This is a genomic window from Pseudomonas sp. (assembly GCF_050739775.1).
Classification (GTDB): Bacteria; Pseudomonadota; Gammaproteobacteria; order Pseudomonadales; family Pseudomonadaceae; genus Aquipseudomonas.
Genome location: NZ_JBOICA010000009.1, coordinates 1 through 56,798 on the forward strand (window position 1 = coordinate 1; position 56,798 = coordinate 56,798).

A 56,798-nucleotide genomic window follows, 5' to 3' on the forward strand; every position below is an offset into this window, starting at 1 on the left:
GCCTATCTCAAGGACGTGCTGACGCGGTTGCCGACGCAGAAGGCCAGTGAGATCGACCAACTGCTACCGCATCAATGGATGTCGGGCTGACCTGAGCAAGGTGTGTTCCCCAACCGCTTACGTTTCTGAAACAGCGCGTTAGCTTCATCCGGTACTTGTATCGAGATGCCACTGCGTCCTTTGTCGAACGTATACGCTTAATCGAAGCGGGTGAGCCACCGTTTGAGCCGCCATATAGCGAGGACGGAGAGCCACCATACGAGATCGAGTGGGGCGAGGCATCCGATGCCGTTCAAGTGCTCGGCCATTCCTGCGTATCGATGCTGGCCGGCGCACTTCACGTCTACCTCGAAACTTGGGAGCAGCAGCTCGGGATAAAAATCGCCCCGGAGGAACGGAAGCCGTTGTTCCGCAAGGGGTGGTTGCACGGTTACAGGACTGTGTTCTCGAACTCCATCGGTGTGCAGTTCGATGACAGCGGTGCGAATCTAGGCATGCTTGAGCAACTCGTGTTGGCCAGAAACCGGGCTCAGCACCCAGGAAGTCTGACACGTCTCACTCCAACGCATGCGGCGAAGGATCTGAAGAAGCATCCAAGCCCTTTCCTCCTTGCTAACCATGAACGCAACTTACTCGCTCACCTAGAGGTCAGCGGTTTGGATATAGATTCAATGTGGATGATCGAGCCCACGCTGCACGTCGATGCGGACAAGCTCAATACAGTCCTCACTGAGGTCGAGCGCTTCGCTACGTGGTTCGATCAAGCGTGCTTCGATTGGATTTACGGTCCTGGGCAAGTAGACGTCAACGATTAATGATAAAGGCACCTGGAAAAGTGTCGGCATAACCGCTGCTGCTAGGATTTAGGAATTGCGATACCTTACGATGTATTTATACATCGTAAGGTTATGGTGGACGAATGCCGGCACCGGCTAAATCTGCGGTCCCCGCTCATAAAACTATGTACCGTTAGGGTATTAGTTAATTGTGCGGGGCTTGAGCTGTTGCAGCGAAGCGGGGTCAGGCAACCAAGGCCTGACGGGTGCGCTCGATGACCGCTTGAAGCGGCTCGGACTGGCTGTACTGCTCGGGGTACAGTCGCTCGCTGTGACGGGCAATGCCGTGCTCGTTGACCAGGGTGAAGCTGAAGCCGCCTTTGCGCGACGCCAGAATCAGGCAGTTCAATGGGGCAAATGCCTGGGAAAGGGTGCGAATCGCAGCCTGAGTGTGGATGGAGTGAGTCATAGTTATTAGATATTCCTGCAATAGACACGGTTTCGATCCGTGCACACTTAAAACGTTCCAGTAACGCCGGGATTTAACCTGGGCGAAGAACCTGACTGGAACAGGGCAGCCAGTTTTGGGCGCATTTATAATGTGGCGCTGGGGCTGACTGGTAGGTACGTCAGAGGGCAGGCAACACACCGGGTCGAGGTTCTATGCCACGGGGTGAAGATCCTGATCAATCTGCAGGTTGGTTCGGTCAGAGTAAGAAGTGATTTACCTGGGAACCATCGAGTGGGCCGGTCCTTGTTTCAACAGGCGCTGTTCCGGGTGGACAGGGCACTGTAAGGACTGTTTTGGCCAGAATTGACTTTCAGCTTGGTACTAACGGTCGAAAGACTACAGCAATGGCCGGGTCTTGGCAAGGGCTGGTAACTTTTCATCAGAGGAGCCGCTCAGTATCTCGTGTTTTTGGCTTCCTGTGAAGGGCTGCTTGAAGAAGGGTAAGGCAGGGAACGTGCCAAATTCGTGCAGCGAACTGCCTTTCTTTAGGGCGGTTGTACACACTTGGAGCAATCGATGTTAAGACCCTGCAACAGCACCTGATGGGCTCGCCAATGACTTGACTGAGCGCTTAAGTCAATGAAAAAAAACACTTATTTTAGCTGGTGAAAAAATCGTCAGTTTGAGCCAAAGCCCCATTTCATGGGGCTTTGCGGGGTCCTTAAGGGGGTTGTCCACCGAGTTATCCACAGCTTCTGTGGATTGTCCCGAGCGCTTGCTCTAGGACGGGCGTGCTAGGTTTTTCCGATGTGTCCTACAATCCTTGCGCGAACTTCTGTCATGAGAAAATTCCTCGGCCAGCGTCAATAAATAAACGTAGAAATATTTCGAAAAAAGTATCGAAAGGCCTCGGGCCATAGCCAGAAAAAAGGAGTAGAGTGGCGCGCCTCTCGAGTTGCCTTCGCTGTTGGTTATGAAGTTTCGCGCTAAAATCCCCGCAATTTCTTGCGCTCCAGCGCCTTTGCCCGAGCCCAAGCGCTTCTCCTTGAAGGTCGCCTTGTGGTTGCTCGACAATCCGCGGCTGGGTGACAACCCCAACGTCAAACATTTTGCCGGGCGCTTGCTCAAGCAGCCTGCGCGTCAAGGGGTGGTGGTCGCGCAAAGCCGTCTGGGGCAGATGCTCTGTCGTGATTGCGGTAATGCCCGCGACCGGCGCATCGGACACGATCTGTTGCGTCAGGCCGCGCGTGCCGGAGACCGACGTGCCCAGCTTGAATACGGTCGCCTGTGCGCACAGCCACAGATCAATGAACCCGAACAGGCCCGCTATTGGCTGGAGTTGGCGTCGTCCCAGGGATCCCAGGAAGCCCGGCGCTTGCTCAAGCAGCTGGCAGACGCTTGACTGCAGTACAGCGGCAAGGCTGATAAGCTCAGCCGTTGATTTCAGTTGGGGGGTGTTTGGGTGGTGATGGCGTTGGATCTGACCAGCATCGTGCTGGGTATCATGGTGGCCGCAGTGCCCTGTCTGGGTTGGGTGTTTGCGCAGCAACGGCGGCTGGCCGCCCGTGAGGCGCAAGCGGCCTTGCTCGAGGAGCGCCTGGGCAGTGCCCAGATGGCCCAGGAAGGCTTGCTCGCCCAGCTCGATGCCAGTCGCGACGAGATCAGTGACCTGGGCCAGGCCAATGCGGCCAAGCAGGCGACGCTGGCGGCTCAAGCCCGTGAGCTGGAGTTGCTGCAGATTGACCGCGATAACGCCCGCGACGCCGCCCACGCCTGGCAAATCGAACGTACTGCCCGTGAGGCCGAACTGCGTCGCCTGGATGCCCACGGTGCCGCCCTGGGTGCCGAGCTGCGCGAACAGCAGGAAAGCCATCAGCAACGCCTGGATGATCTTCAGGGTTCTCGTGATGAACTGCGCGCCCAGTTCGCCGAGATGGCTACCAAGATCTTTGACGAACGTGAACAGCGTTTCGCTCAGACCAGCCACCAGCATTTAGGCCAGTTGCTAGACCCGCTCAAGGAGCGCATCCAGGCGTTCGAGAAACGCGTTGAAGACAGTTACCAGCAGGAGGCCCGCGAGCGCTTTTCCCTGGCCAAGGAGCTGGAGCGCCTGCAGCAGCTCAACCTGCGTCTGAGCGATGAGGCCACCAACCTGACCCAGGCACTGAGGGGCCAGAAGACCCAGGGTAACTGGGGGGAACTGATCCTGGAACGGGTGCTGGAGCATGCGGGACTGGAAAAGGGCCGCGAATACCAGACCCAGGTCAGCCTCAAGAGTGCCGATGGCGAGCGCTTCCAGCCGGACGTGCTGATCATGTTGCCTGGTGACAAGCAGGTGGTGGTCGATTCCAAGGTCAGCCTGACGGCCTATCAGCAGTATGTTGCCGCTGACGACAGCGAGATTGCCCAGGCGGCGCTCAAGCAGCATGTGCTGTCGTTACGCAACCATGTCAAAGGTTTGTCGGGCAAGGATTACAACCGCCTGGAAGGCTTGTACAGCCTGGATTTCGTCCTGCTCTTCGTGCCTATCGAAGCGGCGTTTTCCGCAGCGCTACAGGCCGAGCCAAACCTGTTCCAGGAGGCGTTCGACCGGCAAATCGTCATCGTCAGCCCAACCACCTTGCTGGCTACCCTGAGGGTGATCGACAGCCTGTGGAAGCAGGAGCGCCAGAGCCAGAATGCCCGGGAAATTGCCGAGCGTGCTGGCTGGCTGTACGACAAGTTCGTGTTATTCATCCAGGACCTGGACGAGCTGGGCAATCGCCTGCAACAGGTTGATAAAGCCTACAGCGCCGCGCGTAACAAGCTCTGTGAAGGCCGTGGCAATTTGATCAGCCGTAGTGAACAGCTCAAATTGCTCGGTGCCCGCGCCAGCAAGAGCCTTCCGGCCGATCTCCTCGAACGCGCCATGAGCGAAGGCGACCCGCTGGTCGCCAGCGCCCTTACTGGACCAGGCTCAGATGCCGATTGAGCAGGGCACGCAAGGCGGCCGGCTTGACCGGCTTGGTCAGGTAATCGAGGCCAGCGGCATGCACCTGGGCCACGGTCTCGCTGCGTCCGTCGGCACTGATCACCACGCCAGGCACCGGCTCGCCCAGACGGGTGCGTAGCCAGGCCATCAGCTCGGTGCCGGTGTCGCCCTCGTCCAGGTGATAGTCGACCAGAGCCAAGTGCGGACGCAGACCCTCTTCGAACAGCGCAGTGCACTCCTGGCGATTACGCGCCGTCCAGACCTGGCAACCCCAGCGGCTGAGCAGGCTGTTCATGCCGATCAGGATGCTGTCTTCGTTGTCGATGCACAGCACCTGCAACCCGGCCAGTGGTTGGCCGGCTTGCTCGGCCGGAGTGACGACGGCCGGTGCCGGTGTCGTGGCCAGTGGCACGCTGACACGGAACACACTGCCCTTGCCGGGCCAGGAACGCACCTCCAAGGTATGACCGAGTACTCGACACAGGCCGTCAGCAATCGCCAAGCCCAGGCCCAGGCCTTTTTCGGCGCGGGTCTGGTGGCTGTCCAGGCGTTTGAACTCTTCGAAGATCACTTGCAGCTTGTCATCGGCAATGCCTGGGCCGCGGTCCCAGACCTCCAGCCACAGCTTGCCGCTTTCCCGACGTACACCCAGCAGGATCGGGCTCTTGCCGTAGCGAATGGCATTGGTCAGGAAGTTCTGCAGGATCCGGCGCAACAGTTTCATGTCGCTGTGCACCCGCAGGCGGCTTGCGCGCACGCGAAAATCCAGACCCTGTTGTTGGGCCAGTACCTTGAACTCGGCGCCCAGAGTGTCAAATAGTTCGTTGAGGGCGAAGGGTTTCGGATCGGGGGTGATCTTGCCGTTTTCCAGGCGCGAGATGTCGAGCAGGTCGCTGATCAGCTCTTCGGCCGAACGCAGTGAACTGTCCATGTGCTGGACCAGTTGCTGGGCGTCTGCGGACAGTCCGTCGCCCTGGTGCGAGAGGGCGGCAGAGAACAGCCGGGCAGCGTTCAGCGGTTGCATCAGGTCATGGCTGACGGCGGCCAGGAAACGGGTCTTGGACTGGTTGGCGGCTTCGGCGTGGCTCTTGGCTTCAGTCAGCGCCTGGTTCAATTGCGACAGCTCCTGGGTGCGCGCGGTGACCCGTTGCTCGAGGCCCTCGTTGGCATCCTTGAGCGCTTGCTCGGCTTCGCGGAACGGGGTGATGTCGGTAAAGCTCATGACAAAACCGCCGCCGGGCATCGGGTTGCCGATCAGCTCAATGACCCGGCCATTGGGAAACAGCCGCTCGGAAGTATGCGCACGGCCCTGGCGCATCCAGTGCAGGCGGCGGGCCACGTGAACCTGGGCTTCGCCCGGCCCGCACAAGCCGCGTTCGGCGTTGTAGCGGATGATGTCGGCAATCGGTCGGCCGACGCTGATCAGGCCGTCGGGGTAGTTGAACAGCTCCAGGTAGCGGCGGTTCCAGGCCACCAGGAGCAGGTTCTGGTCGACCACGCTGATGCCCTGGCTGATGTTCTCGATCGCGCCTTGCAGCAGGGCGCGGTTGAACTGCAGCACTTCCGAGGCTTCGTCGGCGATGCGCACCACGTCTTCGAGCTGCATGTCGCGGCCTTCGATGGCCGCCTTGACCACCGCGCGGGTCGAGGACGTGCCCAGCACACCGGCCAGCAGGCGTTCGGTGTGTTCGATCCAGTCACCGTCGGCGTTCTGGTTGGGGTTGAAACCCTTGCCCTGGCGGTAGGCAAAGCGGATGAAGCTTTGCCGCGCGCGTTCTTCACCGACAAAGCGTGCCGCCAGTTGGAGCAGGTCGTCGATCTGCACGGCCAGCAACGAGCGGCTGCTGGGCCGGGCGCTGGTCTGTTGGCCGATGAAGCGTCCGGCCTGCCAGTGCTCGGACACTCGGGTGCGCGAGAGAATCGAGACCCAGGCGAACAGGGTGAAGTTGCCGGCCAGCGACAACACCACACCTTGGGTCAGTGGCGTGATCGGCAGGTTCAGCGGGTTGCCGTGCAGCCAGGCCAGGCCCGGGAACAGCTCCAGCGGCCAGCCCAGGCTGTGGGCGGCAATCGGCAGGACCAGGGTGTAGAACCAGAGGAAGATCCCGGCGGCAAGGCCGGCGAACACCCCACGGCGGTTGGCTTGTTTCCAGTACAGCGCGCCGAGCATGGCCGGTGTCAGCTGCGTCACCGCGGCAAAGGCGATCTGGCCGATGGTGGCCAGGCTCGCAGTGGGGCCGAGCAGGCGGTAGCTGACATAGGCCAGCAGCAGGATGACAACAATGGTGACCCGGCGTACCGAGAGCATCCAGTGGCGGAACACTTCGAACGGCCGCTCGGCATTGTTACGACGCAGCAGCCAGGGCAGCAGCATGTCGTTGGAGACCATGGTCGAGAGCGCCACGGCTTCGACGATCACCATGCCGGTGGCGGCCGAGGCCCCGCCGATGAACGCCAGCAAGGCCAGGGCCGGATGGGCTTCGGCCAGCGGCAGGCTGATGACGAAGGAGTCGGGTATCACGCCCGGTAGCAGCATCTGCCCGGCCAAGGCAATCGGCACCACGAACAGCGCGGCGAGGATCAGGTAAGTCGGGAACACCCAGCGGGCCAGGCGCAGATCCTGCGGTTCGATGTTCTCGACCACGGTGACATGGAACTGCCGTGGCAAACAGATGATCGCCATCATCGCTACGCCAGTCTGCACTACCATCGACGGCCAATTGATCGTCTCGTTCCAGAAACCTTCCAGGCGCGGGGCCAGTTGCGCCTTACTGAACAGGTCGTCGAATCCATCGTACAGGCTGAAGGTGACAAAGGCGCCGACAGCCAGAAATGCCAGCAGTTTGACCAGGGACTCGAAGGCAATGGCCAGGACCATGCCACGGTGGTGTTCGGTCACATCCAGACTGCGGGTACCAAAGACGATGGAGAACAATGCCAGCACCAGCGACACCACCAGCGCGGTGTCCTGCACGCGGCTGCCAGTGGCGTCGGCACTGGCGCCGATCAAAAGGTTGACGCCAAGCACAATGCCTTTGAGCTGCAAGGCGATATAGGGCAGCACGCCGACCAGGCAGATCAACGCCACCACCACCGCCAGGGACTGGGATTTGCCGTAGCGGGCGGCAATGAAGTCGGCAATCGAGGTGATGTTTTCCTGTTTGCTGATCAGCACCATCTTCTGCAGCACCCAGGGGGCGAACAGTAGCAACAGCACAGGGCCCAGGTAGATCGGCAGGAACGCCCAGAGTTGTTCGGCTGACTGGCCAACGGCGCCGAAGAAGGTCCAGCTGGTGCAATACACCGCCAGCGACAGGCTGTACACCCAGGCGCGCAGGCGCGGTGGCAGCGGCGTTTTGCGGCGGTCACCATAGAATGCGATAGCGAACATGATGGCCATATAGGCCAGGGCGACCACGGCGATCAGCCCACTGGACAGCGACATGAGTACTCCGAAACAAAATAGGGAACAGCCGTCAGCGTAACGGCGATCCTCGATCAATCAGTCTGGCACGCCGTTGGCGATACGTCAGTGCCGACTATGGTCGCAGTGGCAGAGCGTCGCAGGTCTCAGCCGGGCAGGGCCAGGTCAAGCGGGCATGCCCCGCGATGACGGTCAGCGCCGAGCCCCCAGGTAATAGAACAGCGCCGCCAGCAACACCGAGCCGATCAACAGGTAAAAGGTGGCCACCGGCACCAGATGCGCCAGGGCAAAACCGCAGATCACCGGCCCCAGTGCTGCACCCAGGTTGGACAGGTTCTGTGCGCCGTAATACACCCCGCGCAGATGCTCAGGGGCAATGCTGTCGATGAACATGTACTCGGCCGGGATGACAATAATTTCGCCCAGGGTGAACACCAGCATCGCCAGGCACCAGGCCAGCAGCGACTGGGCCAGCGAGAAGCCGAGCAAGCCGGCCAGAAACAGCGCCATGCCGGCCATCAGCCAGGGCATCAGGTGGCGACTGCTGATGCGCCTGCCAATCACGTACTGCAGGGCAATGACTGTGACGGCGTTGGTGGCTACCAGGTAACTGATATACCGCGCCGCTTCGCTGGCATTGCTGGTGACCACCAGGTACTGCGACAGGTAGGCGGTGAACTGGCCGAAGACCACGGCACTGAGCGCGCCGCCGAGGGTGAAGCAGATCAACCGGCGGTCCTTGAGCAGTTGCCCGCCAACACTGAGAAAGCCGGCCTGGGGGGCGCTGTCCAGGCTCGCCCGCGCCGAGCGCTCGCCCCAGCGCCGGTAGCTCAGGCACATGGTCAGGCCCAGCAGCGCTGAAACCAGAAAGGGCAAGTGATCATCAAGCATGATCAGGGCTACGCCAACAAAGGGCCCGACGGCGTAGGCGACGTTGCTCAAGGTGTACTTGATCGAGAACACCTCAGAACGCTCTTCCACGGGTAGCAACGCACAGAATCCGGACTTGGCGGCAATGTCGACCACGGCCAGGGCCAGGTTGATCAGCACCAGGCTGCTGAAGAACAGGCTCAGCTCGCGGCTGGCCACCGCGGCAACGAAGGCCAGGGTAAAGACCAGGGTCGAAATGATGATCACCGTGTAGCTGCGCAGGGTATCGATCAGGTAGCCGCCATACAGGCTCAATAGCGAGGCGACAATCAGCGCGCCGCCAATCATCAAGCCGATGCCGCTGATATCCAGGGCGAAACTTTGTGCAAGGTAGACCACCAGATAGGGCAGGGTGATCGCCCGGGCCAGGGTCAAAACAAAGGTGGTTGCCAGCAGCAGGCGTACTTGCGGGCTGTAGCGTCTTACGGCAGCGAGCATTGTCACGTCCTTGTTGTTATTGCGTTGGGCCGTCAGTGATCAAGCATACGCTCGGGCAGGAAAGGTCGGACAGGGGATTTCTATATCTACAAAATAGATAACAGATAGAGAAAATACACGTTATATGGATATTCTTTAAGGGCATAAGATGAGCTCACGTCACCGGCCTACAGGAGACTCCGACCATGCCATGCCTGCAACCGACCGCTTCACCCTTGCGTCCGCTGAGCCACCTGGCTCACCCGCGTGAAATCATCCGTCAGTTCACCCCCAACTGGTTCGCCGCGACCATGGGCACCGGGGTGTTGGCCCTGGCCCTTATGCAAATCGGCATGGACAGCCTGAATGGGCCGGCAGAAGCGTTGTGGTGGTTGACCATTGCGCTGTTCGTCCTGTTCAGCGGGCTGTATGCCGCACGCTGGATAATGTTCTTCAATGAAGCACGACAGATTTTTGCCCACTCCACGGTGTCGATGTTCTTCGGCACCATCCCCATGGGGCTGGCGACAATCCTCAACGGGTGCTTGCTGTTTGGCGTCAATCGCTGGGGCGAAGGCATCGTGCCCTGGATCGAGGCACTCTGGTGGTTCGATGTTGGTCTGGCGCTGCTGTGCGGCGTGGCCATTCCCTACCTGATGTTCACCCGCCAGGAGCACAGCATCGATCAGATGACAGCGGTCTGGCTGTTGCCGGTGGTTGCCGCTGAGGTCGCTGCCGCCAGTGGGGGCCAGCTGGCGCCGCACCTGGTCGATGCCCACAGTCAGTTTCTGGTGCTGATTACCAGCTATGTATTGTGGGCGGTGTCGATGCCGGTGGCGTTCAGCATCCTGACCATCCTCATGCTGCGCATGGCCCTGCACAAACTGCCCCACGCCAACATGGCTGCTTCGAGCTGGCTGGCGCTGGGTCCCATTGGTACCGGTGCGTTGGGCATGCTGCTGCTGGGGGCTGAAGCACCGGCGATATTCGCCGCTAACGGTTTCGGTGACCTGGGTGAAATCGCCCGGGGCCTGGGCTTGGTCGCCGGGATCGTGTTGTGGGGAGCAGGCTTGTGGTGGTTGCTCACCGCCGTGCTGATCACCCTGCGCTACATGCGCCATGGCATGCCGTTCAACCTGGGCTGGTGGGGCTTCACCTTTCCGCTGGGGGTCTACACCCTGGCTACCCTCAAACTGGGTGCCTGGCTGGGGTTGGGCTTCTTCCAGCATATGGGCCTGGTACTGGTGGTGGCGCTGGCCGGCCTGTGGATGATGGTCAGCAGCCTGACCCTGCGCGGTGCCTGGCGGGGTGAGTTGTTCGTCTCGCCGTGCATTGCCGGGTTACACAAGTAGATTGCATTTACCTGGGTGATTGTGGCTTTGTGCGGCCTGCGTGCCTCCAATGACAAAGCCCCACTCAGGTACACGGACGATGAGTCAAGCCTCGCAATTCAGCCTTCTTGGCAAACGACGGTTTCTGCCGTTCTTCATTACCCAGTCGCTGGGGGCGTTCAACGACAACCTGTTCAAGCAGTCGTTGATCCTGGCGATTCTCTACAAGCTGGCCATCGAGGGTGACCGCTCGATCTGGATCAACCTCTGCGCCTTGCTGTTCATTCTGCCGTTTTTCCTGTTTTCCGCCCTGGCCGGACAGTTCGGCGAGAAGTACCCCAAGGATGCCTTGATCCGTCTGATCAAGCTGGCTGAAATCGGCATCATGGCCATTGGCGCCATCGGCTTTCTGACCAATCACCTGGCGCTGATGCTGCTGGCGCTGTTTGCCATGGGCACCCATTCGGCGCTGTTCGGGCCGGTCAAGTACTCGATCCTGCCCCAGGCCTTGCATGAGCAGGAGCTGGTCGGTGGTAACGGCCTGGTCGAGATGGGCACCTTCCTGGCCATCCTAGCGGGCACCATTGGTGCCGGGGTGATGATGTCCAGCACGCACTATGCGCCTGTGGTTGCCTGTGCCGTGGTCGCGGTGGCTGCGCTGGGTTACCTGTCCAGCCAGTGGATTCCCCGGGCCAGTGCAGCGTCGCCGCAGATCAAGCTGGACTGGAATATATTCACTCAGTCCTGGACGACCTTGCGCCTGGGCCTTGGCCAGACCCCGGCAGTTTCGCGCTCGATTGTCGGCAACTCCTGGTTCTGGTTTGTCGGGGCCATTTATCTCACGCAGATTCCGGCCTATGCCAAGGATTGGTTGCACGGTGACGAGACCGCGGTCACGCTGGTGCTGACCTTGTTTTCGCTGGGGATCGCCCTGGGTTCCTTGCTGTGTGAGCGCCTCAGCGGGCACAAGGTGGAAATTGGCCTGGTGCCGTTCGGCTCCTTCGGCCTGACCCTGTTCGGTTTGCTCTGGTGGTGGCATTCGGGGGATGTCCCGGCAGCTGCAACGCCTCATGACTGGCTGGCCCTGCTGGGCATGGCCCAGGCCTGGTGGATTTTGCTGGCGATTGTCGGCCTGGGGATCTTTGGTGGTTTCTATATTGTGCCGCTGTACGCGCTGATCCAGTCGCGTACCGCTGTGCACGAACGTTCACGGGTGATTGCCGCCAACAACATCCTCAACGCGCTGTTCATGGTGGTGTCGGCGATTGTCACTATCGTGCTGTTGAGCCTGCTTGAGTTGACCATCCCGCAGTTGTTCCTGGTGGTGTCGCTGCTGAACATCGGCGTCAACGCCTACATTTTCAGGATCGTTCCTGAGTTCACCATGCGCTTTATGATCTGGCTGCTCAGCCACTCCATGTACCGGGTCGAGCACCGCGACCTGCAACAGATCCCGGAGGAGGGGGCGGCATTGCTGGTGTGCAACCACGTGTCGTTCGTTGATGCGCTGTTGATCGGCGGAGCAGTGCGTCGGCCAATTCGCTTTGTCATGTACTACAAGATCTACCAGCTGCCAGTGCTCAACTTCGTCTTTCGCACGGCGGGCGCCATTCCCATTGCCGGGCGCACTGAACACCCCGAGACCTACGAGCGGGCGTTCAAACAGATTGCCGCCTACCTGGCGGATGGCGAACTGGTGTGCATCTTCCCCGAGGGCAAGCTGACCACTGACGGTGAGATCGATGAATTCAAGGGTGGGCTGAGCCGGATCATCGAGCAAACGCCGGTGCCGGTGATTCCCCTGGCGTTGCAGGGTTTGTGGGGGAGTTTCTTCAGTCGCGATCCGGCCAAGGGCTTTTTTCGCCGCCTGTGGTCGCGGGTGACCCTGGTGGCCGGTGCCGCCATCCCGGTAGAGATGGCGGAACCGGCGCTGTTGCGTGAGCAGGTCAGCCAGTTGCGTGGCGACCTGCGCTGACGGCGCAGGGCAAGGTCAGCTGGTGCTGACCTTGAGGCCGATCAGGCCGCTGACGATCAGTGCGACGCTGGCCAGGCGCACCAGTGCCATGGATTCGCCGAACAGGATGATGCCGGCGATCACGGTGCCAACGGCGCCGACGCCGGTCCAGATGGCGTAGGCAGTGCCCAGCGGCAGCTCTTTCATGGCCAGGCCCAGCAGGCCGAGGCTGATGACCATGGCGCCGACGGTCAGGACAGTGGGCATAGGGCGGGTAAAACCATCGGTGTACTTGAGGCCGACAGCCCAGCCTACTTCGAACAGGCCGGCGAAAAACAGGATGATCCAGGACATGCAGAGTCTCCATCAGAGTGATGGGGCCGTCCCCTAAACGTTCACGCGGTGCGTCGTAAGGCCGTCCTCACAGTGGGCAATATAGTGCCCAATCTGGACTCGCGGGGCAAGCCCGCTCCATCCGGTGGAAGTGGGCTTGCTCCGCGATAAGGCCTCAGATCCCCTGCGGAATCTCTTCGCCGCCCAGCGCTTCGAACAGCGCCGGCAGGAATTCACCGAAGGTCAGCATCATCAGGGTAAAGCTGGCATCGAGCTGGCCCAGTGCCTCGTCGCCGCCGTCTTCTTCCGCCTGGTCCTGCAGCAGCTCTTCAAAGCGCAGGCGCTTGATGACCATCTTGTCGTCGAGCACGAACGACAGTTTGTCCTGCCAGGCCAGAGACAGTTGGGTCACGATCTTGCCGGTACCCAAATGCAGCTGGATCTCGTCGCTGGTCAGGTCCTGGCGTTTGCAGCGCACGATGCCGCCGTCTTCGTGGGTGTCACGCAGTTCGCATTCGTCCAGTACATAGAAGTCGGGTGCGGCTTGCTGCGTCTTGACCCAGTCGGTCATGGTCGCGCTCGGGGCGATCTTCACCGTCACCGGACGCACCGGCAACGAGCCCATCACTTCACGCAGGGTCGACAGCAGGTCTTCGGCACGTTTGGCGCTGGCCGAGTTGACCAGGATCAGGCCCTGCTTGGGGGCGATGGCGGCAAAGATCATCGAGCGACGAATAAAGGCGCGCGGCAGGAAGGCCTGGATGATCTCGTCCTTGATCTGGTCGCGTTCCTTCTTATAGACCTTGCGCATCTGTTCGGCTTCGATCTCGTCGATCTTCTCTTTGACCGCATCACGCACCACGCTGCCAGGCAGGATACGTTCTTCTTTACGTGCAGCGATCAGCAGAAAGTCACCGCTGACATGGACCAGCGGCGCATCCTCGCCTTTGCCGAAGGGGGCGACGAAACCGTAAGTGGTCAACTCCTGGCTGGCGCAAGGGCGCGCCGGCTTGCTGGCCAGAGCGGTTTCCAGCGCTTCGGGATCGAACGGGACATCCTGGGTCAGGCGATAGGTCAGCAGGTTTTTGAACCACATGGGGTGAATCTCTCCTCAACACATAAGGAGGGCATTATTCTCCGAGCGGGCGCTTCAGGCCAAGTCCGCTAAGTCTTTGGAACGCCTGAAAATTTTTTTTAAAAAAGTGCTTGCCAGAGTGTTCGGTGCTCCGTAGAATGCGCGCCACACCGAGACGAAGGGTGATTAGCTCAGCCGGGAGAGCATCTGCCTTACAAGCAGAGGGTCGGCGGTTCGATCCCGTCATCACCCACCACTTCTCAGTGTATCGCGCAGCGGTAGTTCAGTCGGTTAGAATACCGGCCTGTCACGCCGGGGGTCGCGGGTTCGAGTCCCGTCCGCTGCGCCATATTTAGCTTCCAGGGCCCACTGAACACCCGGAAGCCAAAAAGAAAGCGACCTTAGGGTCGCTTTTTTTGTTTCTGCATCTCCTGCTGTCGTTGCCCCAGTGCTTCGGCTTGGTGCATCTCTCCCCAAGTCGGTGCGTCGGTCACCACAAATTTCTGTCTATGCCGTGTTTTTGCTGGGCTGCGCAAGCTGGCGCGGGCCTTGCTTATACCTGCTTATCCGGCAATCAACGCAGATTGCCCCGTTCACGACAAAGGCGCCGTGTTGCTCCCGCTGGTTTTCACAAGCCGGGGCAACAGGGCGCCTTTTTGTTTGCGCAAGCAGGAGGTTGGCAGATGAGCAGCACCAATGTGCGCAGCGTTTGCCCGTATTGTGGTGTGGGATGCGGCATCGTCATGACGGTTGAGGGCAACCGGGTGACCAAGGTCAGTGGTGACAAACAACACCCGAGCAATTTCGGCCGCTTATGCACCAAGGGCCTGACCGCGCATCAGCCGTTGCGCGAATCAGGGCGCATGGAGCACGCCTACCTGCGCGATCAGCGTCAACGCGATCCGCTGCAGACTGCTATCGATATGGCGATCGAGCAGGCGGCCGGGCGTTTGCGCGCAATTATTGACGAACATGGGCCTGATGCCCTGGCATTCTATGTCTCCGGACAGATGTCGCTGGAGGCCCAGTACCTGATCAACAAGCTGGCCAAAGGCTTCGTCCGCAGCCGCCACATCGAATCCAATTCACGCCTGTGCATGGCCAGCGCCAGCAGCGGCTATAAGCAGTCGCTGGGCGCCGACGGACCACCGGGCAGCTATCAGGACTTTGATCGCGCCGAGGTGTTTTTCATCATTGGTGCGAACATGGCCGACTGTCACCCGATCCTCTTTCTACGCCTGCTCGACCGGCTCAAGGCCGGTGCCCGGCTGATTGTCGTCGACCCGCGGCGTAGCGCCACCGCCGACAAGGCCGACCTGTTCCTGCAAATCAAGCCAGGCACCGATCTGGCGCTGCTTAATGGCCTGCTTTATCTGCTCAAGCACAATGGCCACTGTGACCATGATTTCATCGAGCGCTACACCGAGGGTTGGGAAACTCTGCCGGACTTTCTCGAGGACTACACCCCTGAGCGGGTCGCCGCCATCACCGGGCTTGCTGAAGCCGATATTCGCCAGGCCGCCGAATGGATCGGCCAGGCGCCGGAGTGGATGAGCTGTTGGACCATGGGCCTGAACCAGAGCATCCATGGCACCTGGCAGACCAACGCACTGTGCAACCTGCACCTGGCCACCGGGGCCATTTGCCGGCCTGGCAGCGGGCCGTTTTCCCTGACGGGTCAACCCAACGCCATGGGCGGGCGCGAGATGGGTTACATGGGCCCGGGCTTGCCTGGCCAGCGTTCGGCGTTGGTCGAGAGCGATCGCGCTTTCGTCGAGCAGCTCTGGCAGGTGCCTGCCGGCAGCCTGCGTAGCGAAACCGGTGACGGCACCGTGGTATTGTTCGAGCAACTGGCGGCCGGACAGATCAAAGCCTGCTGGATCATTTGCAGCAACCCGGTGGCCAGCGTCGCCAACCGCCAGCAGGTGATCGACGGCCTGCAGCGGGCGGAACTGGTGATTACCCAGGATGCCTTTCTCGACACCGAGAGCAATCGCTATGCCGATATTCTTCTGCCCGCCGCGCTCTGGGCCGAGGGGGAAGGGGTCATGGTCAACTCCGAGCGCAACCTGACGTTGATGAGCAAGGCTGTCGAGCCGCCGGGCGACAGCTTGCCCGACTGGCAGATCATTGCCCGTGTCGCCTGTGCCATGGGCTATGCCGAGGCGTTCAGCTACGACAGTGCCGAGGCGGTGTTTGACGAGATCCGCCGGGCCTGGAATCCGGCTACTGGCTACGATGTGCGCGGCGTCAGCTATGCCGGTTTGCGTCAGGCGCCCCAGCAATGGCCGTGTGAACCAGGACGTGAAGACACCCGCAGCCCGCTGCGTTATCGCAACGACGGGGTCAGCCAGACGCTCTATCGCGATGCCGAGGGCCAGGCTCCCGCCATTGCCTTCGCCACCAGCAGCGGCAAGGCGCGCTTCTTTGCCCGGCCCTGCCTGCCCGCCGCCGAACTGCCGGATGACGAGTTTGCGTTGGTGCTCAACACCGGTCGGGTCCAGCATCAATGGCACACCTTGACCAAGACCGGCAAAGTCGCGGCGTTGAACAAACTCGATCCCGGCCCCTTCGTCGAGATACATCCCGAGGATGCCAAGCGCCTGGGCATTGCCGAAAAGGATCAGGTACAGGTGCGCTCGCGGCGCGGCCAGGCCGTGTTGCCCGCGCGGATTACCACGCGAGTATTGCCGGGCAACTGTTTTGCGCCGTTTCACTGGAACGATGTCTACGGCGACAACCTGGCCATCAACGCGGTGACCAGCGACGCCGTCGACCCGCAGTCGCTGCAACCGGCTTTCAAGTACTGCGCAGTGGCCCTGAGCCGGATCGCTGGCGAACGCATCAGCGCGGTTCAAGTCGAGCAACAAAGCGCTTCGATGCAGGACCAGCATTTGCTGCTCTGGGCATCGCAAACCGGTAACGGCCAGGCCCTGGCCGAACAGTGCGCCGAACACCTGCGTGAGGTTGGCCTGCCGGTGCAGTTGAGCTGCATGGAGGATGTGGCGTTGGCGCAACTGGACAGTCCCGCCAGCTTGCTGCTGATCGCCAGTACCTTTGGCGATGGCGATGCACCGGATAGCGGCGCGGCGTTCTGGCAGGACTTGCAGGGCGAGCATGGGCAACGTTGCGCCGGACTGCCTTATGCCGTGCTGGCCCTGGGCGATTCCAGCTATGAGCAATTCTGTGGTTTCGGTCGCAAGCTCGACCAGCGCCTGGCCGAGTTGGGTGGCCAGCGCTTGTTGGAGCGGGTCGATTGCGAGGGGGACTTCGCCGAGCCAGCAGGGCAGTGGTTGCAGGCGCTGCTCGCCAAGCTCGGGCAGGGCCACCTGACGGTTGCCTTGCCTGTGCCGTCACCGCTGGCAAGCGGCTTCAGCAAACAGCAACCGCTGCCGGCTCGCGTGCTGGAAAACCGCCTGCTCAATAGTCCAGGCGCCAGTAAAGAAACTCGACAAATCGTCTTCGACCTGCGCGACAGCGGCTTCAGCTATCAAGCCGGCGATGCTCTGGGGGTGTGGCCGCGCAACTGTCCGGCGCTGGTGGACGAGCTGCTCACGATGACCCGCCTGGATGGCAGTCAGGCGGTACGGCTCAAGGGCCAGGCCGACATGCCGCTGGCCACTGCCTTGAGCGAGCATCTGGAGATCGCCCGAGTTACGCCGGCCATGCTGGAGACCTTGGCCCAGCACGGTGCGAACGCGCACCTGCAGGACTTGCTCAAACCGCAGAACAAGGCGGCGCTCAAGCAATGGTTGTGGGGCAAACAACTGATTGATCTGGTGCAAACCTTCAAACCGGAGCTGGACCTGGATACCTGGCTGAGCCTGCTCAAGCCGTTGCAGCCGCGGTTGTACTCGATCAGCTCTAGCGCCAAGTTTCACCCTGGCCAGGTTCACCTGACCGTTTCCACTGTCCGTTATGGCCAACGCAAAGGGGTCTGCTCAACCTATCTGGCCGATCGTGCCGCACAGGGTGAGGTGGCTATTTTCACTCAGCCGAGCGCGCATTTTCGTCTGCCCAAGGACAGCACTGCGCCGGTGATCATGGTCGGCCCCGGCACTGGTATCGCGCCGTTTCGGGCGTTCTTGCAGGAGCGCCAGGCCAAGGGCGCCAAGGGGCGCAACTGGCTGCTGTTCGGCGAACAAAAGGCGGCCAGCGATTTCTATTACCGCGACGAGCTCCTGACCTGGCAGCGCGAAGGGCATCTGACCCGCCTGGACACGGCGTTTTCACGTGACCAGGCGCAAAAGATCTATGTGCAACAGCGCATGCTTGAGCAAGGCGCCGAACTCTGGCGCTGGCTGGAGGAGGGCGGGCACTTCTATGTCTGTGGTGATGCCGAGCGCATGGCCCGTGATGTCGATGCCGCGCTCAAGCAGGTGGTTAGCAAGCATGGAGCGTTGAGCGCCGAGCAGGCCGATGCCTACGTCAGTGAACTGAGCCGCAGCAAACGCTATGTGCGCGACGTGTATTGAGTGCCCCATAAGGGGGATGGCTGCACCAGCCTGGGTCGATAACTGCCGTTTGCGCTAGCGAGAAAGCCCCGGTTTAAAGGGCTTTGGCAGTTGGCACGGTCCCTGCTTTTGCACTATCACAAGGTTCCCGCGGGTCAATGGCGATCCGCACCCGGAACTACATAAAACGACCAGGCAAAGGCGCCTGGAGCTTCGGCTCCAGGCGCCTTTTTTTGTTTTTCGGGGCTCGCCCCAGCAGCACAGCCACCGTGAATGGCCTTGAGTGAGGATCGGGTATGAATGCAGCAACGACCATCGCCCAGCGGGAAAGACTGATCATCGTCGGCAACGGCATGGTCGGGCATCACTGCGTTGAGCAACTGATCGAACGGGGTGCCCTGAGCCGTTACGAGCTGCGGGTGTTCGGTGAGGAGCGCCAGCGTGCCTACGACCGTGTCCACCTGTCCGAGTATTTCAGTGGCAGCGACGCTGAGACGCTGGCGCTGGGCGACGCCGGTCTGTATGCCGAGAACGGCGTGAATCTGCACCTCGGCGAAGCGGTGCTGGAGATTGATCGCGAACGTCGTGAAGTACTGACTTCGGCGGGGCGCTACTGCTATGACCAACTGATCCTGGCCACCGGCTCCTATCCTTTCGTGCCGCCGGTCGAGGGCTGCGAGGGGGCTTCGCGTCTGGTTTACCGCACGCTCGATGACCTCGATGCCATCCGCGCGGCAGCCGCCAACGCACGGCGCGGCGTGGTGGTCGGTGGTGGCTTGCTGGGGCTTGAGGCTGCCAATGCCCTCAAGTCACTGGGCCTGGAAGCCCATGTCGTGGAATTCGCCCCACGATTGATGCCGGTACAACTGGATGCCGAAGGCGGCGCTGCCTTGCGGGCGCAGATCGAGGCGCTCGGGGTGGGCGTGCATGTGTCGCGGGCGACCCAGGCGGTGGTGGCCGGCGAAGACTACCGCTACCGGATGAACTTCGATGGCGGCGAGTTTCTCGAGACTGACCTGATTGTGTTTTCCGCCGGGATTCGCCCGCAGGATGCCTTGGGTCGCAGCAGCGGTCTGGACGTTGCCGCCCGCGGCGGCGTGGTGATCGACAGCGACTGTCGCAGCAGCGATCCACACATTTATGCCATTGGCGAATGCGCATCGTGGAACGCCAGCGTCTTCGGTCTGGTCGCACCGGGCTACAGCATGGCCCGCAATGTCGCGGCGGCGCTGGCTGGTGAGGATGCTGGCAGTTTTACCGGCGCCGATATGTCGACCAAACTCAAGCTGCTCGGCGTTGATGTCGGTTCCATCGGCGATGCTCACGGCGTAACCCCAGGGGCACGCAGCTACCGCTTTATTGACGAAGCCAACTCGGCGTACCGGCGCCTGGTGGTCGATGCCAGTGGCAAACGCGTGCTGGGTGCGGTGCTGGTGGGCGACAACAGCTACTACGACACCCTGCTGCAATACGTGCAGAACGGCATTGCCCTGCCGGCCGATCCGGCGGCATTGATCCTGCCGCAAACGTCCGGTGCACCTACCCTGGGGGCCGACGCCTTGCCGGACAGTGCCACCATCTGCTCTTGCCATAACGTCAGCAAGGGCGCGATCTGCAGCGCCATCGACAACGGTTGTGGCGAGTTGGGCGCGCTCAAGCAGCAGACCAAGGCGTGCACCGGTTGTGGCGGTTGCGCGGCGCTGCTCAAGCAGGTCTTCGAGCACGAACTGATTGCCCGTGGCGTCAGCGTCGACAAGAGCCTGTGCGAACACTTTGCCTATACCCGCCAGGAGCTCTACGCCCTGGTGCGGGTCGAAGGTATCCTCAGCTTCGACGAGATGCTCGCCAAGCATGGCCGCGGCCACGTCGGTTGCGATATCTGCAAACCCACGGTCGGCTCGATCCTCGCATCGTGCTGGAACCAGCCGATCATGGACCCTTCGCTGGTGCCGTTGCAGGACACCAACGACACCTTCATGGCCAACATGCAGAAGAACGGTACCTACTCGGTGGTGCCGAGGATTCCAGCTGGCGAGATCACCCCGGAAAAGCTGATCGTCATCGGTCAGGTGGCGAAGAAATACGACCTCTACACCAAGATTACCGGTGGCCAGCGCATCGACCTGTTCGGCGCTCAGTTGCACGAGTTGCCAGCGATCTGGAGCGAGCTGATCGAGGCCGGCTTCGAAACCGGACATGCCTATGGCAAGTCCACGCGTACGGTGAAGTCCTGCGTCGGTAGCACCTGGTGTCGTTACGGCGTGCAAGACAGCGTGCAGATGGCCTTGACCCTGGAGGACCGTTACAAGGGGCTGCGTTCGCCGCACAAGCTCAAGTTCGCAGTGTCCGGTTGCACCCGCGAATGCGCCGAGGCGCAGAGCAAGGACATCGGCGTGATCGCCACCGAGAAGGGCTGGAACCTGTACATCTGCGGCAATGGCGGCATGCGTCCACGCCATGCCGAGCTGTTTGCCACCGATCTTGATGATGCCGGGCTGATCCGCCTCATCGACCGGGTGCTGATGTTCTACATCCGCACCGCTGACAAGCTGCAGCGCACCTCGGTCTGGCGCGAGAGCCTGGAGGGCGGGCTGGACTACCTCAAGCAGGTGATTATTGAGGACAGCCTGGGCCTGGGCGCCGAGCTCGAGTCGCAGATGCAACTGGTGGTCGACCGTTATGAATGCGAATGGGCCAATGCCCTCAAGGATCCCGGGAAGCTCAAGCGCTTTCGCACCTTCGTCAACGACCAGCGCCCCGACCCAGGCGTGCATTTTGTTCGCGAGCGTGGCCAGCGTCGGCCGATCGCTGTGGCTGAACTTCATTTGATTCCGACCACTGAAGAGGTGCTGTGATGAGCCTGCCCAATGCCGCTGTAAACCTGCAAACACAAGCCTGGCAAGCGGTCTGCAGCCGCCAGGACCTGGTCGCGCACTCGGGGGTGGTGGTCTGGTTCGAGGGCCGGCAGGTGGCGCTGTTCTATCTGCCGGAGCAGGACACGCCGGTGTTTGCTGTGGACAATCAGGATCCCAAGTCCGGGGCTAATGTGATTGGTCGCGGACTTATCGGCCATCTGAAGGGTGAATTGGTGGTAGCGGCGCCGTTGTACAAACAGCATTTCAGCTTGAGTGATGGGCGTTGTCTGGAGGACTCACAGCAAGCCCTGCAGGTGTGGCCTGTGCGGATCAGGGGTGAGCAGGTAGAGCTAGGTCTGGGATGAGGGCCTTATCGCTCCCACCCCAGCTGTTGCTCCTATAAACTCCGGGGCATGAACCTCGACACCCGAATCAAATTCCGTCACCTGCTGTGCTTTCTCGAAATTGCCCGTCAGGGCAGTTTCGCCAAGGCCGCCGATGCCGTGGCGATCAGTCAGCCTGCCATCTCCAAGACCCTCAAGGAGCTTGAAGATCTGCTGCAGACCCGCCTGTTCGAGCGCAGTAAGCAGGGCGTCGAGTTGACCGCCGCCGGGGTGCGTTTCATGGGTTATGCCGGGCCCTGCGTACAGGCTCTGCGTGAGGGGGTAAGTACCTTGCGCGGTGAAGAGCATGCCCCGCCACAGGTGCGGATCGGCGTGCTGTCCACGGTCGAAAGCCTGCTGATGCCGGAGGTGCTTTGCCGCCTGCATCAACGTCATGACGCCTTGGTGGTCAGTGTTGCCACTGGGCCCAGTGCACACCTTTTGGCGCAATTGCATGTGGGCGAGCTGGATCTGGTGATCGGGCGCATGACTGACAGCCCGCAGATCCAGGGCCTGTTGTTCGAGCACCTGTACAGCGAATCGATGTCGCTGGTAGTGCGTCCTGGGCATCCATTGCTCGCCCGCCAGCCCGTCGAGCGTAGCGAGGTTGGCCGTTATCCCCTGGTGCTGCCGCTGGCCGGCACGACTATCCGTAAGCATGCTGACAGCCTGTTCGTGCAGTGCGCCATCGAGCCACCGGCGCAGCGCCTGGAAACCCTTTCGCCAGCCCTGAGCCGACGCTATGTGCAAAGCAGCGACGCTGTCTGGGTAGCACCGCGTGATGCAGTGCGTATCGACCTGCGGCGCGGCGAGTTGTGTGAGCTGGACCTGGGGGTGCAGGAGCCGGGCGGCTCGGTCGGTATCTGTAGCAATGCCGCCTTGCCGATGAACTTGCCGGCACGTTGGCTATGCGAGGTGCTGCGAGAAGTGGCTGGGCAGTACCGCGATGGCAGTTATCCGTGAAATCGGCGCAATCTTACAAACAGCTACAAAAACTGCGCGGCGAATTTGCCCAAGTGGGTTGTCCCGTCAATACTGGCCACTGGCCACTGGCCACTGGCCACTGGCTGCAGCTTTGGATGAAGAAGGTTTTACTTGGCTGAACTAATCCGGCTTTTCTTGCTCTCATGCCGGTAGCCATTGGTCGTGGCCGCCTGATAAGCTCGCGGCTTTACTCGATTGCCCTATTGGCGCATGAACAAGGAAATAGCATGAAACAGCATCGGTTGGCGGCTGCGGTTGCCCTGGTTGGTCTGGTCCTGGCGGGTTGCGATTCGCAGACCAGCGTCGAGCTCAAGACTCCGGCACAGAAAGCCTCCTACGGTATTGGCCTGAACATGGGCAAGAGCCTGGCTCAGGAAGGCATGGACGACCTTGATTCAAAAGCTGTTGCTCAAGGCATCGAAGATGCTGTCGGCAAGAAAGAACAGAAGATCAAGGATGAAGAACTGGTCGAAGCCTTTGCTGCCCTGCAAAAGCGCGCTGAAGAGCGTCTGGTCAAGATGAGCGAAGAGTCGGCTGCCGCCGGCAAGAAGTTCCTTGAAGAAAACGCCAAGAAAGCCGGTGTCGTCACCACCGCTTCCGGCCTGCAGTACGAAGTGGTCAAGAAGGCCGACGGCGCTCAGCCAAAGCCAACTGACGTGGTCACCGTTCACTACGAAGGCAAGCTGATCGATGGCAAGGTCTTCGACAGCTCGGTTGAGCGTGGCAGCCCGATCGACCTGCCGGTCAGCGGCGTGATCCCAGGTTGGGTAGAAGGCCTGCAACTGATGCACGTTGGCGAGAAGTACAAACTGTACATCCCGTCCGACCTGGCTTACGGTGCCCAGAGCCCGAGCCCGATGATCCCGGCCAACTCGGTCCTGGTTTTCGAACTGGAACTGCTGGGTATCAAGGATCAGGCCAAGCCTGAAGCCGACACCGCAGCCGAGTAATTCGCACGCGGTACAGCCAACGCCCCGTCTCGACGGGGCGTTGGCGTTTCTGCAATCGGCTCGAACCCTACAGGCCAAGGAAGGTCTGAAAAGCTGCGCCTGACGCAGAAAAGGTGCAGGATGGGCAAAACGTTTGCGCCATTGAAACAGGTGTGTAAAAAACGCCCGATTTAAGCCTGGCCCTTGCCAGGCGGGCGCCTTGAGCCCTAAAACTGGCTCTGTTCACAAGGTTATCCACAATAATTGTGGATAACCTTTCCCTGGCTGGTCTCTGGAGGCCGTATGAAAGCACCTTGGACTTTCGCCCGTTTTCTGCCCTTGGCCGAGCGCTTGCTCAGCCGCGGTCGTCTGCCGGCGCTGATCTTTGCCGTGGCGCGCAAAGGGCCACGGCTTGGCAAGCTACGCGAAGACGTGCGTTTGATGCAGGCCCTGTGCCTGGCTTGGTGGCGTGGCGAGTACCGGTCGATCAGCGCCAAGGCGCTGGTGACGGTGGTGGCCGGATTGCTCTACTTCGTCAGCCCACTGGACGCCATTCCCGACTGGTTGCTAGGTGTTGGCTTACTGGATGACATTGCCGTACTTGCCTGGGTACTCAAGGCCGTGTCCGATGAACTGGCTGCCTTCAGTGCCTGGCGCAATCGCCTGGCTCCGGAAAAACTGCGGGTGGTCGAACGCCTGCCCGAAACTCCCGAAGCGCTACGCCTGGAGCAGCCAAAAGGCTAATTACATCAGGTCCCTGCACACCCTTGCTGGCTGGTAATATAATTGGCATAAGGATTATGCCTACAAATTACATCTCGTAATCCTACAAGGGGGTTGTAATGGGTATTCAGGTCATCAGCCGGGACGGTCAACCCGAGTATGCGGTTGTACCCTGGGAACAGTACCAGACACTACTGAAGGCCGCTGGCCAGCTTGCACCGCCCGTCGTCGAGAATGCACAAGCCACCCCTCAAGAACGCGCCAGCTTGCCGAGTTTCAGCGAGTTGGCGCGTTTGCGTGAGGGCAAGGGACTGGCACCGGAACAACTGGCACGCAGCGTCGGGATCAGTCCGGTGTATCTGGCCCTGATCGAGAGCGGCGAGCGTCGGCCGGATGCCGCGATTCGTCGCAGCCTGGCCTGGGAACTGGGTGTGGCCGGATGGAGTGAGCCGTCGTGAGTAGTGTCCGGATCAGCCGCCAGCACTGGGAAGGCCTGCTTGGCGAACTTGACGTGGCCCGTCGCCAACGCCACCTGCTGACCTACCGCGCCTTGCTCGAACGCCTGCAGTTGCCAAGCCCTGCCATGCAGACCCTGACCGCTGCCCTGGAACATCTGGCAGCACTGGATGCCCAGGCCGAACAGCCGCTGCGCAGCTCGTTGGTGATCAGCCAGGGCGCCAGCCGTTTGCCGCGCACCGGCTTTTTCGAGTGCGTGGAGCGCCTGGGACGTTTTGCCGGGCCGTCGGACGGTATGGCCGCCGCCTCCTGGCATGCCTCGGAAGTGGTGAGGGTGTTCGAGTACAGCTACCCGGAAAAAGCAGAAGCCTGAACAGTTGGCGCGGTATCGATCAGGTACAGGCTGGAACCGGACAGGTCTTTTGCCTGATGCTTGGCCTGTGACGCCAGCTCTGCCAGTTGCCCGGCATCGAGGTCGGCGCAGGCTTCTGGGCGCAGTTGCACCACGCCGATCGATAACGACAACAGGGCGAACTCCTGGCGCTGCCCTTGACGGTTGGGGGCAATGAAGCACCCGGCCTGCAAATGCTCGGGGCGGTAGAAGCGCCGGCATTGACGCTGAAAGTCTTCCAGCAATAATTGCAACCTGCGCTCCCAGTCAGCGGAGCCAAGCACCAACATAAAATCATCGCCGCCGATGTGGCCGACGAAGTCGTGGTTGGGGTCTACCCGTTCGTTCAAGCACTGGGCCAGGCACAGCAGCACCTCGTCGCCGCGGGCGTAGCCGTAGATGTCATTGAAGGGTTTGAAACTGTCGATATCCACATAACAGATTGCCGCCTTGCGCTGCTGTTGCAGCAGGCGGGTCAGGCACTGCTGGATCGGTACATTGCCGGGCAGCAGGGTCAGTGGATTGGCGTAACGTGCCTGCTGGATCTTCTGCTCGGTAATCAGCTTGAGCACGTCGATCACCCGGCCCAGACCCAGGTAACGGCCGTTGTGGATAATGATGAAGTCTTCTTCGATACGCTGGCGCGCGCGGCTGGTGAGCAGGCGGCTGACTTGTTGCAAGGACTGGGTCAGTTCCACGGCCAGGAAGTCATCGCTCATTAGCCGGCTGATCGGCTTGCGTGCAAACAGGTCGGTGGCAAAGGGCTTGAGCAAGGCATCGGACAGCGAATGACGGTGGACGATACCGCAGGGTTGACGGCGTTCGTTGAGCACCGCCAGGGAATTGAGGTTGGCCTGGCGGCGGAACAGTTCCAGCACCTGCGCCGTCGGTGTGTCCTGGGTCACCGTGGGCTGTTCGTTGAGCAGAGCGGCCAGGTTGCCGCCATCCTCGCTGAGTACCTGGACATCGCGGTTGGGGCTGCCAAGCATGTGCTGGATATCCCGTGCCGGCTGCTCCTGAGGGCGGCCGAGCAGATAGCCCTGGACCAGGTCGACGCCCATCTCGGTCAGCACCTTGAGCTCTTCGGCCAGCTCGATGCCCTCGGCTATCACCTGGGCACGTGAGGCCCGGGCGATCTGCAGGATAGAACCGACAAACTCACGCTTGACCGCATCCAGGTGAATGCCGTCGATGAAATGGCGGTCGATCTTGACGTAGTCCGGGCGCAGTTCCGACCACAAGCGCAGGCTCGAGTAACCGGCACCCAGATCGTCCAGGGCAATGGAAAAGCCCATGTCGCGGTAGTGGTGCAGGGCATTGAACAGCAGCTGGAAATCGTCGGTGGGGGTCTGTTCGGTCAGCTCGATCACCACCCGGCTCGGCGATAATCCCAGGTCATGGAGCATTTTCAGGGTGCGCCCGGATTGATACTGGGGCTCAAGCAAGGATTCCGGAGACACGTTGAGAAACAGCTTGCCATCCAGTTGCTGTTGGCTGAAGCGCCTGCAGGCGCTTTCCCGGCAGGCCACTTCCAGTTCGGTCAGGCGCCCGGCCTGGCGGGCCACGGCGAACAGGTTGATCGGCGAGTGCAGCGGGCTGTTGGACGGGCCACGGCTCAAGGCCTCGTAACCAAGGATGCGCCGCTCAGACAGGCAGACAATGGGCTGGAACAGGCTGTGCAAGCCGCTTTGAGCAAGAATGGTACTCAACGCGCTGAGCTGTTCGGTCACGGTCATGGCGGCACTACCTTGAAAAAAAGGGACTGAGGCCAGCGGCGCTCAGTCCCTTATTTCACGACAGAATCGTGACTGTTTAATGACGCAATAGAGGCACAGTCACATTATTTTGCCATCACTCTTTTACGGGTTATTTTTCGCTACCGCCGAATTCAGCCCAAGGTAGTCGAGCAGGATGCGCCCGGACTCCGACAGGTAGGCGTCGTCTTCCGGTTTGGTATCGTCTGGCTCGACAGGCAGCGCGTCTTCGTCTTCCTTCTTCAGTTCCTTGAGCGGTTCTTCGCCCTTGGCCTTGCGTCGGGTGTTTTCCAGGGCCAGCTGCTTGCTTTCGATATCGGCATGCTGGGCACGGCGTTCGACTTCGTTGAGGCTGACAGTCTTCTCGTTCATCAGTTTCTGGGTCAGCGCCAGGCGGTCGCGGATGTAGACGAACTCCGGATCCTTGGCGGTGCGGTTGTCGTGACGGGCCTTGAGCTGGGCCAGGAACGGCTTGAACGGATCGACCGCAGGCTTGATCGCCGGGCGGATGGTGTCCCATGGCATGGCCTCGGGCAGGGCGCTTTCGCCAATTTCCTTGGTGTCGATGATCGACGGGTAGTCGATGTCCGGCAGCACGCCCTGATGCTGGGTGCTCTGCCCGGAAACCCGGTAGAACTTGGCCAGGGTCAGCTTCAGTTCGCCATGGTTGAGCGGCTGAATGGTCTGCACGGTGCCCTTGCCGAAGGTCTGGCCGCCGAGGATCAGGGCGCGGTGGTAGTCCTGCATGGCACCGGCGAAAATCTCCGAGGCCGAGGCCGACAGGCGGTTGACCAGCAAGGCCAGCGGACCTTTGTAGAAGGCGCCGCTGTTTTCGTCCTCGAGTACGTCGACACGACCGTCGCTGTTACGTACCAGTACGGTCGGGCCCTTGTCGATGAACAGGCTGGTCAGCTCCGTAGCTTCCTGCAGGGAACCGCCGCCGTTGTTGCGCAGGTCGATGACCACGCCGTCGACTTTTTCTTTCTGCAGTTCGGTGAGCAGTTTTTTCACGTCACGGGTGGTGCTCTTGTACTCCGGATCGCCGGCACGGAAGGCCTTGAAGTCCAGGTAGAAGGCTGGAATCTCGATGATGCCGAGCTTGTAGTCGCGGCCATCCTGCTTGAGCTTGAGCACCGACTTCTTCGCCGCCTGCTCTTCGAGTTTCACCGCCTCGCGAGTGATCGGCACGATCTTGCTGGTCTGGTCGTTCGGCGCGTTGCTCGCCGGAATCACTTCCAGACGTACCACCGAGCCCTTCGGCCCGCGGATCAGCTTGACCACTTCATCCAGGCGCCAGCCGATCACGTCGACCATTTCCTTGTCGCCTTGGGCTACGCCGATGATCTTGTCGGCCGGGGCCACTTGCTTGGTCTTGGCGGCAGGGCCGGCCGGAACCAGGCGCACGATCTTGACTTGATCGTTGTCGCTTTGCAGCACGGCGCCGATACCTTCGAGCGACAGGCTCATGTTGATATCGAAGTTTTCCGCGTTGTCCGGCGACAGGTAGTTGGTATGCGGGTCGTAGGACTGGGCAAAGGTGTTGATGTAGGTCTGGAAGATGTCTTCGGCGCGGGTCTGGTCCAGTCGCGAGAGCTGGTTCTTGTAGCGTTTGGTCAGCAGCTCCTGGATCACCTTGGACTCTTTGCCGGCGATTTTCAGGCGCAGTACTTCATCTTTGACCCGTTTGCGCCAGAGGTCGTCGAGTTCGGCCTGGGTCTTGATCCACGGCGCATCTTTGCGGTCGACCAGCAGGGTTTCTTTGGCGCTGAAATCGAAGTTCTCGACGCCTTTGTTCAACTCGGCCAGGGCAAAGTCCAGACGCGATTTGACCCGGTCCAGATAGCGTTTGTAGATAGTGAAGCCGGGGTCGAGATTGCCGCTTTTGAGGAAATCATCGAACTGGGTCTTCCACTTGTCGAACTCGGCGATGTCGCTGGCCAGGAAATAGCTGCGGGCCGGATCGAGCAGCTTGATGTAGCTGTCGTAGATGATCACTGAGCGCGCATCGTTGAGCGGCGGCTTGCTGTAGTGGTGGCGTTTGAGCAGCTCGACCACGTTAAGGCTGGCAACGACTTCGTCGCGATCAGGCTGGAGTTTATCCCAGCTGTTGGCGGCCCATGCAGTGCCCGCCAATGGCAGGCTGCCCAGTCCGATCAACAGTGCGAGGGTGGTGCTGGGCAAAAAATGCTTCATGCTGATTCGACGTAGGGACAATTGATCACGCATATTAGGCCGTCTTTGAATTCGCCGGTTCCATAAGAACCGGACGCATAATGCAAAAAGCCCGGGGCTACAGCACACCCGGGCTCAGTCATGACTCAACTATGGAGGCACTGTGAAGGCATTGCAAGGCGTTGACGGACATGTGGAGTGGGTTGCGACGACAAGTCCAGCTTGTGATATCGGTCAAGTACGAATTCGCGTGGCTGCCGCCGGCCTCAATCGTGCCGACCTGCTGCAGCGTGCCGGGCTCTATCCGCCACCGCCAGGCGCCAGCGAGTTTCTTGGCCTGGAGTGTTCCGGGGTGATCAGCGAAGTGGGCGCCGGTGCCTCCTGGCAGGTCGGTGACCGGGTCTGCGCATTGCTGGCCGGCGGCGGCATGGCTGAGGAAGTGGTGGTCGATGCTCGCCATGTGCTGCCGGTACCGGAGGGGCTGAGCCTGCAGGAGGCCGCGGCGATTCCCGAGGTCTATGCGACGGCCTGGCTCAATCTGTTCCAGTTGGCCGGGCTCAAGCCGGGCGAGAAAGTCTTGTTGCATGCTGGCGCCAGTGGTGTCGGCTCGGCAGCGATCCAGCTGTGCAAGGCTTTTGGCAGTCCATGCTGGGTCAGTGTCGGTTCGCCCGAGCGCCTGGCCTACTGCCAAGCGCTGGGGGCCAGCGGCGGTGTGGTGCGCGGTGTTGAGCTGAACAGCCTGAGCAATTTCGGGCCGTTCGATGTCATCCTCGATCCAGTCGGGGCCAACTATGCCGAGCTCAACCTCAAGTTGCTGGACCGTGACGGACGTTGGCTGATCATCGGCCTGATGGGCGGGCGCAAGGCCGAACTGGACCTGGCTCAGCTGTTGCTCAAACGCGTTCAGGTGATGGGTTCGACCCTGCGCACACGGGATGATCAGTTCAAGGCCGATCTGCTCAGCGACCTTGGGCAACAGGTGTGGCCGTTGTTCGGCGAAGGGCGGCTCAAGCCGCAATTGGCCAAGGTGTTCCCGATCAAGGACGCCGAAGCAGCGTTTGCCGAGCTTGCGAGCAATCAGGTGTCGGGCAAGCTGGTGCTGGTGATCGACGAAAGCCTGGTTTAAACACACGTCAGTGGGAGCGGATTTATCCGCGAAGGACTGCATAGCAGTCCCATCCTTGGGGCCGCGATGCGACCCTTCGCAGATGAATCTGCTCCCACGCTGGGGCATCAGCTCCAGGTATGAATAGGCCAGCCAGCCTTCTCAGCGTGTTCACGCAACACCGGATCCGGATTGACCACATGCGGGTGATCCACCTTCAGCAACAACGGCAGGTCGTTACGCGAGTCTGAATAGAAACTCGCACCTTCGAGGTTTTCCTCCTCTTGATCCAGCCATTCCAGCAAGCAGGTGATCTTGCCTTCGCGATAGGTCAGGGTGCCGACGGTCTTGCCAGTGTAAACACCATTCACCAGCTCCATCTCGATGCCTAGAATCTCATCGATACCCAAGCGCTCGGCAATCGGCCGGACCAGGTGCGTTCCGGAGGCGGATATCACTAGAATCCGGTCACCGGCCTTACGATGGGCAGCGATGGCCTTGGTCGCATCGCTGAAAATGATCGGCTCGATAAAGTCTTCCACCCACGGACCGACGAGATGATCGACTTCTTCCGGTGTTCGCCCGATCAACGGCTCCAGACTGAAGGCCATATAGTCCTCCATGGCCAGGTGCCCCCTGCCGTAGGCGTCCATCAGTTCCTTGTCGCGCCGCAGGAAGGGTTCGCCATCGACCCAGCCAAGGCGGGCCATCTGCTCGCTCCACAGCGAGGCGCAGTCGCCGTGGATCAGGGTTTCATCCAGATCGAAAATCGCTAGTGCCATATTCAGAAAAACTCCTGTGCAACCCTCAGGCGACTTCGCAGAGGGCGGTGGGATCGATCGACAAGGATACCCGCTGGCCGTCCGCGTGCAGATCGGCGGACGAGCGATTGAGCACATCGACGAGTAATTCTACCCCGCGGGCTTCGACGCGGTAGCGGATCACGTTGCCGAGCAGGCTGTGACTGCGCACCTGGCCTTCCAGCTCACCGTTCAGGCTCAGGGCGATGGCTTCCGGGCGGATCGCCAGGCGGCTGCTTACCGGACGCTGCAGCAGGCGACTGGCGCTCTGCGCGTCGAGCAGATTGTAGTTACCGATAAAACCAGCGGCGAACGCATCCACGGGCGCGGTGTAGAGGGTTTCGGCATCACCGCTCTGGACGATGCGGCCCTGGTTCATCAGGAAAATGCGATCTGACAGGGTCAACGCCTCTTCCTGGTCATGGGTGACGAAGATGGTGGTCAGGCCTAGCTCCCGCTGGATCTGGCGGATCTGTTCGCGCAGGTGCTTGCGAATCCGCGCATCCAGCGCTGACAACGGCTCATCGAGCAGCAGCAGGCGCGGGCGGGTGACCAGCGAGCGGGCCAGGGCCACACGCTGGCATTGGCCACCGGACAACTGATGCGGATAGCGGCTGGCGAAGCCCTGCAGCTCCACCAGTTGCAGGACCTCGCGCACCCGGCTGCGGCTGTCATCGGCGTTGACCTTTTGCATGCGCAGGCCAAAGGCGACGTTCTGCTCCACGGTCATGTTGGGAAACAGCGCGTAGCTCTGGAATACCATGCCGATCCCGCGTTTTTGCGGGCTCAAGGGCACCAGGTCGCTGCCGTCGAGGAGAATCTTGCCGCTGTCGACCGCGGTCAGCCCGGCAATACAGCGCAGCAGGGTGGACTTGCCGCAGCCAGAGGGGCCGAGCAGGGTGACGAACTCACCACGCTGGATCTGGCAGTTGATGTCGTTGAATACCGGGCTGGCGCCAAAGCTTTTTTGCAGATTCTGTACGCTGACAAAGCTCATATCAGGACTTGTCCTTGTTCAGGCGGTTGGCTGCCCAGGTCAGCACCAGCACGAAGAGGAAATAGGAAATCACCAGGGCACTGTTGAAGTGGCCACTGCTGTTGCGCATGTTGTTCAGGTACACCTGCAGGGTCTCATAGCGGGTGCCGACCAAAAGGTTGGCGAAGACGAATTCGCCGAAAAGAAACGAGAACGACAGCAGCAAGGCCACCAGCAGGCCCTTGCGCAGGTTCGGCAATACCACCAGGAACGCGGCCTGGAACGTGCTGGCACCGAGTAGCTGGGCTGCGTCCATCAGGTCGCGCAGGTTGATCGCTTGCAGGTTATTGGTGATCGCCCGGTACATGAACGGCAGGGCCACGGTGAAGTAGCAGCCGATCAGGATCCACGGCGTACCGACCATGGCCATCGGCCCTGAACCGTACAGTTGCAGCAGGCCCACAGAAGACACCACTGGCGGCACCGCAAAGGGCAGCAGGATGAGGATATTCATCAGCGCATCGAGCCGGGGGAAGTGGTAGTGGACCACGAACAGCAATGGCAGGATCAGCAGCACCGACAGCAGCAGCGCACCGATGCAGACCAGCAGGGACTGAGCGAAGGCGGCCAGGAAGCGTGGATCGCTCCACAGCGCCAGGTACCACTTGAAGGTCAGTCCGCTGGGCAACAGGCTCGCCGACCAACTCGTGGCTAATGAATAGAGGAGGGTGCCGGCCAGCGGCAGCAACAGAATGATGAACAGCAAGTAGACCATCAGGCGATGGTAGAGGCGGGTCGTGCCCGGTTCAGCGCGCGACATGGTAGCTCCTCTTCAGCAGCCATTGATGGATGACGGTGACCAGGGTCATCAGCCCCACCAGGATCATTGCCAGGGCGCTGGCCAGGTTCGGGTCCAGGGAAATATCCCCGGCCACCAGCGCGGCAATGCGGATCGGCAGGACGTTGAAGTTGCCGGTGGTCAAGGCATAGACCGTGGCGTAGGCGCCCAGGGCATTGGCCAGCAAGATCACGAAGGTGCCGAGCAGGGCCGGCGTCAGCACCGGTAGGCCGATGTACCGCCAGTAGTGCCAGGCGTTGGCGCCAAGCAGCTCTGCTGATTCACGCCAGTCTTCGCGCAGGGCGTCGAAAGCCGGGTAGAGCAGCAGCACGCCCAGGGGAATCTGGAAGTAGGTATAGAGAATGATCAGGCCGGTCTTCGAATAGAGGTTGAAGTCTTCAATGATCCCGGCCTGTTTCAGCAGCATCGTCAGCGCCCCGTTGAAACCGAGCAGGATGATGAACGCGAAGGCCAGCGGCACCCCGGCGAAGTTGCTGGTCATATTGGCGAAGGCGTTGACGAAGTCGCGCAGGCGCGAGTCGACCTTGCGCAGCGAATAGCTGCCGAGGATGGCGATGAGGATACCGAACAGACTCGACCAGAAACTGATCTCCAGGCTGTGCTGGATGGCCTGGCGGTAGAACCTGGATTCGAACACTTTGCTGAAGTTGGCCAACCCCCAACCACTTTCAGCCTGCAGGCTGTGGATCGCCACCCAGGCCAGCGGGGCGATCTGGAAAATGACGAAGAACAGCGCAAAAGGCAGCAGGCACAACGACGCCAGCCATTTGCTGCGTTTGATCGAATTCACTTGAGCAGCTCCCGGCACACCGGCTTGTCGTGGGGTACGCCGAGCAGCTCGCAGATCGTGCCGCACAATTCGGTTTGCAGCGGTTTGGCGGCAGGGTCGAGGCTGAAGGCATCGCCAAACACGAACAGCGGAACCTCGCGCTCCTCGGCCAGCAGGCCGTTGTGCGAGCGGTCGTTGTTCATGCCATGGTCGGCGGTGACCAGCACCTGGTAGCCTTCTTGCAACCAGGTGTGCAGGTAGTCGGCCAGGAGGATGTCGGCGCTGCGCGCGCTGTTGCGGTACTGGCTGCTGTCCAGGCCATGGCGGTGGCCAGCGTCGTCGATGTTCATCGGATGCACCAGGAGGAAGTTCGGTGCATGGCGACGGCGCAGGTACTCGGCATCGGCGAACAGGTGCGAATCCGGGTAGTGGTCGGCGTAGTAGAACAAGCCGTGCTGGATCGGCAGCTTGGGCGCATGGGTGTGGCGGTCGCGCAGCGGGTCGAAGGGCGAGCGGTTGTACAGTTCGCTGATCCAGTGATAGGCCGCTGCCGCAGTGCCCAGACCGGCTTCGCGGGCGTAGTGGAAGATGCTGCGCTGGTTGGACAGGCGGGTGACGTTGTTGTGCACGATGCCGCTGTCGATCGGTGGCACGCCGGTGAGGATGCATTCGTACAGGGGGCGCGACAGCGCAGGAAGCTCGCATTCAAGGCGATACAAGGCCGCGCGGTCGGCCTCGACATAGGCGTGCAGGTGACCCATGGCGTGGTGCGCGACCTGATGGTTGAGACCATCGAGCAGGACCAGGATGACGTTGTTTTTCATGATTTCTCCGAAATACGCGGGGCCTCATCGCGGGGCAAGCCCCGCGATCAGGATCACTCCATCTCGATGATCACTTGCTCTTGCCACATCTGTGGCAGCTTCTTGGAGGTCGCTTCCCAGGCGGTGGCATCCTTGATTGGCTGCACCGCCTGGTACTGCTCATTGGGTAGCAGTTTGGCCTGTACCTCAGCCGGCAGGGTCAGGTGCTCGGCGCGGATCGGGCGGGCGTGACCTTTAGCCAGATTGATCTGCCCGGCATCGCTGAAGATGTATTCGCGGGTCAGCTTGGCGGCGTTAGGGTTCTTGGCGTACTTGTTGATGATCGTGGTGTAGCCGGAGATCACCGAGCCGTCAGACGGGATCAGCACTTCGAAACGATTCGGGTCGATCTGCTGGCGATAGCTCAGGCCGTTGAAGTCCCAAACCACGCCGACTTCCACTTCACCTTTTTCCAGGGTCTGGATGGTCGGGTTGGCCAGCGACAGGCGCTTTTGCTGGGCCAGTTTGGTGAACAGCTGCAGGCCTGGTTCGATGTTCTTTTCGTTACCCTTGTAGGCAATGGCGGCAGCCAGTACGCCATTGGCGGCTTGAGCTGCGGTACCGACGTCACCGATGGCGACCTTGTACTTGCCCTTTTCCAGGTCATGCCAGGTTTTCGGCATGTCTTCTGCCTTCACCAATTGCTTGTTGATGATGAAGGCGATGGTGCCGGTATAGGCCAGGGCCCAGTGACCGTCTTTATCCTTGGCCCACGTCGGAATCTGCTCCCAGGTGCTGGGTTTGTACGGCTGGGTCACACCTTTGGCCAGCGCAATCGGGCCGAAGGCGGCACCGACGTCACCGATGTCGGCGCTGGCGTTGTCTTTTTCGGCATCGAACTTGGCTACTTCCTGGGCCGAGCTCATGTCGGTGTCCATGTGCTTGAGGCCATATTTTTTCGCCAGGTCCTCCCAGGTGCCTTTCCAGTTGGCCCAGGCGTCGGGCATGCCCACGCTATTGACGGCGCCTTCCTTGCGGGCGGCGTCCTCCAGGGCCTTGAGGTCGGTGTCGGCGGCCATGGCTGAAGTGCACAGGGCAATGGTCGAGCCTAGCAGTGATGCCAGAAAAAGCTGTTTCATCCGAAGCTCCTTGGTGGGTGCCTTGCAAAACGCGAATAGTGGTGTTGGACGTTGTTGCGATTCGGTTGGTCTAGGTCAGCAATACCCGAGCCAAGGTAGGCCTGTTGCATGACAATTTGATGTCCGGAACCGCACTCGGTCAGGGCCTGCGCCTCTGAAAATCAAGCGTAGTCCACCTTGGCTGTCATCTGAGATTCATCTGGGTTGCCTAGGCTTACACTATTCTCATAGCCCTGAAGGCGCCAATTGTGCGCGCTTCCGGTGCTGGACTAGTCCAGATAGGTAACCTTCGATGCAGCCACTGCCACCGCGAGCAGTAACAGCTATCTGTCATGCCCTGCAGGAGCAGATTGAGCATGGCCTTCTCTCGCCCGGCTGCAAGCTGCCGGCCGAACGCAAGCTCAGCGAGGTGTTCGACACCACGCGCATTACCCTGCGTGAGGCGCTGGTGCAGTTGGAGGCGCGTGGGCTGATTTACCGGGAGGAGCGGCGCGGCTGGTTTGTTGCGCCCGAACGGCTGACCTACGACCTGATCGAGCGCAGTCATTTCCATGCCATGGTCCGCGACCAGGGCCGCGAGGCCCGCACTGAGCTGCTGTCGGCACGCTTGCAGCCAGCGGCTGCGGCGGTGTGCGCACGGCTGCAGCTGTCGCCGCTCTCGAGTGTGATCCAGATTTGTCGCCTACGCCGGATCGACGGTCGCGCGGTGCTGTATGCCGAGCACTACCTCAATCCTGAGTATTTCCCGGGCATTCTCGAACTCGACTTGAGCCAGTCGCTGACCGAGCTGTATGAGCGACACTATGCGATCCACTATGGCCGGGTGCGCTTCGAGATCCTGCCCACTGCGTTACCGGTGGCAGCGGCCATGGCACTCAAGGTTTCCGCGGGCAGTCCGGGCCTGCACATTACCCGGGTCAACAGCGACCAGCAGGGCAGGCTGATCGACTGTGACCTTGAGTACTGGCGTCATGATGCGATCCGCATCAAGGCCGAGGCCGGTTAGGCCTGGGTGCCGGTTTCGCTGAACGGCGTGCTGGCATCAGTGGTGATCACCTGTACGCTCAGGCGCGGGGTAGCCAGGTCCAGACCGGCTTCGTCGAGCTGACGCTTGAGCGCCAGGTTGAAGGCCCGCGACACTTCCCATTGCTTGATCGGTGCGGTTTTGAAGCGCGCGCGCAGGATTGCCGAGCCCGACTCGAAGCTCTCCACTCCTTGCAGCTCCAGCGGCGACCAGATGTTGCGGCGCATCAGCGGGTCGTTGCGCATCTTCTGCCCGACATCGCGAATCAGGCTGATGGCCTGGTCGATGTTCATGCTGTGGGGGATCGCCACGCGGAAGATCGCGTAGCCGAACTCGCGGGAGTAGTTCTTGATGCTCTTGATTTCACTGAACGGGATGGTGTGGACGATACCGTCGATATCGCGCAGGCGCACAGTGCGGATAGTCAAGCCTTCGACCGTGCCCAGGTGGCCGCCGACATCGACATAGTCGTCAATGGCCAGGGAGTCTTCGATGATGATGAACAAGCCGGTGATCAGGTCGGCGACCAGTGACTGGGCGCCGAAGCCGATGGCCAGGCCGATCACACCGGCACCGGCCAGCAGCGGGGTGACGTTCATGCCCATGTTGGCCAGGGCAACGATCAGCGCAATGATGAAAATCGCCACGAACAGCACGTTGCGGATCAGCGGCATCATGGTTTGCGCGCGGGTGTTGGCCAGGCCTTTGCGTGAGCGGGTGAGGGCATGGTGCACGGCAGTGTCGGCGAGAATCCACACCAGCCAGGCGGCGATCAGGGTGCCGCCCAGGCCGAGCAACCGCACCGCCACCTCATGGCCTTCACCTTCGGCGAAGCCGATCAGGGAAAAGCCCCAGACCCGCAGGCCCAGTTCGATGAATACCAACCAGATAGCCATGTGTGCCAGGGTGTAGCCGAAGTTGCGCAGGCGTTCGCCATACACGGCCTGACGGCGGTTGGCGCGTTGTGGCTTGAGGCTATGGCGGCGCACCAGGCCATTGATGACCATGCACAGGATCACCAGCACCGTGCACATCAGCGACTGGCGCAGGGCGGTGCTAGTATCGCCAGCGGAAATGAAGGTGGCAAACAGCGAGATCGCCACCAGCACCAGGGCCGGCAGATACCAGAAGGTACCGAGGATATCGATGGTGTCGCTCAGTGCCCGACGGGTCAGGCGCCGCGACAGCGGCTGGTTGCGGATCAGGTGGGCGATGGGCCGGCGAAAGCGCAGGATGAACAACCCAGTGGACAGTGCTGCGAGGATATTGGCCAAAGTCGCCAAGGTATGGGCCAGGTGATCGCCCAGGGCGCTGGCCATGCGTGGATCATTCATCGCCTCGCCAAAAGCGGCGAAGCTGCCGATCAGCCACAGTGGGCGGAAGGCCTGGTGGCGGAGGATATGCAGGGCACGATGGCGGTGCGGGCCATCGAGCAGCGAAAAGGCGATGACGCAGATGGCCGAGAAGCAGGTGCCCACTACCAAGGCGTAGGCCAACACCATGGCCATCGACTTGCCCAGTGACGAGGGCAGGACGAAGCTCAGGTACACGGTGATGAGCAGCGCTACCAGCCACGGCCCGAGCTTGCGCAGGGCAAAGCGCACCAGGTCCCAGGTGCGTGGATGTTGCGGCAATTCTTCGGTGAGGCCGAAGCGCAGGCGCACTTGATGGCTGACCCAGTTCAGGGCGTAGGCCAGCAGGCTCCAGAGGGCAATTATGGTGGCGAAACCGAAGAGGATCGGCGGCCACTCCTGGAGTGGAGCCAGGCGGGCATTGAATTCGATTTGCGCCAGTTCAAGTTCCCGGGTCCAGCGAGTAGCTGGGCTGGCGTCGCCACTGAACTGTTTTTCCAGCTCAGCGAAGGTGCTGCCAATCAGCCCCAGCACCCCTTGCTCGGCAGTGGGTTGCGCTTGTTTGCTGCTGTCGCGCAGCTTCTTCAGGTCGGCCAGCAGCTTGCTGCGTTGCTGGTCGTTTTCCAGGCTCTTGATGACTTCGTCCAGGGACTGGGCCAGTGGCTCGCTGGCCTCGGGTTGGGCTTTGCTACCACCCAGAAAACTCGGCAGGCCTGCGGCGTGGGCCGGAGCCAGAATGAACAACGCCAGGAACAACGTTAAAACGCGGAAAAAAGCAGGCACCGGACAATCAACCTTAAAACGATCAATCGCCCGAGTGTAGTGTATTTGTCAGTTGAGTTTCTCGAGGATCTTCCAGCACATGATGCCGATCATGCCGAGGGTGCCGACCCACATCATCAGCACGCCGATATTGCGGTCGCGCAGGTTGAACCCCACGGTCAGCAGGATCAGGCCGGCGATGACCGGAAGGAACAGGGATTGGAAGGCTGACATGCGGCAAGGTCCTTGGGCTTGAGTTTATGCTGCAAGCATAGCGGGTATAGCTGTGGGGGAGTGTGATTGAGGTCAGTAGAGGGCCTCATCGCGGGGCAAGCTCCCACAGATGATGTGGGAGCTTGCCCCGCGATGGTGTCAAGGCAAATCGCGACTGCGGTAGAACGCCGTCAGCACCTTGACCAGATGCGCCAGGTCCTGGCTGCCGCACAGCTCACGAATCGAGTGCATAGCGAAGGTTGGCAGACCGATATCCACCGTACGCACACCCAGGTGGCTGGCGGTGAGTGGACCGATGGTCGAGCCACAGCCCATGTCACTGCGCACCACGAAGCTTTGCACCGGTACTTCCTCGGCCATGCACAGGTGGCGGAAGAAACCGGCGGTCTCGCTGTTGGTGGCGTAGCGCTGGTTGTTGTTGACCTTGATCACCGGCCCGGCATTGAGCTTGGGACCGTGGTTGCCGTCATGCTTGTCGGCATAGTTGGGGTGCACGCCATGGGCGTTGTCAGCCGAGACCAGCAGCGAGCGCTGGATAGCGCGGACAAAGTCGTCACCCTCCGGCAGCAGGCGGCGCAGGGTCTGTTCGAGCATCGGGCCATCGGCACCGCAGGCCGAGCAGGAGCCGACTTCTTCGTGGTCGTTGCACACCAGTACGCAGGTTTCTTCGCTGTCGGCGTTGATCAAGGCTTGCAGGCCGGCGTAGCAGGACAGCAGATTGTCCAGGCGCGCACCGGCGATGAACTCGCCGTGCAGGCCGATCAGTGCGGCGCTTTGGGTATCGTAGAAGCTCAGCTCGTAATCCAGCACCACGTCAGCGTTCAGACCATGCTCGCGGGCCAGCTGGTCGGTGAGCAGGGCACGGAAGTCGACTCGCTCGTCACCGGCGGCCTGGGCCAGGATCGGGGGCAGTTCGGTCTGCGGGTTGATCGCCCAGCCTTCGTTAGCGCTGCGATTGAGATGGATCGCCAGGTTGGGGATGACTGCGATTGGCAGCTTGAAGTCGATTAGCTGGCTTTCGACCTTGCCGTCACGGCGGAAGGTCACCCGCCCGGCCAGAGACAGGTCGCGGTCGAACCAGGGCGCGAGCAGGGCGCCACCGTAGACTTCCACGCCCAGCTGCCAGAAGCCCTGGCGCTGCAGCTCCGGTTGCGGTTTGACCCGCAGGCACGGGCTATCGGTGTGGGCGCCAACCAGGCGGATGCCGTCGAGCAGCGGCGAGTGACGACCGAGCTTGAAGGCGATGATCGAGGAGTCGTTGCGGGTCAGGTAGTAGCGACCGCCGGCCACAGTGGCCCAGCTGTCGCGCTCGTCCAGGCGCTGGTAACCGGCGGCTTCCAGGCGTTGGGCCAGGGCAGCGGTGGCGTGGAACGGCGTGGGGGAGGCTTTGAGAAAGTCGATCAGGCCTTGATTCAGTGCATCGCGCATAGGTCACTCCAGACAGCAGTGGCGCGAGTTTAACGTACTTGGCTGGGGAATTGTGTCGGCCCTATCGCCGGCAATGCGGTCGATCAGAACGGTGCCGGACACTCAAAGCGCAACCGCTCCCCGGACACCGGGTGGGTAAAGCTGAGCATGCTCGCATGCAGGCAAAGCCGTTCATGGGCTGCCAGCGCTTCAGGATAGGCGTACAAGCGATCACCCAGCAGCGGATGCCCAATCGACAGCATGTGCACGCGCAACTGGTGAGAGCGCCCGGTAATCGGTGTCAACTCCACCCGGCAATGATCGCCACAGCGTTCCACGATGCGCCAGAAGGTCAGGGCATGCTTACCCTGCTCATGGTCGACCACATGACGCGGCTTGGTTGGCGGATCGTAGCGCAGGGGCAGGTCGATGCTACCGCTGTCGAGTTCCGGTTGGCCCCAGCACAGGGCGGTGTAGGCCTTCTCGGTTTCACGGTCATGGAACTGCCGGGACAGCTCGCGGTGACTGTCGGCATCGCGGGCCAGCAGGATGATCCCCGAGGTTTCCCAGTCCAGGCGATGGACAATCAGAGCATCGGGATAGCCGTTTTCCTGCAGGCGGGTGATCAGGCAATCCTTGTTGTCGTCGGCCCGGCCGGGCACTGACAACAGCAGGGTCGGCTTGTTGATCACCAGGATGGCGTCATCCTCAAAGAGGATCTGAACATTGGACAGCGGCATTGCGTGTTCTCTGCAAACGCCGACGGCGACGGCCGGGCCCAGGCTGTAGAGCCCAGGCCTGGCCGTCGCCGTGGCAGGTTACCCGTAGGCGCCGATCAACGATCGGGCAGGGTGATGTTGAGTTCCAGGATCGAGCAGCTGCCCTGGTTTTCCAGAGCGACCTGCACATCATCGGAGCCGATGTTGACGTACTTGCGGATCACCTCCACCAGTTCCTTCTGCAGGGCTGGCAGGTAGTCCGGAGTACTGCGCTGACCGCGCTCGTGCGCCACGATGATCTGTAGACGCTCTTTCGCGACCGAGGCGGTGCTTACTTTTTTGCTGGCACGAAAGAAGTCAAAAAGGTTCATGGGTTAGTTGCCTCCAAACAGGCGCTCGAAGAATCCCTTCTTCTTCACATCAAGGAACCGATGTTCCACATTTTTGCCCAACAGGCGGTCAACGGTGTCACTGTAGGCCTGACCCGCATCGCTCTGGTCGTCGAGGATCACCGGCACACCCTGGTTGGATGCCTTGAGCACCGCCTGGGATTCGGGGATCACGCCCAGCAGGGCGACCGAGAGGATTTCCTTGACGTCTTCGACGCCAAGCATTTCGCCCTGACTCACGCGCTCTGGATGGTAGCGGGTGATCAGCAGGTGTTCTTTGATCGGATCTTCGTTGCGCTCGGCGCGGCGCGATTTGCTGGCCAGAAGGCCGAGCATGCGGTCCGAGTCACGTACCGAGGAGACTTCCGGGTTGGTCACGACGATGGCTTCGTCGGCGAAGTACATCGCCAGGTGGGCACCTTTCTCGATGCCGGCCGGGGAGTCGCAGACCACGTACTCGAAGTCTTCCTTGAGTTGCATCAGGACCTTTTCCACGCCTTCCTGGGTCAGCGCGTCCTTGTCGCGGGTCTGGCTGGCGGCCAGCACGTAGAGGTTCTCAAGGCGCTTGTCCTTGATCAGGGCTTGCTGCAGGTTGGCTTCGCTGTTGACCACGTTGACGAAGTCGTACACCACGCGGCGTTCGCAGCCCATGATCAGGTCGAGGTTACGCAGGCCGACGTCGAAGTCGACGATGACCGTCTTGTGACCGCGCAGTGCGAGGCCGGTACCAATAGCGGCGCTGGTGGTGGTCTTACCCACACCACCCTTGCCGGATGTAACCACGAGAATCTTGGCCAAGGTGTTTCACCCCTAATGAAAAAGGACGTCGAGTCCCAAAAATACAAAAAACGGCAACATCGGAAAAAGTTGCGCGGAAAATGGCGGCAAGTATCCGTTAAAGACGGGTGATGTTCAACACGTCACCAGACAGGCTGATCTGCACGCCGGCCCCCCACAGCGGATCACGGCGCAGGTCTTCGGAGACCTTGTACTGGCCGGCGATCGAGACCATCTCGGCAGTCAGCTGCTGGCAGAAAATGCGTGCCCGGGTATTGCCCTTGATCCCGGCCAGCGCCCGCCCACGCATTGCACCGTACACATGGATGTTGCCATCGGCGAGAAGTTCCGCGCCTGGGCTGACCGACGACACTACTACCAGATCGCCACCTTGGGCGTAGATCTGCTGGCCGCCACGTACCGGTGTGGTAATGATCTTGGTCGGTCTGATCGCAGGTTCAGGCTCAGGTACTGGCGCGGGGGCGGGCGCAGGTTCGGGCTTGACCACCTCAGGCTCGGGCTCAACCGGCCGTTCGCGGGCGCCGGACGGTGGCAGCACCGGCAGGTCAATGGCGATGGCCGCGGCGATGTCTTCGATGCGGCTGGCACGAATGGCCAGGGTGCGCAGGCCGTGATGGCGACAGACGCGCATCAGCCCCGGCAGGTCGACCGGACCTTCACTTGCCGGGAGCTTGTCCAGGGCCAGCACCAACGGCGTGTTGCTGAAAAAATTGGGTGCCTGGGCAACCTTGGCCGCCAACTGCCGGTTGAGGCCTTCGAGGTTGTTCCGGGCGAGCTCGAGCACGGTGATGGCGAGCATGCTGCCCTTGAGCTGGAACACAGGGTCTTGGTCTGGCGTTTGGGTTTGGCTCATGGTCTGCATAGGGCGGCTTGTTACGAAAAAGTGCCCAGACTTATAACGAGAACGCCGGTTAGCCGCAACCCGTGCCGAACCGTTGTAGAATGCCCGGCCATTGTCATTCCGGAATCTTTAATGGATCGCCCGCGTTTTCGTCGTTACTTTCTGCACCCGCGCTTCTGGCTGCTGTGGTTGGGCCTTGGGCTGTTGTGGCTGATCGTACAGCTGCCGTACCGGATATTGCTGGTGATCGGTCGTGTTCTGGGGGCCTTGATGTACCGGGTGGCCGGTGCGCGCCGGCGTATTGCTGCGCGCAACCTGGAGCTGTGCTTCCCGGAACTACCGTCCGTCGAACGGCGGCGCCTGCTCAAGGAAAATTTCGCCTCCACCGGCATCGCCTTCTTCGAAATGGCCATGAGTTGGTGGTGGCCAAAGGCCCGGCTGGCGCACCTGGCGCACATTGAAGGGTTGGAGCATCTGCAGGCTGCCCAGCGTGATGGCCAAGGGGCGATTCTCATGGCCTTGCACTTCACCACCCTGGAAATTGGTGCGGCCCTGCTCGGCCAGGAACACACCATCGACGGCATGTACCGTGAGCACGGTAACCCGGTGTTTGACTTCATTCAGCGCCGTGGTCGCGAACGCCACAACCCTGACTCGCTGGCCGTGGAGCGTGAGGACGTACGTGGCATGCTCAAGTTGCTGCGTGCCGGGCGCGCGATCTGGTACGCACCGGACCAGGACTACGGCGCCAAGCAGAGCCTGTTCGTGCCACTGTTCGGCATCCAGGCCGCCACGGTCACCGCCACCAGCAAATTTGCCCGGCTGGGCAAAGCCCGGGTGATTCCCTTCACCCAGCAGCGTCTGGCGGATGGCAGCGGTTATCGGCTGATGATTCATCCGCCGCTGGAAGATTTCCCGGGCGAGACGGAAGAGGCTGACTGCCTGCGCATCAACCAATGGATTGAAGTGGCCTTGCGCGAGTGTCCGGAGCAGTACCTGTGGGCGCATCGGCGCTTCAAGTCGCGTCCACCGGGGGCGCCCAAACTCTACGATAAGCGGCGTTGAGGCAATCGCGGGGCTTGCCCCGCGATGAATTCACCACACATCCAGGAAGTCCCCATGACAGCACCGATCACTGGATTGATCCTCTCCGGCGGTGGCGCCCGCGCCGCCTATCAGGTCGGTGTGCTGGCCGGCATTGCCGACCTGCTGCCGCCTGGCGCGGCCAATCCCTTTCCGGTGATCGTCGGTACTTCGGCTGGGGCCATCAATGCGGTGACCCTGGCCAGCGGGGCGATGCATTTTGCCGATGCAATCCGCCGCCTGACCAGCTTCTGGCAGGGCTTTCGCAGCCACCAGGTGCTGCGCAGCGACTGGCCCGGGGTGATTCGCCAGGCCAGCCGCTTTGTCGGCCATAGCCTGCTCGGCCTCGGTGCGCCGGTACCGGTGGCCTTGCTCGACAGCTCACCGCTGCGTCACCTGCTCAACCAACACCTGGACATGAACGGCATTGGCTATGCCCTCGAACAACAGCACCTGCAGGCGGTAGCGGTGACGGCCTTCGGCTATGAATCCGGCCAGGCAGTGACGTTCTATCAGGGCCGGGGAGCCATCGATCCCTGGTTGCGCCACCGCCGCATCGGTTTGCCAACCCGTTTGAGTGTCGAGCACTTGCTGGCCAGCTCGGCCATTCCGCTGCTGTTCGCACCGGTCAAGCTGGGTGAGGAATACTTCGGCGACGGTGCCGTGCGTCAGTCGGCGCCAATCAGCCCGGCCCTGCACCTGGGGGCCAGCCGCGTGCTGGTGGTCGGCGTCAGCGGTAACCCACAGCGTCCGCTAGAGGGTGAGCCGCGTCCGCGCATCTTCAGTGGTCAGCAACCGAGCCTGGCGCAGATCGGTGGACATATGCTCAACAGCACCTTCATCGACAGTCTGGAAGACGACATCGAGTTGCTACAACGCCTCAATCACCTTGGGCACCTGATGCCCGAGCACCTGGAACGTCGGCGCCTGGGCATGGCGCCGGTGGAGGTGCTGGTGGTCGCGCCGAGCCAGCCGCTGGATGAAATCGCCGCCCGTCATCGCCTTGAGCTGCCCGCGGCCCTGCGCCTGTTCCTGCGCGGCCCGGGGGCGACTAAAACCAGCGGTGCCGGGGTGCTCAGCTACCTGCTGTTCGAAGCCGGCTACTGCAGCGAGCTGATCGAGCTGGGGCGGCGTGATGCGCTGGCCAAGCATCGGGAACTGTGCAACTTCCTCGGCTTGCCCCAGGTGGCTGGCTGAATTGAACTACTCGGCAATCTGCAGCTTGCGCGCTTCGGTGTAGACGTAGCGGACTTTCTCATACTCGAATGGCGAGTTCAGTTGGCCATAGCGGAATTTGGTGGTGTAGCGTTTGTCGACGGCACGCAGAACCACCACTTCCGGATGATTGCTGCTGACTTCGGCAACGTTGAGGAAGTTGATCCAGTTCTCGGCGCTGTAGTCCACCGCCAACCCGCCAGTATCGCGCAGGTTCGAAGGGCCAAGGATCGGCAGCATCAGGTAAGGGCCTTCGGGGACACCATAGAAGCCCAGGGTCTGGCCGAAGTCTTCGCGCTGGTATGGCAGGCCCATCCTGGTTGCCGGGTCCCAGAGGCCGGCCACGCCAACGGTGGTGTTGAGCAGCAGGCGTGCGGTGATCTCCATCGAGCGCTTGCCCTTGAACTGCAGCAGGCTGTTGAACAGGTTGGGCACATCGCCCAGGTTGCTGAAGAAGTTGCTCACGCCGCTACGGACAAAGCCTGGGGTGATATAGCGGTAGCCATCGACCACCGGCAGGAACACCCATTGGTCGAAGCGGTAGTTGAAGTGGTAGATCCGCCGGTTCATCGACTCCAAGGGATCATAGACATTCAGTGCCGCCAGGGTTGAGCGTTCGAACTCACGCTGGTCCAGTCCCGGGTTGAACTTCAGTGCCTTGAGGGGCTCGGTGAAGCCATCGGCATCGACCACACTGGCACGCGCTGCGGTTTCTTCGGCCTGGGCCAGTCCACTGGCAAGCAGTGCGGTAGCAATCAGTAGGCGTTTAACCACGGAAAAACTCCAGCATGGCGTCGCTGTTGACGCGGTAGTTGAGGTTGCCGCAATGGCCGCCGTGGGGGTAAAGGGTCAAGCGATCGCCAAAGGTACTGCGCAGGAAGCCGATGTCGCCCGGGCCGAGGATGACGTCGTCGGCATTGTGCATCACGGCAACTTTCGGGCTCTGCTGCAGGTAGTCCTTGAGGGCGTACAGGCTGACCTGGTCAACCAGTTGCAGCAGGCTACCGCCGTCGGTGCGGGCACGCCACATAGGGATGACTTGTTCGGTGATGTAGCAATCGAAGTCGCACTGCAAGGCACGCTTGAAAAATGGCGTTAGGCTACTGCTTTCGGTGATCGGGTACTTGGGCGGGGTAATCAGCCCGCGGCGGTTGACCAGGTCGGAAGTAAACGCGATATCGGAAGCCGAAAAGCGGAACGAGGTGCCGATGACCATGGCCATCTGCTCGTTGCTCAGGTGCTGGCGTGACTGCTGGAAGTCATAGAGCAGGGCGTCGTTGAGGTCGATGTAGCCCTTTTGCTGGAAGTAGCGGGTCAGTTTTTTCAGCACCAGTTCATAGAAAGTGGTGCTGTTGTTGACGCCCTTGACCTCGGTCTGTACCAGTTTGTCGAGGTTGGTGATCGAGGTGTAGAGGTTGACCGGCGGGTTGAGCAGCAGTACGCGCTTGAAGTTGAAGCTGCGCCGGGTTTCGTCGAGATGGCTGACGAATGCCGCATCCAGGGCGCCAAGGCTGTAGCCGCTGAGGTAGTACTCGGTCACCGGCAGGCGCGGGTGCTGGGCGCGTACGCCTTGCATGACCCGGTACAGGTCTTCGGCGTCTTCACGAGTCACGCCAGGGGTGGCGAAGCGCGAGGCCGAGGTGATGAAGTCGAAGCTGGTCGGCGAGGACAGCTGCACCACGTGGTAGCCGGCTTTGTAGAACAGCTTCTTGAGGTATTCGTTGGTGCTGCTGGAGTAGGGCGCGCCGGTACCGGCAATGAGGAAAATCAGCGGCGCCGGATGGTCCTGCCTGGCGATACGGTACTTGAGTTTTTTCACTGCCCAGAAATTGTCGGGGAGGGTGAAGGCGCGCTCCGGACACATATCCAGGCTGTAGTCGGACTGGCTGATGTCATCGTCGCTGGGCAACTCCGGGCGCAAGTCCGGCGGAGTCGTGGCGATGGTCGCCTCGAATGGGTTGGTCAGCGGGTAGCCGTAACTGGCGGCATCGATATCTTGTGCCGACGCGGACGCACTCAGGATAAGGCCGCCCGAAAGGGCAGCGAGGCGTAGTAATCGAAGCATGACGGATCCCCAAAAAAGCAGCAGCAAAGTACGTTACGCAGGCTAGGACCATCGTGTCCCTGGCAAAGTTGCCTGGCGCTCCGGCATTTGTCGTCCCAGATGTTGCCGTTTTCGCCTGTGGTGCGGCAACAATTGCTTCCATTTATCTTCCGTTCAAAGTAGTCGAGGTCGGCGCTTTTGCCTTGCATAGACAGCTCGGACCATTATGCTGGGCGCCGATTTCGAAGATTCCGGAGCGTTCCATGTCCCGCCGTTTGCCGCTGATCACTTTGTTGCTGTTCTTGCCGTTGTGGCTGGCGGCCAGTTACGGGGTGCGTTATGTCCTGATGGAAGATGCTCAGTGGGTCGGTGTCTGCGCCGAGCAGGCGCAATTGTGGCAATGTCAGGTGCGTTCGGCCCTGGGCTTGATGATTCATTTGCGGGTCATCGCCTGGACCGCGTTGGGGCTGGCGTTGCTGGCCCAGGTGGTGCCAGCGCGAGCGGGCAGGCGTTTGGCGGTACTGGCACTGGTGCTCGCGATTCCGGCGCTGGTGCTGTACAGCGCCAGTATTGCGGTGTTTGCCCTGGTGTTGGCGGGGTTGCGCTTGGTGCGGCGGTCGAGCTGATAGTGTACGGCCATCGCCGGCATTGCCGACGATGGGCCGTGTAAACAGCCCTGATTACGCCTGACCTCGCACCCGCAAGCTGCGCCACAACGCCCCCACCATCAGCACACTGACTGCGGCCCAGACCAGCGCCTGCTGATTGCTCAAACCCTCACGGAACAGTTGCGGTGCGATGCCGGCGCCGACGATGAAGGCCAGCAGGCCGATTTCGGCCCGCGGCCCACGAACCGGGCGCAGCAGGTAAACCACTGCCGGCAGTACCAGTGCGGCGCTCGGGAAACTGCGATAACGCGGATCAAAGACCAGCGCCAGCATGCTCACCGCCGCCGCAAAACCTGCCGCCAGCAACCACCAGCCCGCCCGCGCCTCAAACCAGGCAAAAGCCCGCTCGCGCCAGCCATCACGTTGGGCCAGGGCCAGGGCAGCGTGGGCCAGGACAATCAGGTTCAATCCGGCCAGCAGCACAGCCCAGATCCATTCGCCGACGAAGCGGCTGTTGATCCGTACCAGCTCACCCCACAGGCCCAGGCTCGCCGCGCCCAGGGCGGCCAGCAGCGGCAACAGCAGGGCCGCGCGGGTACCGCGTACACGACCGGCCAGCAGCAGGGTGGCGCCGAACAGCAGGCCCCCTGCAATCAACCACTGTGGCCAGAACACCAGGTTGCTGACCGGGCCTTCAAGAATGCCCTTGTCCTCGCGGTCGGCGTCGTACAAACCCCAGTAACCGCCCACTGCGCCTTCGCTGGCACGTTTCCAGGGCTGGTCGAAGGCTTCGATCAGGTTGTAGTGCCAGCCGTGCTGTTCGGCCATGGCGACAAAACCACGAATGAAGCGCGCTTCATTGACCCGGCTGGGCAGGGCAGTCTCGCGCTGACGACCTTCACTGGGCCAGCCGGTTTCGCCGATGACGATATCCTTGGGCGCAAAGCGGTTGCCGAATACCTGGCGGATCTCGCCGACATGCACCAGGGCGTCGTCGATACCCTTGGGGTCATCTTCCCAGTAGGGCAGCAGGTGAATGGTCAGGAAGTCCACGGTTGGGGCGATTTCCGGGTGCTGCAGCCAGAACTCCCAGACGTCGGCGTAGGTCACCGGCACGCTGACCTGGCTTTTCACCTGGTTGATCAACGCGGCCAGTTGCGGGCCGCTGACTTCCTTGCGCAGCAGGGTTTCGTTACCGACGATCAGCGCTTTGACCACGTCCGGGTTGGCGTTGGCCGAGGCGATCAGGGCCTTGACCTCCTTCTGGGTGTCCACCGGGTTGGCATTGACCCAGGCGCCGAGCATGACTTTCAAACCATGCTTGCGTGCCAGCGCCGGAATGGCCTCAAGACCTGTCATCGAATAGGTACGGATGCATTCGAAGCGCTGGGCCAGCAGGGCCAGGTCGGCGTCCATGCGTGCCGGGCGCAGCTGGAACGGCTGGTCGAATGGCGATTGGTCCTTATCGAACGGTGTATAGGAAGCGCACTGCAGTTTGTGCGAGGCACTGGCCGCATCGGGCAGTACCACCGGCTTGCCCAGCCCGTACCAGAGCCCTCCCAGCGCAAATACGCCGAGCAGGCAGGCAAACAGGTAGGGCAGCAGTGGGAAGCGGGCAGTCGGGGACATGGATCGGACCGTCAGGGAGCAAAGCCGCCAATAGTACCTGCAAATGACACGGGCTAAAGCCATGTCAGGCAAAGTTAACGGGGGTGGATGTTGCTTGATGTAACGGCACAGATTGCTGGCGAGGTGATGTCGCTTCTCGATGGCTGGAGGTCGTTGCCAGAGCAGGTCAGGGCGCATCAGCGGTTGATGATGCAGCTTCCGTGACGTGACGAGGGGAAGCTTTGATGAAAATGCGACGACTCCTGGGGGTGGGCACAGCCCTGGTAATGGCCATTGGCGCTGCGCAAGCAACGGCCAAGGAATTGAGCATCGGCTACGTCGATGGTTGGTCCGACAGTGTAGCGACCACCAACGTGGCTGCCGAAGTGATCAGGCAGAAGCTCGGTTATGACGTCAAGCTGCAGGCAGTGGCCACCGGGATCATGTGGCAGGGGGTGGCGACCGGCAAGCTCGACGCCATGATGTCGGCCTGGTTGCCGGTGACCCATGGTGAGTACTGGAGCAAGAACAAGGATAACGTGGTCGACTACGGTCCCAACTTCAAAGACGCGAAGATCGGCCTGATCGTCCCCGACTACGTCAAGGCCAGCTCCCTGGCCGACCTCAAGAGCGACGACAGCTTCAAGCACAAGATCGTCGGCATCGACGCCGGCTCCGGTGTGATGCTCAAGACCGATCAGGCGATCAAAGACTACGACCTCAGCGGCTACAAACTCCAGGCCAGCTCCGGTGCGGCGATGACCGCAGAGCTGGGCCGCGCCTATGCCAAGCAACAATCCATCGCCGTGACCGGCTGGGTGCCGCACTGGATGTTCGCCAAGTGGAAGCTCAAGTTCCTCGAGGACCCCAAAGGCGTATATGGCGCGGCTGAAACCGTCAACAGTATCGGTAGCAAGGAACTGGCGACCAAGGCGCCGGAAGTGGCGACCTTCCTGAAGAAATTCCAGTGGCAGTCCAAGGACGAAATCGGCGAGGTCATGTTGGCCATTCAAGAGGGTGCAAAACCCGAGGCCGCAGCCAAGGACTGGGTGGCCAAACACCCAGAGCGCGTCGCCGAGTGGACCTCCAAGTAATGGCCTAAAGCTTCTATCTGGCACCTTCCAGGGCCGCAGCACCGAAAACGGCGCTGCGGCCCTTGTCGTTCCTGGCTGTTACCGAATCGGTAAAACAGTTTTGCATCTAAGACTAAGGTCGTCTGGAGTGCGTCCAAAGGCAGCATAAAGTGGAGCGGGTACTACCTAATCTGTGCTGCGAGGACAAAAACAATGAACGACAGCATTTATCTCTCGATACAAAACAGCTCGCGGTTCAAGGAGCTGGTGTCAAAACGCGAACGTTTCGCCTGGATTCTCTCGGCGATCATGCTCGGCCTCTACTCTGCTTTCATCCTGTTGATCGCCTATGGTCCGCATGTATTGGGTGCCAAGCTCAGCCCTGACTCTTCGGTTACCTGGGGGATTCCCCTCGGTATCGGTTTGATCCTCTCGGCTTTCGTGCTCACCGGGATCTACGTGCGTCGCGCCAACGGTGAGTTCGATGAGATGAACAAAGCGATTCTCAAGGAGGCACAGCAATGATCCGGCGTCTTCTGGCAACCTTGGCCTTCGGCATTTTCGCACCTGCCGTCTGGGCCGCCGACGCCCTCACCGGCGAGGTGCATAAACAACCTTTGAACGTGTCGGCGATCCTCATGTTCGTCGCCTTCGTCGGTGCCACCCTGTGCATCACCTACTGGGCTTCCAAGCGGAATAAATCCGCCTCCGACTACTATGCGGCCGGTGGGCGCATCACCGGTTTCCAGAACGGTCTGGCAATTGCTGGTGACTACATGTCGGCAGCGTCCTTCCTGGGTATTTCCGCCCTGGTGTTCACCTCCGGCTACGATGGCCTGATCTACTCGATCGGCTTTTTGGTCGGCTGGCCGATCATTCTCTTCCTGATTGCCGAACGCCTGCGCAACCTCGGTAAATACACCTTTGCCGACGTCGCCTCGTATCGCCTTGGGCAGAAGGAAATCCGCACCCTGTCGGCCTCAGGCTCCTTGGTGGTGGTGGCCTTCTACCTGATTGCACAAATGGTCGGTGCCGGCAAGCTGATCCAGCTGCTGTTTGGTCTGGATTACCATATCGCGGTGATCCTGGTCGGTATCCTGATGTGCATGTACGTGCTGTTTGGCGGCATGCTGGCCACCACCTGGGTGCAGATCATCAAGGCGGTGCTGCTGCTCTCCGGTGCCAGCTTCATGGCGCTGATGGTGATGAAACACGTCAACTTCGACTTCAACGCGCTGTTCTCCGAGGCCATCAAGGTTCACCCCAAAGGTGAAGCGATCATGAGCCCGGGCGGTCTGGTGAAAGATCCGATCTCAGCCTTCTCCCTCGGCCTGGCGTTGATGTTTGGTACTGCTGGCCTGCCGCACATCCTGATGCGCTTCTTCACCGTCAGCGACGCCAAGGAAGCCCGCAAGAGCGTTCTGTATGCGACCGGTTTCATTGGTTACTTCTACATCCTGACCTTCATCATCGGCTTCGGCGCGATCCTGCTGGTCAGCACCAACCCTGACTTCAAGGACGCTGCTGGCGCCCTGATCGGTGGCAACAACATGGCAGCGGTGCACCTGGCCGACGCCGTCGGTGGCAGCGTGTTCCTCGGCTTTATCTCGGCGGTGGCGTTTGCGACCATCCTCGCGGTAGTGGCCGGCCTGACCCTGGCCGGTGCTTCGGCGGTGTCCCACGACCTGTACGCCAGCGTGATCAAGAAAGGCAAGGCTAACGAGAAGGATGAAATCCGCGTCTCGAAGATCACCACCATTGCTCTGGCGGTACTGGCGATCGGCCTGGGTATCCTGTTTGAAAGCCAGAACATCGCCTTCATGGTCGGCCTGGCGTTCTCGATTGCTGCCAGCTGCAACTTCCCGGTACTGCTGCTGTCGATGTACTGGAAGAAGCTGACCACCCGTGGCGCCATGATTGGCGGCTGGATGGGGTTGATCAGTGCCGTGGCGCTGATGGTGCTCGGCCCGACCATCTGGGTGCAGATCCTTGGTCACGAGAAAGCCATCTACCCGTACGAATACCCAGCGCTGTTCTCGATGCTCATCGCTTTCGCAGGGATCTGGTTCTTCTCGATCACTGACAAGTCCAAGGCGGCTGATGAAGAACGCGCACTGTTCTTCCCGCAGTTCGTTCGCTCGCAGACTGGCCTGGGTGCCAGCGGTGCGGTGTCGCACTAAAGCGAAAGGCAGCCTTTGGCCGCCTTTCTAGCGGCAAGCTTTAAGCTACAAGCCGCAAGTTGGAGTAGTGCGTGTACTGCTTTGGCTTGCGGCTTGCGGCTTGCGGCTTGTAGCTTTTTGCTTGTAGCTACCCTCACTGTTTGCCTGGGCCATTCAGGATCCTGATAGCGCGTGGGTACGGCGCCTGTCTTCGCTACACTGGCGATAACTTTCCAGAACCGTACAAGGCATCCGTCTATGCAAAACCGCATGATGATTACTGGCGCAGGCTCCGGGCTCGGCTGTGAGATCGCGCTGCGCTGGGCCCGCGAGGGGTGGCAGCTGGCGTTGGCGGATGTCAACGAGGCAGGACTCAAGGAAACCCTGGCACTGGTCAAGCAAGCCGGTGGCCAAGGCTTTGTGCAACGCTGTGATGTCCGCGACTACAGCCAGCTGACCGCCCTGGCCCAGGCCTGCGAGGAGAAGTTCGGCGGCATCGATGTGATCGTCAACAATGCCGGCGTGGCCTCGGGCGGCTTCTTTGGCGAGCTGTCGCTGGAAGACTGGGAATGGCAGCTGTCGATCAACCTGATGGGTGTGGTCAAGGGTTGCAAGGCCTTCCTGCCGATGCTTGAACGCAGCAAGGGCCGGATCATCAACATCGCCTCGATGGCGGCCTTGATGCAGGGGCCGGCGATGAGCAACTACAACGTGGCCAAGGCCGGTGTCCTGGCGCTTTCGGAAAGCCTGCTGATCGAGTTGCGCCAACAGCAAGTGGCGGTGCATGTGGTGTGTCCATCGTTCTTCCAGACCAATTTGTTGGACTCATTCCGTGGCCCGACCCCGGCGATGAAGGCCCAGGTTGGCAAGCTCCTGGAAAGCTCGCCGATCAGCGCCGCTGATATTGCTGACTACATTTACCAGCAGGTCGCAGACGGTCAGTTCCTGATTTTGCCCCATGAGCAGGGGCGCGAAGCCTGGCAGCTCAAGCAGCGCAACCCGCAGCTGCTCTACGACGAGATGGCCAGCATGGCCGAGAAAATGCGCGCCAAGGCCCGACCTTCGCAGGCCTGAGCCCTTGTATCAGGTATTCTTGGCGTTTTTTCAACAGCCTTTGAGTACCTGGTGTGATCAATTACCTGTGGTTTTTCCTCGCGGCGGTCTTTGAGATCGCCGGTTGCTATGCCTTTTACATGTGGTTGCGGCTGGGCAAGAGCGGCTGGTGGATTGCCCCGGCCCTGCTCAGTCTGACCCTGTTCGCCCTGATCCTGACCCGCGTCGAGGCGGCCTATGCCGGACGCGCCTACGCCGCCTATGGTGGCATCTACATCGTTGCGTCGTTGCTTTGGCTTGCGCTGATCGAGCGGGCGCGGCCGCTGGGCAGCGACTGGATCGGCGCGCTGCTGTGTGTGTTGGGGGCCAGCATCATCGTTCTGGGGCCGCGTCTGCAGAGTGCTTGAATGCGCGAAAATGACGAAAATCTGTAGGCAAATTCGTAAGTCGCGGTGGGATCGGTCTATTTGATTGGCGGAGTATTGAAGCGCTCTGACACCCCATGCAGTCTCCGAATTCTCAGCTTTGTGGAGGATCGGAGCATGTTGGTAATAGGCCGCGAAGTAGGCGAAGTCATCACCATTGATGAGCACATCAAGGTCAAGGTGCTCTCGGTGGAGGGCAATGTGGTGCGCTTCGGTATCAGCGCACCGCGCGACATCGAAGTACACCGGGCAGAAATCTATCGGCGCATTGCCGAACAGTCGGCCAAGGATGCCGGCTGATCAGTCGAACAGTTCCTTGGGCACGTCGTGCTTGGCCAGCAGCTGGCATTGCTGGCTTTCAAGGTCGAAGAGGATGAACGCCTGCTTCTTCGCCAAGGCCTGGCGTACACGCAGCACGCGGGTTTCCAGCGGGGTGTCGTCGCCGTTGTCGGTGCCGTCGCGGGTGACGAAGTCCTCGATCAGGCGGGTGAGGGTTTCGGCTTCCAGTTGGTCGTAGGGAATCAGCATATACAGGTCAGGTTTGGCGAAGTGTGCACTTATGTTACGCGAAACCTGTCCTGACCGAGCGGGAAGGCGAGAGTGAGTGGTTCAGCTTTGCCCTTTCTTGCAGCTTACAGCTTGCCACTTGAAGCTGCTTTCCTCCCCCTAACAAGCTCGCGCAGCATGAAGCGATTCGGGTGGCAGGCTTCGGCGACACTGCGCGGTACCGGCAGCGGTGCGTTGTCGACCCAGGCGGCGATCAATTCACCCGACAAGGGTGCGGTGATCAGCCCACGCGAGCCATGGCCGCTATTGATGTACAGGCCTTCAAGCCAGGGGCAGGGCGTGTTCGGCACCTGACGGGCGTCCTTGGCCAGCACCGCGTAGTGTTGGTTGAACGCTTGTTGGTCGGCCAAGGGGCCGACGATGGGCAAGTAGTCGGGGCTGGTGCAGCGAAAGGCTGCCCGGCCCTGAAGGGTGTGAGGGTCGATTTGGCGGGTGCCGAGGCGCTCGGCCAGGTCGCTGGATATTTCTTCCAGCAGGCGCAGGTTGCCGATGTGCTCGCCGGCGGTGGGCGTTAGGTCCGTGCTATGGAAGTCGAAACTGGCACCCAGGGTGTGTTCGCCCCCACGCGTGGGTGCGACGTAGCCGTCGGCGCAGACCACGGTGCTCAGTGTCTGGCTTTGCGCGGTAGCGGGCAGGCGGGTGATCTGGCCGCGTATGCGCTTGAGCGGCAGGGTTGCGCAGGGCTCGAAACGCTGGATCTCGGCGGCGGTGGCCAGCACCACCAGCGGCGCGCTGGCGAGGAATTTCTCGCTTTCCCACGCCTGCCAAAGGCCGTCGACTTTGCGGAGTTCTAGCACCTGATGGTGCGTCAGCAAGGTGATGTTGGGGTGCTGCAGTTGCGCCTGGCACAACGCTGGCGGATGCACCCAACCCGCTTGCGGGTAGAACAACCCGCCGCTGGCCAGCGTCACGCCTGCCACCGTTTCGGCCTGCTCGCGGTCCAGGCGCTGGAGCAATTGCGTGTTGAAGGCGTTGGCCAGCAGCGCCTGACGTTGCTCTTCCTTGGCATCGAAAGCCAGCTGCAAGACGCCGCAAGCGTCCCAGTCACGGCCACGTTGCAGGGCTTCGAGCAGGCGCCGGGTGTAGCCGAATCCGCTGAGGATCAGGCGTGACAAGGCCGTGCCATGGGCCGAAAGCTTGAGGTAGAGCACCCCCTGCGGGTTACCCGAGGCCTCGGCCGCCGCAGTGGCATGACGCTCCAGCACGCTGACCCGCCAGCCCCGGGCTGCAAGGCTTGCCGCGGTGGCGCAACCGGCCAGGCCGGCGCCGATCACCAGGGCCTGGCGCGGGCCGGGCAGGGCTGGGGGGCGGGCGAACCAGGGCGCGGCCGGGGCAGGTGTGTCAATTGCTTCGGGGGTGCCACGGAAGACGCCGCGCAATACCTCCCACTTCTTGCCGATGCCTGGAATGCGCTTCATCTCGAAGCCCACGGCGATCAGGCCGCGACGCACCCAGCCGGTGCTGGTGAACGTGCCCAGGGTGGCATTGGCGGCTGACAGGCGGCCGATCTGGGTGAACAGTTCCGGGGTCCACATCTGCGGGTTCTTCGCCGGGGCGAAACCGTCGAGGAACCAGGCGTCGACCTGGGCGTCAAGTTGCGGCAACTGCTCCAGGGCATCACCAATCATCAGGGTCAGCCGTACCCGGCCCTGATCGAAGACAAAGGTCTGGAATCCCTCATGTACTGCCACGTACTGCCGCAGCAGCTGCGTGCTGAAGGGGGCCAGCTCCGGCCACAGGGCCAGGGCGCGGGTCAGGTCGGCGTGGCTGAGCGGGTACTTCTCCACACTGACGAAATGCAGATGCGCGTCAGCTGCCGCGCACTCGCTGAACAGCTGCCAGGCACAGAAGAAGTTCAGCCCCGTGCCGAAGCCGGTTTCACCGATCACCAGGCACTGGTCGGGCAGCATCGCGCTGAAACGCTGGCGCAGGTCATTCTGATCGATGAACACATGACGGGTCTCTTCCAGGCTCTGATCCTTGGAAAAGTAGATGTCATCGAACTGGCGTGAATGGGGGCGGCCCTGGTCGTCCCAGTCGATCTGGGCGTAGTGGGTAACTTCGGTCATGGTCGGCTCAGGCAGGTCTAGAGCGGCATTTTAGCTTACCCGGACAAAGTCTACCCGGATCCGCTAGTCTTGCTCATCCATGTAGGGAGCCTGGTATGTTCGAATCCGCTGAAATTGGTCACGCCATCGACAAACAAACCTACGAAGCCGAAGT

51 protein-coding genes and 2 tRNA genes (1 of these 53 running past the window's edge) are annotated in these 56,798 nt (G+C 61.1%); 28 read left to right on the forward strand and 25 right to left on the reverse strand.

Translation table 11 applies throughout. The features are described from left to right. The coding region (locus ACRESH_RS06700) for a transposase domain-containing protein (protein ID WP_431741333.1) at positions 1–90 on the forward strand (90 nt) is incomplete at its 5' end. A 65-nt stretch (positions 91–155) separates the two neighbouring features. Beyond that, a complete protein-coding gene (locus tag ACRESH_RS06705; RefSeq protein ID WP_431741230.1) occupies positions 156–815 on the forward strand; it encodes a hypothetical protein in 660 nt (219 codons plus the stop codon). A gap of 205 nt (positions 816–1,020) precedes the next feature. On the opposite strand, the gene ACRESH_RS06710 is transcribed toward ACRESH_RS06705, so the two are convergent. Next, positions 1,021–1,245 (reverse strand): hypothetical protein, encoded by a 225-nt coding sequence (locus ACRESH_RS06710; protein WP_038608173.1) that lies wholly within the window; start codon positions 1,243–1,245, stop codon positions 1,021–1,023. A gap of 955 nt (positions 1,246–2,200) precedes the next feature. Between ACRESH_RS06710 and ACRESH_RS06715 the strand changes: the two genes are divergently transcribed. After that, positions 2,201–2,629, forward strand: a complete 429-nt coding sequence (locus ACRESH_RS06715; RefSeq protein WP_431741231.1) for a tetratricopeptide repeat protein — start codon at positions 2,201–2,203, stop codon at positions 2,627–2,629. A gap of 180 nt (positions 2,630–2,809) precedes the next feature. Next, the gene (gene rmuC / locus ACRESH_RS06720) at positions 2,810–4,198 is read left to right on the forward strand and encodes a DNA recombination protein RmuC (protein WP_431741334.1); all 1,389 of its coding nucleotides are present in this window, start codon (positions 2,810–2,812) and stop codon (positions 4,196–4,198) included. Here the strand turns inward: rmuC and ACRESH_RS06725 are convergent. Beyond that, the gene (locus ACRESH_RS06725; RefSeq protein WP_431741232.1) at positions 4,170–7,643 is read right to left on the reverse strand and encodes a hybrid sensor histidine kinase/response regulator; all 3,474 of its coding nucleotides are present in this window, start codon (positions 7,641–7,643) and stop codon (positions 4,170–4,172) included. The genes rmuC and ACRESH_RS06725 overlap by 29 nt on opposite strands. A 171-nt stretch (positions 7,644–7,814) precedes the next feature. Continuing rightward, on the reverse strand, positions 7,815–8,990 hold the full coding sequence (locus ACRESH_RS06730; protein ID WP_431741233.1) for an MFS transporter: 1,176 nt from the start codon (positions 8,988–8,990) through the stop codon (positions 7,815–7,817). Between the two features lie 185 nt (positions 8,991–9,175). Here ACRESH_RS06730 and ACRESH_RS06735 point away from each other — a divergent pair, with 185 nt between their 5' ends. Next, positions 9,176–10,321, forward strand: a complete 1,146-nt coding sequence (locus ACRESH_RS06735; RefSeq protein WP_431741234.1) for a TDT family transporter — start codon at positions 9,176–9,178, stop codon at positions 10,319–10,321. Between the two features lie 79 nt (positions 10,322–10,400). Then, positions 10,401–12,275 carry an MFS transporter gene (locus tag ACRESH_RS06740; protein WP_431741235.1) on the forward strand — a complete coding sequence of 625 codons (1,875 nt, stop codon included), beginning with the start codon at positions 10,401–10,403 and terminating at the stop codon, positions 12,273–12,275. Between the two features lie 15 nt (positions 12,276–12,290). On the opposite strand, the gene sugE is transcribed toward ACRESH_RS06740, so the two are convergent. Both sugE and rdgC read right to left on the reverse strand, forming a co-directional pair. Next, positions 12,291–12,608: a quaternary ammonium compound efflux SMR transporter SugE gene (gene sugE, locus ACRESH_RS06745; protein WP_431741236.1), complete on the reverse strand. Its 318-nt coding sequence runs from the start codon at positions 12,606–12,608 to the stop codon at positions 12,291–12,293. 154 nt (positions 12,609–12,762) lie between these two features. Next, positions 12,763–13,683, reverse strand: a complete 921-nt coding sequence (gene rdgC / locus ACRESH_RS06750; RefSeq protein ID WP_431741237.1) for a recombination-associated protein RdgC — start codon at positions 13,681–13,683, stop codon at positions 12,763–12,765. Positions 13,684–13,842: 159 nt separating this feature from the next. On the opposite strand from rdgC, the gene ACRESH_RS06755 reads away from it, so the two are divergent. The 10 genes from ACRESH_RS06755 to ACRESH_RS06800 all read left to right on the forward strand — a co-directional run bounded on the left by ACRESH_RS06755 (position 13,843) and on the right by ACRESH_RS06800 (position 24,819). Then, positions 13,843–13,918, forward strand: a tRNA-Val gene (locus ACRESH_RS06755). A 16-nt stretch (positions 13,919–13,934) separates the two neighbouring features. Further along, a tRNA-Asp gene (locus ACRESH_RS06760) sits at positions 13,935–14,011 on the forward strand. A gap of 334 nt (positions 14,012–14,345) precedes the next feature. Continuing rightward, positions 14,346–18,137 (forward strand): molybdopterin-dependent oxidoreductase, encoded by a 3,792-nt coding sequence (locus tag ACRESH_RS06765; protein ID WP_431741238.1) that lies wholly within the window; start codon positions 14,346–14,348, stop codon positions 18,135–18,137. A gap of 275 nt (positions 18,138–18,412) precedes the next feature. Then, positions 18,413–20,971 carry a nitrite reductase large subunit NirB gene (gene nirB, locus ACRESH_RS06770; RefSeq protein ID WP_431741239.1) on the forward strand — a complete coding sequence of 853 codons (2,559 nt, stop codon included), beginning with the start codon at positions 18,413–18,415 and terminating at the stop codon, positions 20,969–20,971. Further along, complete coding sequence (gene nirD / locus ACRESH_RS06775; RefSeq protein WP_431741240.1) at positions 20,971–21,336, forward strand: nitrite reductase small subunit NirD; 366 nt, start codon at positions 20,971–20,973, stop codon at positions 21,334–21,336. The genes nirB and nirD overlap by 1 nt, the downstream gene beginning before the upstream one ends. A 48-nt stretch (positions 21,337–21,384) precedes the next feature. Next, on the forward strand, positions 21,385–22,317 hold the full coding sequence (gene pcaQ, locus ACRESH_RS06780; RefSeq protein ID WP_431741241.1) for a pca operon transcription factor PcaQ: 933 nt from the start codon (positions 21,385–21,387) through the stop codon (positions 22,315–22,317). A 248-nt stretch (positions 22,318–22,565) separates the two neighbouring features. Next, positions 22,566–23,288 (forward strand): FKBP-type peptidyl-prolyl cis-trans isomerase, encoded by a 723-nt coding sequence (locus tag ACRESH_RS06785; RefSeq protein ID WP_431741242.1) that lies wholly within the window; start codon positions 22,566–22,568, stop codon positions 23,286–23,288. 282 nt (positions 23,289–23,570) lie between these two features. Beyond that, on the forward strand, positions 23,571–24,011 hold the full coding sequence (locus ACRESH_RS06790) for a YkvA family protein (protein WP_431741243.1): 441 nt from the start codon (positions 23,571–23,573) through the stop codon (positions 24,009–24,011). 98 nt (positions 24,012–24,109) lie between these two features. Beyond that, entirely contained in the window at positions 24,110–24,448 is a 339-nt protein-coding gene (locus tag ACRESH_RS06795) for a helix-turn-helix domain-containing protein (RefSeq protein WP_431741244.1), read from the forward strand. Then, entirely contained in the window at positions 24,445–24,819 is a 375-nt protein-coding gene (locus ACRESH_RS06800) for a hypothetical protein (RefSeq protein ID WP_431741245.1), read from the forward strand. The genes ACRESH_RS06795 and ACRESH_RS06800 overlap by 4 nt, the downstream gene beginning before the upstream one ends. Here ACRESH_RS06800 and ACRESH_RS06805 read toward each other — a convergent pair. Together ACRESH_RS06805 and ACRESH_RS06810 are read right to left on the reverse strand one after the other, a co-directional pair. Continuing rightward, positions 24,795–26,573 (reverse strand): bifunctional diguanylate cyclase/phosphodiesterase, encoded by a 1,779-nt coding sequence (locus ACRESH_RS06805; protein ID WP_431741246.1) that lies wholly within the window; start codon positions 26,571–26,573, stop codon positions 24,795–24,797. The two genes, ACRESH_RS06800 and ACRESH_RS06805, sit on opposite strands and share 25 nt — an antisense overlap. 123 nt (positions 26,574–26,696) lie before the next feature. Continuing rightward, positions 26,697–28,784: a carboxy terminal-processing peptidase gene (locus ACRESH_RS06810; RefSeq protein WP_431741247.1), complete on the reverse strand. Its 2,088-nt coding sequence runs from the start codon at positions 28,782–28,784 to the stop codon at positions 26,697–26,699. Positions 28,785–28,926: 142 nt separating this feature from the next. Here ACRESH_RS06810 and ACRESH_RS06815 point away from each other — a divergent pair, with 142 nt between their 5' ends. Further along, positions 28,927–29,889, forward strand: a complete 963-nt coding sequence (locus tag ACRESH_RS06815; RefSeq protein WP_431741248.1) for an NAD(P)H-quinone oxidoreductase — start codon at positions 28,927–28,929, stop codon at positions 29,887–29,889. Between the two features lie 107 nt (positions 29,890–29,996). Here the strand turns inward: ACRESH_RS06815 and ACRESH_RS06820 are convergent, their stop codons facing one another. The 6 genes from ACRESH_RS06820 to ACRESH_RS06845 are packed head-to-tail and all read right to left on the reverse strand — an operon-like array spanning position 29,997 to position 35,214. Beyond that, entirely contained in the window at positions 29,997–30,650 is a 654-nt protein-coding gene (locus ACRESH_RS06820) for an HAD family hydrolase (RefSeq protein WP_431741249.1), read from the reverse strand. 25 nt (positions 30,651–30,675) lie between these two features. Then, entirely contained in the window at positions 30,676–31,665 is a 990-nt protein-coding gene (locus ACRESH_RS06825; protein ID WP_431741250.1) for an ABC transporter ATP-binding protein, read from the reverse strand. A 1-nt stretch (position 31,666) separates the two neighbouring features. Further along, the gene (locus ACRESH_RS06830) at positions 31,667–32,464 is read right to left on the reverse strand and encodes an ABC transporter permease (protein ID WP_431741251.1); all 798 of its coding nucleotides are present in this window, start codon (positions 32,462–32,464) and stop codon (positions 31,667–31,669) included. Beyond that, complete coding sequence (locus ACRESH_RS06835; RefSeq protein ID WP_431741335.1) at positions 32,451–33,284, reverse strand: ABC transporter permease; 834 nt, start codon at positions 33,282–33,284, stop codon at positions 32,451–32,453. Before ACRESH_RS06835 ends, ACRESH_RS06830 begins: the two co-directional genes overlap by 14 nt. Before the next feature lie 5 nt (positions 33,285–33,289). Continuing rightward, complete coding sequence (locus ACRESH_RS06840; protein WP_431741252.1) at positions 33,290–34,096, reverse strand: alkaline phosphatase family protein; 807 nt, start codon at positions 34,094–34,096, stop codon at positions 33,290–33,292. A 53-nt stretch (positions 34,097–34,149) separates the two neighbouring features. After that, a complete protein-coding gene (locus tag ACRESH_RS06845) occupies positions 34,150–35,214 on the reverse strand; it encodes an ABC transporter substrate-binding protein (RefSeq protein ID WP_431741253.1) in 1,065 nt (354 codons plus the stop codon). 292 nt (positions 35,215–35,506) lie between these two features. Between ACRESH_RS06845 and phnR the strand changes: the two genes are divergently transcribed. Further along, entirely contained in the window at positions 35,507–36,220 is a 714-nt protein-coding gene (phnR, locus tag ACRESH_RS06850; RefSeq protein ID WP_431741254.1) for a phosphonate utilization transcriptional regulator PhnR, read from the forward strand. Here the strand turns inward: phnR and ACRESH_RS06855 are convergent. The 7 genes from ACRESH_RS06855 to minC form a co-directional block, all read right to left on the reverse strand. Next, positions 36,217–38,373, reverse strand: a complete 2,157-nt coding sequence (locus ACRESH_RS06855) for a mechanosensitive ion channel domain-containing protein (protein ID WP_431741255.1) — start codon at positions 38,371–38,373, stop codon at positions 36,217–36,219. The genes phnR and ACRESH_RS06855 overlap by 4 nt on opposite strands. A 48-nt stretch (positions 38,374–38,421) precedes the next feature. Beyond that, positions 38,422–38,586 (reverse strand): hypothetical protein, encoded by a 165-nt coding sequence (locus ACRESH_RS06860; RefSeq protein ID WP_431741256.1) that lies wholly within the window; start codon positions 38,584–38,586, stop codon positions 38,422–38,424. 138 nt (positions 38,587–38,724) lie between these two features. Continuing rightward, the gene (locus tag ACRESH_RS06865) at positions 38,725–40,014 is read right to left on the reverse strand and encodes a M18 family aminopeptidase (protein ID WP_431741257.1); all 1,290 of its coding nucleotides are present in this window, start codon (positions 40,012–40,014) and stop codon (positions 38,725–38,727) included. Positions 40,015–40,097: 83 nt separating this feature from the next. Continuing rightward, a complete protein-coding gene (locus ACRESH_RS06870; protein WP_431741258.1) occupies positions 40,098–40,733 on the reverse strand; it encodes an RluA family pseudouridine synthase in 636 nt (211 codons plus the stop codon). A gap of 95 nt (positions 40,734–40,828) precedes the next feature. Next, positions 40,829–41,083, reverse strand: coding sequence for a cell division topological specificity factor MinE (minE, locus tag ACRESH_RS06875; protein ID WP_010224188.1), 255 nt, complete (start codon positions 41,081–41,083; stop codon positions 40,829–40,831). 3 nt (positions 41,084–41,086) lie between these two features. After that, positions 41,087–41,899, reverse strand: a complete 813-nt coding sequence (gene minD, locus ACRESH_RS06880; RefSeq protein WP_431741259.1) for a septum site-determining protein MinD — start codon at positions 41,897–41,899, stop codon at positions 41,087–41,089. Between the two features lie 97 nt (positions 41,900–41,996). Further along, positions 41,997–42,761 (reverse strand): septum site-determining protein MinC, encoded by a 765-nt coding sequence (gene minC, locus ACRESH_RS06885; RefSeq protein ID WP_431741260.1) that lies wholly within the window; start codon positions 42,759–42,761, stop codon positions 41,997–41,999. Between the two features lie 111 nt (positions 42,762–42,872). Here minC and ACRESH_RS06890 point away from each other — a divergent pair, with 111 nt between their 5' ends. Together ACRESH_RS06890 and ACRESH_RS06895 are read left to right on the forward strand one after the other, a co-directional pair. Continuing rightward, entirely contained in the window at positions 42,873–43,805 is a 933-nt protein-coding gene (locus tag ACRESH_RS06890) for a lipid A biosynthesis lauroyl acyltransferase (protein ID WP_431741261.1), read from the forward strand. 54 nt (positions 43,806–43,859) lie between these two features. Beyond that, entirely contained in the window at positions 43,860–45,020 is a 1,161-nt protein-coding gene (locus tag ACRESH_RS06895) for a patatin-like phospholipase family protein (protein WP_431741262.1), read from the forward strand. Between the two features lie 6 nt (positions 45,021–45,026). On the opposite strand, the gene ACRESH_RS06900 is transcribed toward ACRESH_RS06895, so the two are convergent. Together ACRESH_RS06900 and ACRESH_RS06905 are read right to left on the reverse strand one after the other, a co-directional pair. After that, positions 45,027–45,812 (reverse strand): MlaA family lipoprotein, encoded by a 786-nt coding sequence (locus ACRESH_RS06900; protein WP_431741263.1) that lies wholly within the window; start codon positions 45,810–45,812, stop codon positions 45,027–45,029. After that, the gene (locus ACRESH_RS06905; protein WP_431741264.1) at positions 45,805–47,103 is read right to left on the reverse strand and encodes a serine/threonine protein kinase; all 1,299 of its coding nucleotides are present in this window, start codon (positions 47,101–47,103) and stop codon (positions 45,805–45,807) included. The genes ACRESH_RS06900 and ACRESH_RS06905 overlap by 8 nt, the downstream gene beginning before the upstream one ends. Before the next feature lie 242 nt (positions 47,104–47,345). Between ACRESH_RS06905 and ACRESH_RS06910 the strand changes: the two genes are divergently transcribed. Next, positions 47,346–47,708, forward strand: coding sequence for a hypothetical protein (locus tag ACRESH_RS06910; protein WP_431741265.1), 363 nt, complete (start codon positions 47,346–47,348; stop codon positions 47,706–47,708). Between the two features lie 54 nt (positions 47,709–47,762). Here ACRESH_RS06910 and ACRESH_RS06915 read toward each other — a convergent pair whose 3' ends face one another. Then, positions 47,763–49,319 carry a beta (1-6) glucans synthase gene (locus ACRESH_RS06915; protein WP_431741266.1) on the reverse strand — a complete coding sequence of 519 codons (1,557 nt, stop codon included), beginning with the start codon at positions 49,317–49,319 and terminating at the stop codon, positions 47,763–47,765. 224 nt (positions 49,320–49,543) lie between these two features. Here ACRESH_RS06915 and ACRESH_RS06920 point away from each other — a divergent pair, with 224 nt between their 5' ends. From ACRESH_RS06920 to csrA, 6 genes are all read left to right on the forward strand, one after another. Next, entirely contained in the window at positions 49,544–50,392 is an 849-nt protein-coding gene (locus ACRESH_RS06920) for a glycine betaine ABC transporter substrate-binding protein (protein WP_431741267.1), read from the forward strand. Positions 50,393–50,584: 192 nt separating this feature from the next. After that, on the forward strand, positions 50,585–50,896 hold the full coding sequence (locus tag ACRESH_RS06925; protein WP_431741268.1) for a DUF485 domain-containing protein: 312 nt from the start codon (positions 50,585–50,587) through the stop codon (positions 50,894–50,896). Beyond that, positions 50,893–52,551: a cation acetate symporter gene (locus tag ACRESH_RS06930; RefSeq protein ID WP_431741269.1), complete on the forward strand. Its 1,659-nt coding sequence runs from the start codon at positions 50,893–50,895 to the stop codon at positions 52,549–52,551. Before ACRESH_RS06925 ends, ACRESH_RS06930 begins: the two co-directional genes overlap by 4 nt. 237 nt (positions 52,552–52,788) lie before the next feature. After that, positions 52,789–53,604 (forward strand): SDR family oxidoreductase, encoded by an 816-nt coding sequence (locus ACRESH_RS06935; RefSeq protein ID WP_431741270.1) that lies wholly within the window; start codon positions 52,789–52,791, stop codon positions 53,602–53,604. Positions 53,605–53,657: 53 nt separating this feature from the next. Beyond that, complete coding sequence (locus ACRESH_RS06940; protein WP_431741271.1) at positions 53,658–53,990, forward strand: YnfA family protein; 333 nt, start codon at positions 53,658–53,660, stop codon at positions 53,988–53,990. Between the two features lie 135 nt (positions 53,991–54,125). Next, positions 54,126–54,308: a carbon storage regulator CsrA gene (gene csrA, locus ACRESH_RS06945; protein ID WP_431741272.1), complete on the forward strand. Its 183-nt coding sequence runs from the start codon at positions 54,126–54,128 to the stop codon at positions 54,306–54,308. Here csrA and ACRESH_RS06950 read toward each other — a convergent pair whose 3' ends face one another. Next, a complete protein-coding gene (locus tag ACRESH_RS06950; protein WP_107025990.1) occupies positions 54,309–54,536 on the reverse strand; it encodes a YheU family protein in 228 nt (75 codons plus the stop codon). Between the two features lie 104 nt (positions 54,537–54,640). Continuing rightward, positions 54,641–56,644 carry a bifunctional tRNA (5-methylaminomethyl-2-thiouridine)(34)-methyltransferase MnmD/FAD-dependent 5-carboxymethylaminomethyl-2-thiouridine(34) oxidoreductase MnmC gene (gene mnmC / locus ACRESH_RS06955; RefSeq protein ID WP_431741273.1) on the reverse strand — a complete coding sequence of 668 codons (2,004 nt, stop codon included), beginning with the start codon at positions 56,642–56,644 and terminating at the stop codon, positions 54,641–54,643. Positions 56,645–56,739: 95 nt separating this feature from the next. Between mnmC and pap the strand changes: the two genes are divergently transcribed. Next, positions 56,740–56,798 carry the start of a polyphosphate:AMP phosphotransferase gene (gene pap, locus ACRESH_RS06960; RefSeq protein WP_431741274.1) on the forward strand. Its footprint extends 1,435 nt past the window's final position, so 59 of the gene's 1,494 nt are visible here — the first part of the coding sequence; the start codon lies at positions 56,740–56,742; its stop codon lies beyond the right edge, outside the window.

What these genes read in the sequence shown, in the direction of transcription:
- ACRESH_RS06785 (WP_431741242.1), top strand. Translation starts at nt 22,566, where the DNA reads ATGAAACAGCATCGGTTGGCGGCTGCGGTTGCCCTGGTTGGTCTGGTC.
- ACRESH_RS06870 (WP_431741258.1), bottom strand. Translation starts at nt 40,733, where the DNA reads ATGCCGCTGTCCAATGTTCAGATCCTCTTTGAGGATGACGCCATCCTG.
- rdgC (WP_431741237.1), bottom strand. Translation starts at nt 13,683, where the DNA reads ATGTGGTTCAAAAACCTGCTGACCTATCGCCTGACCCAGGATGTCCCG.
- ACRESH_RS06915 (WP_431741266.1), bottom strand. Translation starts at nt 49,319, where the DNA reads ATGTCCCCGACTGCCCGCTTCCCACTGCTGCCCTACCTGTTTGCCTGC.
- ACRESH_RS06905 (WP_431741264.1), bottom strand. Translation starts at nt 47,103, where the DNA reads ATGCTTCGATTACTACGCCTCGCTGCCCTTTCGGGCGGCCTTATCCTG.
- ACRESH_RS06795 (WP_431741244.1), top strand. Translation starts at nt 24,110, where the DNA reads ATGGGTATTCAGGTCATCAGCCGGGACGGTCAACCCGAGTATGCGGTT.
- ACRESH_RS06950 (WP_107025990.1), bottom strand. Translation starts at nt 54,536, where the DNA reads ATGCTGATTCCCTACGACCAACTGGAAGCCGAAACCCTCACCCGCCTG.
- ACRESH_RS06740 (WP_431741235.1), top strand. Translation starts at nt 10,401, where the DNA reads ATGAGTCAAGCCTCGCAATTCAGCCTTCTTGGCAAACGACGGTTTCTG.
- sugE (WP_431741236.1), bottom strand. Translation starts at nt 12,608, where the DNA reads ATGTCCTGGATCATCCTGTTTTTCGCCGGCCTGTTCGAAGTAGGCTGG.
- ACRESH_RS06790 (WP_431741243.1), top strand. Translation starts at nt 23,571, where the DNA reads ATGAAAGCACCTTGGACTTTCGCCCGTTTTCTGCCCTTGGCCGAGCGC.
- csrA (WP_431741272.1), top strand. Translation starts at nt 54,126, where the DNA reads ATGTTGGTAATAGGCCGCGAAGTAGGCGAAGTCATCACCATTGATGAG.
- nirD (WP_431741240.1), top strand. Translation starts at nt 20,971, where the DNA reads ATGAGCCTGCCCAATGCCGCTGTAAACCTGCAAACACAAGCCTGGCAA.
- ACRESH_RS06930 (WP_431741269.1), top strand. Translation starts at nt 50,893, where the DNA reads ATGATCCGGCGTCTTCTGGCAACCTTGGCCTTCGGCATTTTCGCACCT.
- ACRESH_RS06840 (WP_431741252.1), bottom strand. Translation starts at nt 34,096, where the DNA reads ATGAAAAACAACGTCATCCTGGTCCTGCTCGATGGTCTCAACCATCAG.
- ACRESH_RS06925 (WP_431741268.1), top strand. Translation starts at nt 50,585, where the DNA reads ATGAACGACAGCATTTATCTCTCGATACAAAACAGCTCGCGGTTCAAG.
- pcaQ (WP_431741241.1), top strand. Translation starts at nt 21,385, where the DNA reads ATGAACCTCGACACCCGAATCAAATTCCGTCACCTGCTGTGCTTTCTC.
- ACRESH_RS06725 (WP_431741232.1), bottom strand. Translation starts at nt 7,643, where the DNA reads ATGTCGCTGTCCAGTGGGCTGATCGCCGTGGTCGCCCTGGCCTATATG.
- ACRESH_RS06845 (WP_431741253.1), bottom strand. Translation starts at nt 35,214, where the DNA reads ATGAAACAGCTTTTTCTGGCATCACTGCTAGGCTCGACCATTGCCCTG.
- ACRESH_RS06765 (WP_431741238.1), top strand. Translation starts at nt 14,346, where the DNA reads ATGAGCAGCACCAATGTGCGCAGCGTTTGCCCGTATTGTGGTGTGGGA.
- ACRESH_RS06895 (WP_431741262.1), top strand. Translation starts at nt 43,860, where the DNA reads ATGACAGCACCGATCACTGGATTGATCCTCTCCGGCGGTGGCGCCCGC.
- ACRESH_RS06715 (WP_431741231.1), top strand. Translation starts at nt 2,201, where the DNA reads ATGAAGTTTCGCGCTAAAATCCCCGCAATTTCTTGCGCTCCAGCGCCT.
- ACRESH_RS06935 (WP_431741270.1), top strand. Translation starts at nt 52,789, where the DNA reads ATGCAAAACCGCATGATGATTACTGGCGCAGGCTCCGGGCTCGGCTGT.
- ACRESH_RS06820 (WP_431741249.1), bottom strand. Translation starts at nt 30,650, where the DNA reads ATGGCACTAGCGATTTTCGATCTGGATGAAACCCTGATCCACGGCGAC.
- ACRESH_RS06710 (WP_038608173.1), bottom strand. Translation starts at nt 1,245, where the DNA reads ATGACTCACTCCATCCACACTCAGGCTGCGATTCGCACCCTTTCCCAG.
- ACRESH_RS06890 (WP_431741261.1), top strand. Translation starts at nt 42,873, where the DNA reads ATGGATCGCCCGCGTTTTCGTCGTTACTTTCTGCACCCGCGCTTCTGG.
- mnmC (WP_431741273.1), bottom strand. Translation starts at nt 56,644, where the DNA reads ATGACCGAAGTTACCCACTACGCCCAGATCGACTGGGACGACCAGGGC.
- ACRESH_RS06830 (WP_431741251.1), bottom strand. Translation starts at nt 32,464, where the DNA reads ATGTCGCGCGCTGAACCGGGCACGACCCGCCTCTACCATCGCCTGATG.
- phnR (WP_431741254.1), top strand. Translation starts at nt 35,507, where the DNA reads ATGCAGCCACTGCCACCGCGAGCAGTAACAGCTATCTGTCATGCCCTG.
- ACRESH_RS06910 (WP_431741265.1), top strand. Translation starts at nt 47,346, where the DNA reads ATGTCCCGCCGTTTGCCGCTGATCACTTTGTTGCTGTTCTTGCCGTTG.
- ACRESH_RS06730 (WP_431741233.1), bottom strand. Translation starts at nt 8,990, where the DNA reads ATGCTCGCTGCCGTAAGACGCTACAGCCCGCAAGTACGCCTGCTGCTG.
- nirB (WP_431741239.1), top strand. Translation starts at nt 18,413, where the DNA reads ATGAATGCAGCAACGACCATCGCCCAGCGGGAAAGACTGATCATCGTC.
- ACRESH_RS06805 (WP_431741246.1), bottom strand. Translation starts at nt 26,573, where the DNA reads ATGACCGTGACCGAACAGCTCAGCGCGTTGAGTACCATTCTTGCTCAA.
- ACRESH_RS06920 (WP_431741267.1), top strand. Translation starts at nt 49,544, where the DNA reads ATGAAAATGCGACGACTCCTGGGGGTGGGCACAGCCCTGGTAATGGCC.
- ACRESH_RS06860 (WP_431741256.1), bottom strand. Translation starts at nt 38,586, where the DNA reads ATGTCAGCCTTCCAATCCCTGTTCCTTCCGGTCATCGCCGGCCTGATC.
- ACRESH_RS06810 (WP_431741247.1), bottom strand. Translation starts at nt 28,784, where the DNA reads ATGAAGCATTTTTTGCCCAGCACCACCCTCGCACTGTTGATCGGACTG.
- ACRESH_RS06865 (WP_431741257.1), bottom strand. Translation starts at nt 40,014, where the DNA reads ATGCGCGATGCACTGAATCAAGGCCTGATCGACTTTCTCAAAGCCTCC.
- ACRESH_RS06735 (WP_431741234.1), top strand. Translation starts at nt 9,176, where the DNA reads ATGCCATGCCTGCAACCGACCGCTTCACCCTTGCGTCCGCTGAGCCAC.
- minE (WP_010224188.1), bottom strand. Translation starts at nt 41,083, where the DNA reads ATGAACCTTTTTGACTTCTTTCGTGCCAGCAAAAAAGTAAGCACCGCC.
- minC (WP_431741260.1), bottom strand. Translation starts at nt 42,761, where the DNA reads ATGCAGACCATGAGCCAAACCCAAACGCCAGACCAAGACCCTGTGTTC.
- ACRESH_RS06825 (WP_431741250.1), bottom strand. Translation starts at nt 31,665, where the DNA reads ATGAGCTTTGTCAGCGTACAGAATCTGCAAAAAAGCTTTGGCGCCAGC.